Raw genomic sequence first — 57,671 nt, forward strand, 5'->3', positions numbered from 1 at the left:
CCTCCGTCAGGCCTGCGGCCTGCCACCTCCCCGTATCGGGGAGGATCATAAAAAAGGGAGGACTTTCGCCCTCCCCTCGTATCAGAACAACCGGGTCAGCAGGTAGAAGCCCGCCCCCATCGCGGCGGAGGCCGGGATGGTGATGATCCAGGCGATCACCACATTGCCCGCCACGCCCCAGCGCACCGCCGAGGCCCGCCTGGCCACGCCCGCGCCGATGATCGAGCCGGTGATGGTATGCGTCGTCGACACCGGAATGCCCATGGCCGAGGCCAGGAAAATCACGATCGACCCGGCGGTCGAGGCGCTGAAGCCCTGATGCTGCGACAGCTTGGTGATGCGGGTGCCCATCGTCTCGATGATCCGCCAGCCGCCGGTCATCGTGCCCAGCGCGATCGCGACATAACAGGAGATGGCGACCCAGTGCGGCACCTCGAACGGGCCCGACAGGCGACCGGTTGAATAGAGGAGCACGGTGATGATCCCCATCGTCTTCTGCGCGTCGTTCAGGCCGTGGCTGAGCGAATAGGCGGCCGAGGAGACGAGGTGCATCGCGCGGAAGCTGCGCTCCGCCTGCCCCGCGCTCGACCGGCGCAAGCCCCAACTGCTCAGCAGCATGACCAGCATGGCCAGGATCATACCCAGCATCGGCGACAGGACGATGGCGATCAGTGTCTTGTTGAGCCCCGCCCATTTCACCGCGTCCATGCCGGCATGGGCGACGCCCGCGCCGACCAGCCCGCCGACCAGCGCATGACTGCTCGACGAGGGGATACCGCGCAGCCAGGTGATGACGTTCCACGCCATCGCCCCGCCCAGCGCGCCGAAGATGACGGCGGGCGTGACGATGCTCTTGTCGATCAGGCCCTTGCCGATCGTCTCGGCCACCGCATGCAGGCTGGGAAAGGCGACGGTCAGGAAATAGGCCGCGAAGTTGAAGAAGGCGGCGAACACCACGGCCGCGACCGGCGACAACAGGCGGGTCGCCACCACGGTCGCGATCGAATTGGCCGCGTCATGCAGGCCGTTGAGATAATCGAACGCCAGCGCGACCAGGATCAGGCCGACCAGCAGGGGAAAGGCGAGTTCGTGCATGGCCGCCGCCTCAGGCGTGATCGATGACGATGCCGTCGATCTCGTCGGCGACATCCTCGAACGCGTCGAGGATGCGCTCCAGATGCTTGTACACCTCGCGCTCAATCACGAAGCGCAGCGTGTCGCGCTCGCCGCATTCCTCCAGCGTGCGCTTCAGACCGGCGGCATGGATGTCGTCGGCGCGGCCCTCCAGGCGGACCAGCTCCTCGGTCAGCGCGTGCAGCCGGTCGCCGTTGCGCGCGACGTCGCGCATCAGCGGCATCGCCTCGACGGTCAGACGAGCCGCCTCGACCGCGACGGTCGCCATCTCGCGCATTTCGGGGGCGAAGCGGGTCAGCCGGTACAGGCCGATCGCGGTGGCGGCGGCGTGCATCTCGTCGATCGTGTCGTCGAGCGAGCCGATCAGCGAGGTGATCGAGGCGCGGTCGAACGGCGTCAGGAAGGTCGAGCGGACCGAGGTCAGCACCTTGCGCGTGATCTCGTCCGCGTCATGCTCGCGCGCGGCGACGACGGCGATCTCGTCGGCGGTGTCACCCTGCGTGTCGAACAGCCGGACGGTGGCCTCGGCCCCCGCCAGGATCGTCGCGGCCTGCGCCTCGAACAGTTCGAAAAAATTGCCCGTCTTCGGCAGAAGGCGTTGAAACCAGGCGAACATCAGTCGGTAAACCCCGATAGTGATCCGATATCATACACGTCTTTGGCCCATGGCCTATCGGGCCACGGCGAAACGCCGGACCGTAACAGGGACATGAACGGAAGATGGTACGAACGCCGCCCCCCTGACCAGCCGCAGGCATCACGTCAAGCAAAACCGGGTTACAACTATGTGACAGTCATCCGGTTCCGGGCATCACCGGCGGGTGATAAGACAGCGTGAAGGACAGTGCCCAAAGCAGGAACAGCACCACCGGCAGATGGACGATCAACTGCAGGAAACTGAAGCCAACGATGTCGCGCGCCTTCAGCCCCAAGATGCCCAGCAAGGGCAGCATCCAGAAGGGGTTGATCAGGTTGGGCAGCGCCTCGGACGCATTGTAGATCTGCACCGCCCAGCCGAGATGGACCTGCAATTCGTTGGCCGCCTGCATCACATAGGGCGCCTCCAGCAGCCATTTGCCGCCGCCCGATGGAATAAAAAATCCGAGGATCGCCGAATAGGCCCCCATGGTCAGCGGAAAGCTGGCCTGCGTGTTCATTGCGACAAAAGCATGGGCAATCCGGTCGGCGACGCCGATCCCCGCGGCATTGGTCGCACCGGTCAGCATCGCGGCGATGGCGGCATAGAAGGGATATTGGATGAGGATGCCCGCCGTCGCCGGCACCGAACGACCCAGAGCGATCAGGAAGCGCTTAGGCCGCCAGTGCAGCACCAGCCCCGCCATCAGGAACAGGAAGTTGTAGGTGTTCAGGTTGGAGATGGCGATCATCCAGTCCTGTCGCGCGAACTCCTGCACCAGCCAGCCCAACGCCAGCAGCCCGATTAGGATGGTGATCAGCGGCGCATGTTCCAACCACTCGCCCGGCTGGGTGCGCGGGGGCAGGTCATCCGCCTCGCGCGCCGGATCGATGCCCATATCCTGCGCGGTGACGGCGGTATCACGACCGGGCGCGGAGGCGACCGCGATGATCGTCGACAGGATGATCAACACGCCGGCGATCAGCATCGACTGCCACAGGAAGATGGTCTGGCTGAACGGGATGACGCCGGTGATGGGCAGTAGGGCTGGCGGCAGGCTGGCGGGATTGGCCTGTAGCTGCGCCGAGGAGGAGGACAGCCCCATCGCCCAGGTCGCCCCCAGTCCCAGATAGGCCGCCGCCCCCGCCGCGCGGTAATCCATTTGCAGCTCGGTCCGCCGCGCGCAGGCCCGCGCCAACAGCCCGCCGAAGATCAGGCTCAATCCCCAGCTGAGCAGCGACGAGACCATGGTCGCAAAGGCGATGAGGCCGATCGCCCCCCGTGCGCTGCGCGGCCGCTCGGCCAGCCAGTCGATCAGCCGCTGAACGGGCCGCGAGGTGGCGACGACATAGCCGCCGATCGTCACGAACGCCATTTGCATGGTGAATGGGATCAGCGTCCAGAAGCCGTCGCCGAAGCTCTTGGCCACGACGGGCGCCGGCGCACCGTTGATCATCGCGGCGGCGGCCACGACCACCACCGCGATCGCGACGAAGACGAAGGCATCGGGAAACCAGCGTTCGGCCCAGCCGGTGAACCGCAATGCCAGCCGCGCCAGTGCCCCTTCGCCGCCCCTCGCTTCGCGCCCAGTTTCCACCCCCGCCATGCCATCCCCCGTCGTTGCGCCGTCGAAACAGCCCTTTGGGCATCAATGCGGCAGGCCGCGTTGCGTTGCATGACGGTGCCGGGCGTCGAACCGCATATTCCTTTGTAACTGTGTTCGCAGCGCATCACCTCTGTCACGTAAGCGCCATAATGCGCCTCTAACCGCCCGCCTCACCGGGAGAAATTGCAATCAGGCGGACGGCATCGACCGATCCGTCGAGCGTGGGGAACAAGATGAAGTCCGTTATCAAGACCGTGGCGCTGCTGGGCGCGGCGTGGGGAACGCTGGCGGCCGTGCCGGCGATCGCGCAGACCGCCGACCAGGGCACGACAACCAACGCCGCCGGCGAACAGGGCGATGAACAGGCCGGGCTGAACGACATCGTCGTCACCGCCGAGCGTCGTTCGGAAAGCCTGAACCGCGTGCCGGTGTCGGTCGGCGTCGTCGGCGGCCAGGACCTGCGCGCCTTCCAGCAGGGCGGCGAGGACATTCTCGCGCTGTCGGGCCGCGTCCCCGGCCTCTATGCCGAAACCACCACGGGCCGCATCTTCCCGCGCTTCTACATCCGTGGCCTGGGTAACATCGACTTCTATCTCGGCGCGTCGCAGCCGGTGTCGATCATCCAGGACGACGTCGTCCTCGAACATGTCGTGCTGAAGTCGAACCCGGTGTTCGACGTCGATCAGGTCGAAGTGCTGCGGGGGCCGCAGGGCTCGCTGTTCGGTCGCAACACGACCGCCGGCATCATCAAGTTCGACACGATCAAGCCGAGCCAGGAGTTCAAGAGCCGCGCCACCGCCTCGATCGGCACCTACAACACGATCAGCATGGACGCGGGCGTCGGCGGCCCGCTGATCGCCGATGTGCTGGCCTTCCGCCTGTCGGCGCTGGTCCAGCACCGCGACAACTGGGTCGACAATGTCTATGCTGGCCCCAGCGCCGACGGCACGCTGACGCCCAAGAAGGACGCGATGGGCGGCTTCACCGAGCGCGACGTGCGCCTCCAGCTGCTGTTCACGCCGACCGAGACGCTGTCGTTCAACCTGGCCGGCCACGCCCGCTGGTATGACGGCACTTCGACGCTGTTCCATCGCGGGGCGTTGAAGAAGGGTTCGCGCGACGTGTCGGCCGAGCCCCGCGATCAGGTCGCGATCGACGAAGGGCGCGGCAATCCGCAGTCCTATGACACACAGGGCGCCTCGCTGCGCGCCGCCTGGGATCTGGGCGCGGCCGAGCTGACCTCGATCACCGCCTATGAAACCACCTCGGGCTTCAGCAAGGGCGACACCGATGGCGGCGCGGCGACCAACTTCCCGGTGAACGGCCAGCCCAATGGCTATGGCCTCAGCCAGGGGCAGGTCCGTGATCTCGACCAGTGGACGCAGGAAGTCCGCCTGGCCTCGACCTCGGGCGGTCCGTTCAAGTGGCAGTTCGGCGGCATCTATTTCGACAGCCGCGACATCACCGACTTCTATCAGCGCGCGTTCCTGATCGGTGCGAACCCGAATAACTGGGTCCGCCTGCACAACGTCAACACCTCGTGGGGCCTGTTCGGTCAGGTCAGCTATCAGGCGACCGATCGCCTGCTGCTGACCGCCGGTGGTCGCGTCAGCGAGGACACCAAGCGCACCCAGCTGCTGCGCACCGCCGACAGCGCCGCCGGCGTGTCGACCTATCGCGGTCGCCGCGACGTGCGCCTGTCGGACACCAAGCCGAGCTGGGACCTGTCGGCGCTGTATGAGGTCACCCCCGAACTGAACGTCTATGTCCGCGCGGCCGAAGGCTTCCGTGGCCCGACGATCCAGGGCCGCTCGGCGGTGTTCAACTCCGACTTCACCACCGCCAATTCGGAAACCAACCTGTCGTTCGAGACCGGCTTCAAGTCGAAGCTGTTCAACAACACGCTGCGCCTGAACGCCGCCGCCTTCGCCTATCGCGTGAAGGGCATCCAGCTGAACGGCAACGATTCGGACGGCAATGGCGTGCTGTTCAACGCCGACAAGGCGGTCGCCTATGGCATGGAAGCCGATGCGCAGTGGCTGCCGGTGCGCAACCTGGCGCTGTCGGCGGGCCTCAGCCTGCTGCACTCCGAGATTCGCGACAAGCGCGTCTTTGCCCAGACCTGCGGCCTGAACGGGGTGCAGGTGTGCACCGTGCTCGACCCGTTCGTCACCCGCCGCGTGTTCGGCGCGAACGCCTATTTCGCGCAGATCAACGGCAATCCGCTGCCCAACGCGCCCGAGTACAACCTGAACCTGGCGGCCAAGTACGACATGCCGCTGGCCAATGGCGGCAAGGCGTTCATTAGCACCGACTGGAACCTGCAGGGCTATACGAACTTCGTCCTCTACCGGACCAAGGAGTTCACCTCGAACGGCAATTTCGAGGGCGGCCTGAGCATCGGCTATACCGCGCCGCATGACGATTGGAGCCTGTCGGTCTTCGCCCGCAACATCACGAACGAGAAGAACCTGAAGGGCGTGATCGAAAACTATATGGCGGCCGTGTTCAACGAGCCGCGCATCATCGGCATCTCGTTCAGCGGCAAGTATCGCTGATCGATGTGACCGGTTGACGGAAAAGGCCCGTTCCTCCGCACGAGGGACGGGCCATTTTTATGTTCGGTCGTAATACCGGCCCTCCGTTCAGCCTGAGCGAAGTCGAAGGCCAAGGGCTGACATCCGCCAAGCCGTCCGTTCGGGACGTGCGCTTCGACTTCGCTCAGCGTGAACGGCGGTTGGTCCTTGATTCCGACTCCCGTTCAGCCTGAGCGCCGTCGAAGGCCACGCCCTAACCCCGCCGCAAGGTCCGTAATCGCCCGGACGCGAGCGGTGCAGCCCGCGCCCGCGCATGACGCTCGGCATGGGCGAGCAGCGTGTCGAGGTCCTCACGCGCGATGTCGAAGCTCTCATGCATATCCTCCAACGCGGCATCGATATCGGCCGGCTGGATGCGCGAGGCGTCCATACCGGTCGGCGCCACCGCCGGCTCGTGCGGATAGCTGCGTCCGGTCGCGCGGTGGAAGAACATGCCGATCGCCACCAGCGCGATCGAGTTGATCGCCACCGGTGCAAAGGCAAAGGCAAAGCCCGCCGCATGGATGCCCTGGCTGCCGATCACCGCGGTCAGCGCCGCCGCGCCACCCGGCGGATGCAGGCAGCGGCATAGTGACATGACCAGGATCGCGCCCCCGACCGCACAGCCCGCCGCCAGCGGCAGCGACGGGATCGCCTGAAACATCGCCACCCCGACCAGCGTCGACAGGATATTGCCGCCGACGACCGACCAGGGCTGGGCCAGCGGGCTGGCGGGCACCGCGAAGACCAGCACGGCCGATGCGCCCAACGGCGCGACGATGATCGGCAAGTCAGGGCCCAGCGGGGGCAATCCGTCGCACACGATGATGGTCAGGGCGATACCGATGACCGCGCCCGCGCAGGCGAGCAGCCGGCCCGACAGCGTGGCGCCGGCCAGCAGGGGTTGGAAGAAGCGCATGGGCCGCGCCTCTAATGCATTTCCGTCGATATGGCACCGCCCTCGCCCTTCCCACTCGCCTTCGGCGTGCGCCGGAAGGACGAGGGTAGTAATACCCCGACGAAGGTCGCGGGCCCTACGCCTCCGCCAGGAACACCACGCCGGGGATCGCCATGCTCTGCCCGGTCGCGGTCAGCCGACCATCCTTGCCGATGCGAAAAGTCTTGACCGTGCCCGAGCGTTCATTGGCGACGAGCATCTCGCCGCGCCCCTCGCGCAGCAGGAAGAAGCGCGGCCAGTCGCCTTCGGTCGAGACATGCTGCACCGCCCTGGGCTCGCCCTGGGCGTCGAGCGCGAAGACGGTGATGCTGTTGGCGCCGCGATTGGAGACATAGAGCGTCCGCCCCGCGCGATCGATCACGATATGCGCGGCATAGGAGGCGCCGGTCGCCCCGTCCGGCAACAGCGCCCGCTCGCCCGCCGTGCGGAACCGGCCATCGGGCAGCGCGTCGAGCACGAATAGGCGCGGCTCCAGCTCGCAGGCGAGATAGGCGCGCGCCAGCGTCGGATGGCGCACCATATGGCGTGGGCCGACACCGGCGGGGGCCTGCCAGGCGATCACCGGCTCGGCCAAGGCGCGCGCGACGGGATCGAAGCGATAGGCGAAGATCGCGTCCGCCCCCAGGTCGATCGCGTGCAGCCAGTGGCGATCAGGACTGAATCCGACCCAATGCGCATGGGGTCCGGCCTGACGTTCGGCATTGGGGCCGTTGCCGCGATGCTGGAAGATCCGGGGCTCACCCGGCGCGCCCGTGCGTCGGTCGAGCTGGTAGAAGGCGACCGACCCGCTGGAATAATTGGCGACCGCCAGACAGGCGGAGGATCGGTCGAGTGCGATATGGCACGGGTCCTTGCCACCGGTCGGCGCGGCCCCGCGCGCCCGCCAGCCCGGGCCATAGCCGGTGACGCGCCCCTCGGCCTGTTCGCGCAACAGATAAAAGGCGCCGCCCGGCCCGTTGCCGACGCCGTAAGAGGCGTTGACGATGCCCGTCACCGGCGCGTCGACCCGGCCGTCGACGATAGGATACAGGCCCTTGCCCCCTTCATTGGCATAGGTACCGGCGATCAGCCGATTGCCGCCCGGTCCGCGCGCCATCGCGGGGCCGATCGCCGTGCCCAACCCGATCGCCGCTGCGCCCGCCATTACCTCGCGCCGTGTCGTCGCCATGCCGTCCCCTTTCATCGTCTCCTTTCAACGACAAAGGGGCCGGGAAGGCAATCACCTTCCCGGCCCCCTGCATCGACGATGCGGTCAGCCGATCAGATCGCGACCACGCCGCCGTCATTCTTGGTGATGACGATCGTCGCCGAGCGCGGACGCACCGTCGCCGCCGCGCTGCCGCCCTGGCTGTCGGGCCAGTTGCTGGTCGGCGCCGACGGGGTGGCCGCCCCCTCACCCGGATGCTGGATGTTGACGAAGACCGAGGTACCGTCCGGCGTCGAATGGATACCAGTGATCTCGCACTGCTTGGGCCCTACCAGGAAGCGCTTCAGCGTGACGCCCGGCGCCTTGCCGATCCGCGTGGTGACGGTGGCCGAGGCCCCGCCCGCGCTGCTCGTCACCGAACGCGTGCCGCCATCGCCGACCCGGCCGGGGATCGCGGCCAGCATCATGCAGTTGGTGACGTCGGTGAACGCGCCGTCATCGGTCTGAATCCACATCACCGGCGTCGCCTGGCCTGCGACATTGCTCGGCAGGCTGAACCACAGGCCGTCGGGCGAGGAGAAATCGTTGGTCGCGTCCAGCCCCGACAGGTTGATGTTGGTCGGATCGACGTCCGCGCCCGCCCCGAAGGCGTAGACGTCCCAAGTGAAGCTGGTCGCCTCGGTCGTGTCGCCGGTCTCACGGAGGCGGATGATATGACCGTTGCGGTTGCCGACTGAGGTCGAGGGCGGATCGACATAGGCACGCGGATTGGCGGCATCGACACCGGTCTGGCTGCCCGACGCGACCGGCTTGCGCGAGCTGTTGTTGGTCAGCGTGCAATACATCTCGCCCGTCGCCGGATTGACCGCGGTCCATTCGGGACGGTCCATCTTGGTCGCGCCCAGCACATCGCCCGCCAGACGGGTATTGATGAGGACATCGGCCTGGTCGGCGAACGGATAAACGCTGTTCGACGCGGTCAGCCCGTTCTGCCCGAACACCAGCGGCATCCACATGCCGGTGCCGTCCGCATTGAACTTGGCGACATAGAGCGTGCCGTTGTCCAGATATTTGTCGCCCACCGCCAGACGGTCGGAGGCGCTGGCGTCCGAGGCATTCCACGGCGTCGCCGACACGAACTTGTAGATATATTCGTTCTGCGCGTCGTCGCCCATGTAGAAGGCGGGGCGGACACCGGCGATCATCCGGCCGCTCTGGCAACCTTCATGGTTCATGCGGCCAAGCGCCGTGCGCTTGCGCGGGGTCGAACTGGGGTTGAACGGATCGATCTCGACCACCCAGCCGAACTGGAACGGCTCGTTGCGGAAATCCGCCGTGCCGTCTGCGGCCAGCGCGGCATTGGCGGTCGCGTTCCAGCGGCGATAGATGGTGCTCGACGAGTCCGATGGCGTGACGGTGGTCCAGCCATAATTGCCCGAACGCCCCTCACCGATGCCATAGCGCGACAGCGAGACATTCTGCTTCGGCGTGGTGGCGGTACGCACGGCCACGTCACCACTGCTGCGCCGGAAATAGCCCGCCCAATTCTCTTCGTTGGTCAGATAGGTGTTCCACGCCATCGTGCCGTTGGCGCAGTTGTTGATCGTTCCGCGCCCCATGCTGCCATCGGTCGAATAGGCGGTCTTGAGCCAGGCGCTGCCCTTCACCGGGCCGCTGAACGCCATCGGCGTGTTGGGCGTGATGCGGCGGTTGAGTGCCGAGCCCTGGACATAGCTCCAGGTGCCGTTGCTGCGCGTCACCTCGATCACCGAGACGCCGTGGCACTCGATCTCCTTGATCGCCTCGCTCTCCGGGCGCGGCGACGGCGTCTGGCCGTTCACGTGCAGATATTGCTCGCTGATATTCTCGTGATTGAGGACCAGCAGGCCGCGCGTGCTGTTGTTCGGGTCCGGATTGGTGCCCGACGACGCCAGCCCGAAATAGCTCATGCCGTCATGATGGTCGCCGGCGCGCTGCGCGAAATTGGTGTCGGTACCGTTATTGGCATAGGCCGCGACCCCCGAGGCGATCGGATCGCCCAGACGGTAGAGCACGGTCACGCTATAGCCCGAAGGCACGGTGACGACGTCGGCCAGGCTGTGCGGCACGGCGGTGAAGTCGAGCGCGATCGGCGTGACGGTGACCGTCACCGTGTTGTTGGTGACCAGACCGTCGCGGCTGGTGATCTCCAGCTTGAAGGCGAGCTGGGTCGCGGTCGCCACCGCCGGCGCGCGGAACGAGGCGACAAGGTTGTTGGCGCCCGTCAACGTGACCGACGGACCCGCCGTCTGGCTCCAGTTCACATTGGCGACCTGGCCGCTGCCGACGGTGCCGGTCAGGGTGACGGGGCGGCCCGCCGCGACGCTGGCCGTGCTGCCCGCCGCCGTGGCGGTGACGGCCTGCGGATTCTCGTCATCGCAACCGGCGAGTAGCGCGCCGCCGAACAGCGCGGTCGTCATCGCCGACACGCCGTGGCGCAGCGTCTGGCGGCGCGACAGGCGGGTGGCGATCAGATCACCCATATGCGTGTTGGCGGAGCGGTTGGTATCGATGTCGCCATCGTCATAGGCGACCAGGTTGTTGATATCCGACATGGAAAATCCCCCGGCGCCGCGCGGAGAAGCTGCGCGGTCAGTACCCGCCCTTTGCCGTCCGACCAAGTCACACAGGCTTCATTTCGGCGTCATGTCGATGACGCGAAGATGACTCTGTCATGACATCCAGGTCATTCGCCCGCCGCGCTTGACTCCTTTTGCCATTGCGCCTAAGCGCACCCCCGCATCCGGATGGGCTTGCCCGTTCGGATTCCGTCCAAGACAGCAGGTGCCGGGGAATTTGCCCCGACTTAATCTCCTGCCGAGACGGGGAAAAGGATTTTGCCGGTCGTGCCACTTGCTGGTCCCGCCCGGTCTGCCCCGCGTTTCCTACGCGTCGGTTGCCCATTCCCCATCGCTGGACACCCCGAGGGGTGGTCACACCCCCCGGTCAAGCAACCGGGATGACCGTTCGCGGTCGTTCCAACCATGGAGAATGGCATGGATCGCGATCAAAAGACCCAGGCCGTCGCCGAACTGAACCGCAACTTCAACGAGGTTGGCGTGGTGGTCATCACCCGCAACCACGGCATGACCGTCGCCCAGTCGACGGCCCTGCGCACGAAGATGCGGGAAGCCGGCGCGACCTACAAGGTCTCGAAGAACCGGCTTGCCAAGATCGCAGCCCAGGGCACCGACTATGCCGGTGTCGCTGACATGCTGACGGGTCCCGTCGGCATCGCCAGCTCGATCGATCCCGTGGCCGCCGCCAAGGTGGCCGTGGAATTCGCCAAGACGACCGACAAGTTCGAGATCGTCGGCGGATCGATGGGTGCGAATGTCCTTGATGTCGCAGGCGTGCAGGCGCTGGCGACTCTGCCCTCGCTGGACGAGCTCCGGGCGAAGCTGGTTGGTCTCATCGTGGCGCCTGCCACGAAGCTGGCCACCATCACCCAGGCTCCCGCGGCGCAGATCGCCCGCGTCCTCGCGGCTTATGCCGACAAGGACAAGGAAGCCGCCTGATCTTCGGGCGAATACGATTTGAACTGACACACTCGGGCCCATCTACCCGGCCCGTATTGGAGATAAGAACATGGCAGACCTGAACGCGCTGGTTGACCAGCTGAGCGAGCTGACCGTCCTCGAGGCCGCTGAGCTCTCGAAGATGCTCGAAGAGAAGTGGGGCGTCTCGGCCGCTGCGGCCGTTGCCGCTGCTCCTGCTGCTGGCGGCGCTGCCGCTCCGGCCGCTGAAGAGAAGACCGAATTCGACGTGATCCTCACCGGCGACGGTGGCAAGAAGATCAACGTCATCAAGGAAGTCCGCGCGATCACCGGCCTGGGCCTGACCGAAGCCAAGGCGCTGGTCGAAGGCGCTCCGAAGCCCGTCAAGGAAGGCATTGCCAAGGACGAGGCCGAGAAGATCAAGAAGCAGCTCGAAGAAGCCGGCGCGACCGTCGAGCTCAAGTAATCGGACTGCGGCAGGGCAACCTCCGCACCCGTTCGCTTGGCGAGCTAAAGAAAGGGCGGCCCCTTCGCGGGGGTCGCCTTTTTCTTTTGGGTTCGGCGCACGCTCCCTCTTGCGCCAATTCACGAAGTCGCATGGAATGCGCCGCGAGCAGCAAGGGGGAGTGCCGTGACGAGTCTTCTGATGGCAGGGCTGGCCATGACCGGCGCGGGCATGACACCGATGGCCCAAGCTCCCGAGGCGCCGCTGCGCATGCTGGTCGAGCGGTTCGAAACCGCACGCACCCGGTTCGACCCGGCCGCGCTCGATCGGACGCTGGCCCCCGACTATGAAGAGATTTCGCCGGTCGGCGACGTGGATACGCGCGACAAGGTGCTGGGCTATTATGCCCCGGAGGCCAAGCGCCCCGCCCCGCCGATGACCAATAGCGACATCGTCGTCCATGCGCGGGGGCCGATCGGGATCGTGACCGCACGGCGGACGATCAGCCCGCCCAACGGCACAAGCCGCTCGCTGCGCGTGCGCTATGTCGCACGTCAGGCGCATGGCGGCTGGCAACTGGTCTCGGCACAATATACGCCGATGCCCCCCGCCAAGGCGCCGTGATCAAGGCTTTCTCCCGCCCTGGCCCGCCCGCTCCCCAACCCGGTGCCAGGGCCGCGCCTCTCGCATGTCGAGCCGGCAGACATGCCGCAGGCCATGCCGCCGGATATAGGCCAATGCCCGTGCATCATAACCCGCCGCCAGCGGATCGCCGAACTGCCAGTCGGGCGGATTGAAAGTCGAAAAGCCGTTGATCGTCGGCCGTCGCCACAACTCCGCCAGGAACATGGCATCGACATTGTGCGGATAGAGCGCGTTCAGCTCGGCATTGATGTACACCGGCTCGTTCACGCGGGACGCGACGATATGGAAGACCTTGCAACTTTCGGGAGGTGCGGGGATCGCCGACAGGGCACCGCGATGGACGCTTCGGCTAAGCTGGGCAGGGGTTCGCCGGTCTTACCCCTCCGGTTCGTATACCGGGATTCGGACTCGTAGAACGACAGGGTCATCGCCTTGGACGACCACATGGTCGCCGCCCGATACGAAACAGGCGCCCCGCAGGCGCCTGTTGTTAAACCGATGATTTCGTCCGTCGCTTACTCCGCCGCCTCGACCACCACGCCGTCGGCGGGCTGGCTGTACACGCGATCGAGATAGTGGTTGGCGATGATATAATGCGCTCGAACCGCTGCGGGGTGGGTCGCCTTCTGCGCCAGTTCCAGTTCCGTTTCAGCACGTTGGTAGAAATACTCTTCGTCAATCTCAGGCGACGTCATTTCAGGTCTCCAGGGCCCCCTCACCGCGCCAATAACCCGCGCGGTTCGGGGATCTTCTCCAACATTTGTATATGGTTGGGAGGGGGTTTCGGTTCCCGTTACAAAGTCTTGCGCACCCTCCATTCGGCGCAAATCGGGGTTTTTCGTCGCGTCGGCCTCTCTGCCAATCCCGTTCGTGCGTCAACGACAAAATGTACCGGCTTGGTTGCAAAAAAGCCGCCGCCCGGTTGCCCGGACGGCGGCCTTTCGATTCCAATCCGTTAGCCGGATCAGTCGTTCAGATACTCGCCGGCATCGGCGTCAGTACCCTGGCCCGACGGCACGACCTCGGCCAGCGGATCGCTGCCCGTGCCCGCATCGTCACGCGGCGAACGGGCGTTTTCCGCCGCCCGCTGCTCGGCCGCGCTGACCGGCGCGATGATCGCCTCGGCCAGCTTGCGCTGCTGCGCGCGGAGCGCGGCATCGCGGCTGGAGGCCGCCACGCGCAGGCGGTTCATGCCCGCACCGGTACCCGCCGGGATCAGGCGGCCGACGATGACATTCTCCTTCAGGCCCATCAGCGTGTCCTGCTTGCCCTGGACCGCCGCCTCGGTGAGGACGCGGGTGGTCTCCTGGAACGACGCCGCCGAGATGAAGCTGCGGGTCTGCAGCGACGCCTTGGTGATGCCGAGCAGAACGGGCTTGCCTTGGGCCCGGACCTGGTTCGCGTCGAGCTTGTCGTTGATCGCGTCCATTTCCTCGCGATCGACCTGCTCGCCCTTCAGCAGCGTGGTGTCGCCGCCATCGGTGATCTCGACCTTCTGCAGCATCTGACGAACGATCGTCTCGATGTGCTTGTCGTTGATCTTCACGCCCTGGAGGCGATACACTTCCTGGATTTCGCTGACCAGATATTCGGCCAGCGGCTCCACGCCCATCGTTTCCAGAATGTCGTGCGGATCGGGCGAGCCGCCGATCAGGTTGTCGCCACGCTTGACGTAGTCGCCTTCCTGAACGTCGATCACCTTCGACTTGGGCACCAGATACTCGACGACCTCGCCGCCATCCTCGGGCTGGATGCCGATCTTGCGCTTCGCCTTGTAGTCCTTGCCGAACACGACACGACCCGAGACCTTGGCGATGATCGCCGAGTCCTTCGGCACGCGTGCTTCGAACAGCTCGGCGACGCGCGGCAGACCGCCGGTGATGTCGCGGGTCTTGGCGGACTCGCGCGCCACACGGGCCAGAACGTCACCGCCCTGCACCTGCGCCCCGTCCTCGACCGAGAGCGTCGCACCCGGCGCCAGCATGTAGCGACCGGCCTCACCCGAATTGTCGTCGAGCAGGGTCATGCGCGGACGCAGATCCTCCTTCGACTTGGTCGAGGCGCGATATTCGGTGACGACGCGCTGGGCGATACCCGTGGCTTCGTCGACCTGCTCGGTCAGGGTCTTGCCTTCGACAAGGTCCTGGAACTTCACCGTACCCGGGTTTTCCGTGATCACCGGCATGGTGAACGGGTCCCATTCGGCCATGCGGTCGCCCTTCGACACGATGTGACCATCGTCGAACAGGACATAGGCACCGTAGGGGATACGGTCGACCGACAGTTCGCGGCCGTCCATGTCGACGATCGCGATCTCACCCGAACGGCTCAGCACCACGCGACGGCCCCGCTGGTCGACGATCAGGCGCAGGTCACGGAACTGGACGACACCGTCCACCGCCGCTTCCAGGTTCGACTGCTCGTTCAGCTGCGCCGCACCACCGATGTGGAAGGTACGCATGGTCAGCTGCGTGCCCGGCTCACCGATCGACTGCGCCGCGATGACGCCGACCGCTTCGCCGATATTCACCGGCGTACCGCGAGCGAGGTCACGGCCATAGCATTTGCCGCAGACGCCGATCTTCGATTCGCAGACCAGCGGGCTGCGGATCTTGACCGCCTGGGTGTTCGCCGCCTCGATCTTGGCCACCATCGGCTCGTCGAGCAGCACGCCCGATGCCACGATGACCTCACCGGACTTGGTGTCGACGATGTCCTCGGCCGTGGTGCGGCCCAGGATACGCTCGCCGAGCGACGCGATGGTCGAACCGCCCTGCACGATCGCCTTCATCTCGAGGGCGCGGGTGGTGCCGCAATCCTCTTCGATGATGACGCAGTCCTGGCTGACGTCGACCAGACGGCGGGTCAGGTAACCCGAGTTCGCCGTCTTCAGTGCCGTGTCGGCCAGACCCTTACGCGCGCCGTGGGTCGAGTTGAAATATTCAAGAACGGTCAGACCTTCCTTGAAGTTCGAGATGATCGGCGTCTCGATGATCTCGCCCGACGGCTTGGCCATCAGGCCGCGCATACCCGCCAACTGCTTGATCTGCGCGGGGCTACCACGCGCGCCCGAGTGGGCCATCATGTAGATCGAGTTGATCGGCTTCTCACGGCCCTCCATCGGGCCATCCTCGTAATGCCGGACCGCCTTGATCTCGTTCATCATCGAGTTCGCGACCTGATCGCCGCAACGGCTCCAGGCGTCGATCACCTTGTTGTACTTCTCCTGCTGCGTGATCAGGCCGTCCTGATACTGCTGCTCGAAGTCCTTCACCTGCTCGCGCGTCTCGTCGACCAGACGATCCTTGTCCGGCGCGATGATCATGTCGTCCTTGCCGAACGAGATGCCGGCGCGGAACGCGTGACGGAAGCCCAGCGCCATGATCGCGTCGGCGAACAGCACGGTCTCCTTCTGGCCGGTGTGACGATACACCTCGTCGATCACCTCGCCCACGTCCTTCTTGGTCAGGACGCGGTTGACGACGTCGAAGGGCACCTTGTGGCTCTTGGGCAGGCACTCGCCCAGCAGCATGCGACCCGGGGTGGTCTCATAGCGCTTGAGATACTGGTTGCCCTGCTCGTCGGTCTGCGGAACGCGGCTGACGATCTTGGTATGCAGCGTGACGGCACCGGCGAAGAGGGCCTGGTGGACCTCCTCCATGTCGGCCAGCATCATGCCCTCGCCCGGCTCGTTCTGCTTTTCGAGCGACAGGTAATAGAGGCCCAGCACCATGTCCTGCGACGGCACGATGATCGGCTTGCCGTTCGCGGGCGACAGGATGTTGTTAGTCGACATCATCAGGACGCGCGCTTCCAGCTGCGCTTCGAGCGACAACGGGACGTGCACGGCCATCTGGTCGCCGTCGAAGTCGGCGTTGAACGCCGAGCAGACCAGCGGGTGAAGCTGGATCGCCTTGCCCTCGATCAGCACCGGCTCGAACGCCTGGATGCCCAGACGGTGAAGCGTCGGCGCGCGGTTCAGCATGACCGGGTGCTCGCGGATCACCTCGTCCAGGATGTCCCAGACTTCCTTGCGCTCCTTCTCGACCCACTTCTTGGCCTGCTTCAGGGTCATCGACAGACCCTTGGCGTCCAGACGGGCATAAATGAACGGCTTGAACAGCTCGAGCGCCATCTTCTTCGGCAGGCCGCACTGGTGCAGCTTCAGCTCCGGACCGGTCACGATGACCGAACGGCCCGAATAGTCGACGCGCTTGCCGAGCAGGTTCTGACGGAAGCGGCCCTGCTTGCCCTTCAGCATGTCGGACAGCGACTTCAGCGGACGCTTGTTGGCACCCGTGATCGTGCGACCGCGACGGCCGTTATCGAACAGCGCGTCGACCGCTTCCTGCAACATGCGCTTTTCGTTGCGGACGATGATGTCCGGCGCACGCAGCTCCATCAGGCGCTTCAGGCGGTTGTTGCGGTTGATGACGCGGCGATACAGATCGTTCAGGTCCGAGGTTGCGAAACGGCCACCGTCCAGCGGCACCAGCGGGCGCAGCTCGGGCGGGATGACCGGGATCACTTCGAGGATCATCCACTCGGGGCGGTTGCCCGATTCGATGAAGCTCTCGACGACCTTCAGGCGCTTGATGATCTTCTTGGGCTTCAGCTCCGACTTGGTCGTCGCCAGCTCTTCCAGAAGCTGCACGCGCTCGCCCTCGAGGTCGAGGCTCTCGAGCATGATGCGGACCGCTTCCGCGCCGATGCCGGCGGAGAAGGCGTCCTCGCCATATTCATCCTGCGCGTCGAGCAGTTCGTCCTCGGTGAGAAGCTGATACTTCTCCAGCGGGGTCAGGCCCGGCTCGATGACGATATAGGCCTCGAAGTACAGCACGCGCTCGAGCTGCTTGAGCTGCATGTCGAGTAGCAGGCCGATGCGCGACGGCAGCGACTTCAGGAACCAGATGTGCGCGACGGGGGCGGCCAGTTCGATATGGCCCATCCGCTCGCGGCGGACCTTCGACACCGTGACTTCGACACCGCACTTTTCGCAGACGATGCCCTTGTACTTCATGCGCTTGTACTTGCCGCACAAGCATTCGTAATCCTTGATCGGACCGAAGATGCGCGCGCAGAACAGGCCGTCACGTTCCGGCTTGAACGTGCGGTAGTTGATCGTCTCGGGCTTCTTGATCTCGCCGAACGACCAGGAACGGATCTTGTCGGGCGACGCGATACCGATCTGAATCTGGTCGAAGGTTTCCGGCTTGGCCACCGGATTGGCGAAGTTGGTCAGTTCGTTCATTTTGCTTTCCTCACAGGGAGGGAAAATTCATCGGGCGAGGTAGGCAAGGCGCCGGTGAGGCATGTCGCCCCACCGGCTTCACCTGTCTTACTCCGCCGCCTCGGCCAGACCGTCGTCCTGCGCCTCTTCCATCGACTTGAGATCGACGTTGAGACCCAGCGAGCGCATTTCCTTGACCAGCACGTTGAAGCTCTCCGGGATGCCCGCCTCGAAGGTATCGTCGCCCTTGACGATCGCTTCGTAGACCTTGGTGCGGCCGACCACGTCGTCCGACTTCACCGTCAGCATTTCCTGGAGCGTGTACGCCGCGCCGTAAGCCTGCAGCGCCCACACTTCCATCTCACCGAAGCGCTGGCCACCGAACTGCGCCTTACCACCCAGCGGCTGCTGGGTAACGAGCGAGTACGGCCCGATCGAACGCGCGTGGATCTTGTCGTCGACCAGGTGGTGGAGCTTCAGCATGTAGATGATGCCCACGGTCACCTTGCGGTCGAACTGATCGCCGGTGCGCCCGTCGAACAGGTCCGACTGGCCCGAGGTGTGGAGGCCCGCCAGTTCCAGCATCTCCGACACGTCGCTCTCACGCGCGCCGTCGAACACCGGGGTCCCCATCGGCACGCCGGTGCGGATGTTCTGGACCAGCTCGGCCACTTCCTCGTCGTCACGCGCCTGGATGTCTTCGGCATAATGATCGCCGTAGATCTCCACGAGCCGCGCCTTCACCGCTTCCGGCACCGCGCCCGGCTTGGCGTCGGGATTGGCTTCGCGCCAATCCTCGAGCTGCGCCGCAACCTGCATACCCAGGTTGCGCGCCGCCCAGCCCAGGTGGGTCTCGAAGATCTGACCGACGTTCATGCGCGACGGCACGCCCAGCGGGTTCAGCACGAGATCGACCGGCGTACCGTCCGCGAGGAAGGGCATGTCCTCCTGCGGCAGGATGCGGCTGATGACACCCTTGTTGCCGTGACGGCCGGCCATCTTGTCGCCCGGTTGCAGCTTGCGCTTCACCGCGACAAAGACCTTGACCATCTTCAGCACGCCCGGCGGCAGTTCGTCACCACGCTCCAGCTTGTCGCGACGGTCATGGAACTTGTCCGTGATCCGCTTGGCGGCTTCGTCATACTGCGCCTTGACCGCTTCCAGATCGCTCTGGCGCGCGTCGTCGGCGACGGCGAACTTCCACCATTCGTGACGATCGACCGATTCCAGCACCTCGGCATCGATGACGATACCCTTCTTCACGCCCTTCGGCGCGGCGGTGGCGGTCTGGTCGAGCAGCATCTCGCGCAGGCGGCTCCAGGTCGCCCGGTTGAGGATCGTGCGCTCGTCGTCGGCGTCCTTCTTCAGACGCTCGATCTCCTCGCGCTCGATCGCCATCGCGCGCTCGTCCTTGTCGATGCCGTGACGATTGAAGACGCGCACGTCGACGATCGTACCGGCCACGCCCGGCGGCAGACGCAGCGAGGTGTCGCGCACGTCGCTGGCCTTTTCACCGAAGATCGCGCGGAGGAGCTTTTCCTCCGGCGTCATCGGCGATTCGCCCTTGGGCGTGATCTTGCCGACCAGGATGTCGCCGGGCTCCACCTCGGCCCCGACATAGACGATGCCCGCCTCGTCGAGGTTGCGCAGCGCCTCTTCACCCACGTTCGGAATGTCGCGGGTGATGTCTTCCGGCCCGAGCTTGGTGTCGCGCGCCATGACTTCGAACTCGTCGATATGGATCGACGTGAACACGTCGTCCTTCACGATCCGCTCGGAGATGAGGATCGAGTCCTCATAATTGTAGCCGTTCCAGGGCATGAACGCGACGAGCGCGTTGCGGCCCAGCGCCAGCTCGCCGAACTCGGTCGAGGGGCCGTCGGCGATCACGTCGCCCGCCTTCACGACATCGCCCACCTTCACCAGCGGACGCTGGTTGATGCAGGTCGACTGGTTCGAACGCTGGAACTTCATCAGCGTGTAGATGTCGACGCCCGACTTGCCGGCATCGACCTCACCGGTCGCGCGAACCACGATACGCGCCGCATCGACCTGGTCGACGATACCGGCACGCTTCGCCGCGATCGCCGCACCCGAGTCGCGGGCCACGGTCTCTTCCATGCCGGTGCCGACGAAGGGCGCTTCCGCCTTCACCAGCGGCACGGCCTGACGCTGCATGTTCGAGCCCATGAGCGCGCGGTTGGCGTCGTCGTTTTCCAGGAACGGAATGAGCGAGGCGGCGACCGAGACGAGCTGCTTGGGGCTGACGTCCATCAGGGTGATCTGATCGGGCAGCGCCATCAGGAATTCACCCGCCTGACGCGCCGAGACCAGATCCTCGGTGAAGCGGTTGTCCGCATCCGTCGCGGCCGAAGCCTGGGCGACGGTGTGCTTCTGCTCCTCCATCGCCGAGAGGTACACGACCTCGTCGGTGACGCGGCCGTCGATCACCTTGCGGTACGGCGTCTCGATGAAGCCGTACTTGTTGACGCGGGCGAAGGTCGACAGCGAGTTGATCAGACCGATGTTAGGGCCTTCCGGCGTCTCAATCGGGCAGATGCGGCCATAATGGGTCGGGTGAACGTCGCGGACTTCGAAGCCCGCGCGCTCACGCGTCAGACCGCCCGGCCCGAGCGCCGAGACGCGACGCTTGTGCGTCACTTCGGACAGCGGGTTGGTCTGGTCCATGAACTGCGACAGCTGCGACGACCCGAAGAACTCGCGCACCGCGGCGACCGCGGGCTTGGCGTTGATCAGGTCGTTCGGCATCACCGTCGACACGTCGACCGACGACATGCGCTCCTTGACCGCACGCTCCATGCGCAGCAGGCCGACGCGATACTGGTTCTCCAGCAGTTCGCCCACCGAACGCACACGACGGTTGCCGAGATTGTCGATATCGTCGATCTCGCCCTTGCCGTCCTTCAGGTCGACCAGCGTCTTGACGACCGCCAGGATGTCCTCGGTGCGCAGCGTCGTCACCGTGTCCGGGCAGTCGAGGTCGAGGCGCATGTTCAGCTTGACGCGACCCACGGCCGACAGGTCGTAGCGATCGGGATCGAAGAACAGACCCGCGAACAGCGCTTCGGCCGTTTCCAGCGTCGGCGGCTCGCCGGGGCGCATCACGCGGTAGATGTCCGACAGCGCCTGCTCGCGCTCTTCGGCCTTGTCGGCCTTCAGCGTGTTGCGGATCCACGGACCGGTCGCGACATGGTCGATGTCGAGCAGTTCGATCGTGTCGACGCCCGCCTTGTCCAGCGCCTCGAGGTTCTCGGCACTGATCTCGTCACCGGCTTCGACATAAATCTCGCCGGTCTGCTCGTTGATCAGGTCATAGGCCGAGTAGCGACCGAAGATTTCCTCGGTCGGGATCAGCAACTGGGTCAGGCCGTCCTTGGCCGCCTTGTTGGCGGCGCGGGGGCTGATCTTCTGACCGGCTGGGAACACGACCTCGCCCGAGTTGGCGTCGACGATGTCGAACATCGGCTTGGCGCCGCGCCAGTTCTCGGCCTGGAACGGGATCTTCCAGCCGCCGTCGCCGCGAACGAAGGTCAGGCGGTTGTAGAAATAATTGAGGATCTCTTCCGAGTTCATGCCCAGCGCATAGAGCAGCGCCGTCACCGGCAGCTTGCGCTTGCGGTCGATACGGACGTTGACGATGTCCTTGGCGTCGAACTCGAAGTCCAGCCACGAGCCGCGATACGGGATCACGCGCGCGGCGAAGAGATATTTGCCCGAGGCATGGGTCTTGCCGCGGTCATGGTCGAACAGCACGCCCGGCGAACGGTGCATCTGGCTGACGATGACGCGCTCGGTGCCGTTGATGAAGAAGGTGCCGTTCTCCGTCATCAGGGGCATGTCGCCCATGTAGACGTCCTGCTCCTTGATATCGATGACCGACTTGGCTTCGGTATCGGGATCGACCTCGAACGCAGTCAGGCGCAGCGTGACGCGCATCGGCGCGGCATAGGTGATGCCCCGCTGACGGCACTCTTCCACGTCGAACTTCGGGTCCTCGAGGACATAGTCATCGAAGTCGAGATAGGCGGTGCCGGCGAAATCCTGGATCGGGAAGACGCTGCGCAGCGTCTTTTCGAGGCCGGACACATGGCCCCGCGACTTGTCCGAACGGAGGAACTGCTCGTAGCTTTCGCGCTGAACCTCGATCAGGTTCGGCATCTGCACCACTTCGTGGATGTCGCCGAACACCTTGCGGATGCGCCGCTTGGCGGTGCTGCCATCGCCCTTGCGCGGGGCGGAGCCGCTGTCGATCGCCTTGGTTGCCATGGATCTGTCTGCCTCGTCAGCCGTATATTCGCTGCCCGGAAACCTCCGGACGGGACGCGACGCAAAGACGCCGAAAGGCCGCTCGCAAAGACTTGCGGCGGCATCCGGCGTCCGATGAACCAGCAATCCCCTATTCGACCGACACGCTGCGCGACGACGCGTCATTTCCCGGAGACTGTGGTGAAGGCCCGCGATATAGGCTTTGCATCCCCCGCTGTCAAACACACAGGCGTCATGAATGGACGATATGGTTGAGGGGGGTTGCATCCGCCGTTCCTACCGGGCACGGCTAGGCGGTCGGGTCGGTGACCCGAACGGCCGATGAAGACTGTTGTTACCACGAGGATTGCATTTCATGACATCGTCCGGGCCGCGCATCGCCGCGCGCCTTCTTGTCCTGACGCTGGCCCCGGTACTCGCACCGACACTGGCCGGCCCCGTCCTCGCCAAGGCCGCTCCGCAGGACAATGATGCCAATAGCCGCCCCTCGACCTCGGGGCTGGAGGGGTTCAGCCTGACCCCGCGCGTCACCACGCCGCAGCAATCGGCGCCCCCGGTGCCGACCCCGCCGACCCCGCGCCTGGTCCTGCCGGGACAGGCCACGCCCGAGCCGACGCCGACTCCCAAGGCCACGCCGACCCCGCGCCCGGCGCCGCGCGCCGCACCCACTCCGGCACCCAGCCCGACCCCGGCGGCCCTGCCCGTGCCGGAGCCGAGCCCGACGCCCGAACCCCCCGCGACCCGGCTGCCCGACCCCGAATCGACGCCGGTCAACCGCGGCGATCCGGCGATGGACGGGATGACCATTTCCAACGACCAGAGCGCGACGCCCGCCATCGCCGCGCCGGGCACCACCGCCCCTGAACAGGGCGAGACGGATCGTCCCACCCTGCCCTTCTGGCCACTGCTCGCCGGCACTGGCATCGCCGCGCTGATCATCGGTATCTGGCTGGGGCGTCGCAGCGGCAACCGCCCGCGCGCGCTGCCCGCGCCGCCCCCGCGCGCCGCCGAACCTGCGGCTCCGGACCTCGCCGCCGCACCTGCTCCCCGGCCGGCGGCCGTCCCTGTTGCGACTCCGCGACCTGCCGCGCCGCCGCCCCCGGCACTGCCGCCCGAGCCCAGCTTCCTGAACATCGAGGCGCGCCCGCTGCGCGTCGGGCTCAACATGCTCTCCGCCACGATCGAGGCGGAGATCACCGTGCGCAACACCGGCGCCACCCCGATCGGGCGCGTCGCGGTCGACCTGCGGCTGCTCAGCGCCCATGCGGAGCTGGACGGCCAGTTGATCGAGCTCGCCCACCAGCCGCAGGGCCGCCCGATCGTCCCGCCCTTTGCGCTCGCGCCCGGTGAAAGCCGCACCGTGCGCGGCGTCAGCGCGCTGCCGCGCGAGGCGATCCATGTCATCGATGCCGCCGGCCGGCCGATGTTCGTACCCATCCTGGCGGCGGCGGCGCATACCGACTGGGGTGTCGCCCGCTGCACCTATGCGGTCGGTTTGGAGCGGAGCGATTCGGTTAAGCTGTCACCGATCTGGCTCGATCAGCCGGGGAAGATGTACGATCAGGTCGCGGCGCGTCCGCATGTGATGCGGGGATGATTCGGGCCGAGCGTGGCCTTCGACTGCGCTCAGGCTGAACGGAGGTTGGGGCTGTTCCTATGCAAGCAGCCGTTCAGGCTGAGCGAAGTCGAAGCCCAAGCCCCGACCGCCGGCGATCACCCCGCCCGCATATCCTCGGTAATCACATGCGGCGCGGTTTCGCCGAAGCGGCGGACCAGCGTCTCGAACCCTTGCCCCTCGATCCGGATTTCGTTGAAGGCGGGCGGGGTCTTGCGCGTCCGCTTGGATAGCGTCCCCGCGCCGATCATCCGGATGATCCAGCCGTTGCGGTCGATAGGCACGTCGAACGGGTCATGGACATGGCCGCTAAGCACCGCATGCGCGCCCGCCGCCGCCAATTGGCTCAGGGCCTCGTCGCCATTGCGCGTCTTCGCCGTGCCCTTGGTTCCACCCTCGATCAACGGATGGTGCGCGGCGACCAGGATCAAGTGATCCTTGGGCGCCTGCGCGATCAACGCCAACGCGCGGCGGAGCGAGCCCGAACTGACCCGCCCCTTGGACCAGTTCCAGCGCCACTGGGCGCGCGCCGTGGTCTTCAGCGGCACCACTGTCACACCGGGCAGGTCGAGCGGCTTTTCGATCATCCGCTCGACCGCCGCATAGCGTTGATAGGGCGCGAAGAAACGGCGGAACGGATCCCAATAATAGGGAATGTCGTGATTGCCGACCTCGACCGTCACCGGCACGCCCAGCGATTGCAGCCATTCGCCGCCCGCCTGAAACTCGCGCTTGGTCGCGCGCATGGTCAAGTCGCCGGTCATGATGACGGCATCGGGCTTTTCCGCCGCGACCCGCTCGGCGAACCAGGCGAGGGCGGCGGGATCTTCGGCACCGAAATGCACGTCGCTGACATGAAAGAGGCGGATCATGCCGCCTGTCCTAGCCGGTGGTCACGCGTCACGGCAACTCGGCCATTTCGCGCGGCTCATGCATCGGGCAGCCATTCACCCGCCCGCGATAATCGGCCGAGAAGCGATAGGTGTCCTTACGCGCTCGGTTGATATTGCCCAGCGGCTGGTGCGCGGCCAGGCCGTGCCAGATGCTGTAGGACAGGGCGTCGTCGATCGCATTGGTCTCGCCATCGCGCCAGCTGATCTGCGGCGCGGCGGTGAAGGTTGCGACCGTGACATAGGGGCTGTCCTCCTCGCTCCACTCGGCGGTCGCATCCTCGATCGGCATGGATTCCAGATCGCGGTTGAGCTGGACGCGGAGTTCCCACTGGCCGCCCTGCTCGATCATCACCTCGCGCACCACTTCGCGTAGCGCGTCGGGACGGTCGTGCGTGTCGACCGTGTCGCCGGTCAGCTGGGTCAACGCCGGGCTGACCGGGAACAGGCCGAACTTGGCGATATGGTCGCCATAGCGGAACGGCGTCTGGCTGTAATAGGTCTCACCCAGCGGATGGACCTGCTTGGCCCCGCCGAGCGTCTGGAGCGTGGGGCTCTCGATCCCGACCGTCTCCAGCGTCGCCTCGATCCCGCGCAGGATGCCGGACAGCAGCTTCTTGCCCCCTTCGAACTTGTCGGTGGTGGAGGCTAGCATCTTCAGATTCTTGGCAAAGGCGTCGGCCGTCGGCGCGGTGAAGGCCGGCGCATTGGCCATGACGAAGTCCTGCGTCGTGTCGCCTTCCGAACCGGGCAGGCGCTCGCCCTCGACCCCGATGACCTTCAACGCGAAACCGCGTGGCAGGCCGATCGCATCGTCGAGGATATCGCCCGGATTGGTCGAGATACGCCCCACCGCCTCATACTCGCCCGGCTTGGCGAACAGGCCCTGCGCCAGTTCGGGCGGCAGACCGTCATGGACCTTCAGCTTACCCCGGATGATGCCATGCGCCTTGGCATGGACCGCGCGGACGCCGTGGCCATAGTCCTTGGACGTGGTGTCGAGGATATGCTCGAACGACTGCTTCATCTGGTCGACCGTCTCGCCTTCTTCAGGCTTCACATCTTCGACTTGGGGGGTGAAATGGACCGGGGTCTTCATGGGGGCTCTCCCTATAAGCCTCCTCCAACCCATGTTATCTGATAGCGTTCCTTCGGGATGGGAGGCACAGATGGGAATAGGTGCCGCCACGGCGAAGGCCGGGACGGCCATACCAAGGTTGGCGCGCCCTTCCCCCTCCGCCGCCGATCCGCTAACCGGCCGACATGGCCTTTTATCACCCGCTCCTCTTCGCCCTCGATGCCGAACGCGCGCATGGTCTGACCGTCGCGATGCTGTCGCGCTGGGGTTCGCTGGGCGCGCCGCTGTCGGTCGATCCGGCGCGCTATCCGCGGCTGGCGACCCAGGTCGCCGGGATCGACTTCGCCAATCCGCTCGGACTGGCGGCGGGCGTCGACAAGAATGGCGAGGCGATCGACGGCTTTTTCGGCCTGGGCTTCGGCATGGTCGAGATCGGCACGCTGACCCCCAAGCCCCAGCCGGGTAATCCCAAGCCCCGCCTGTTCCGGCTGGTCGAGGATAAGGGCGTGGTCAACCGCTATGGCTTCAACAATGGCGGGCTCGATGCCGGCCTCGCCCGCGCGAAAGCGGCGAAGCGCAAGGGCGTGCTCGGCATCAATGTCGGCGCGAACAAGGACGCAGGTGATCGCATCGCCGACTATCGCCACGGCGTGACCCGCGCCGCACCGATCGCCGATTATGTGACGATCAACATCTCCAGCCCCAACACGCCGGGCCTGCGCGACCTGCAACATGGGCCAGCCCTGGCCGAGCTGCTGGCGGCATCGCGCGAGGCGGCGGGGACGGTGCCGCTATTCCTGAAGGTCGCGCCCGATCTCGAACCCTCGCAGATCGACGAGATCGCGCGAGCCGCGATCGACCACCGGCTCGATGCGATCATCATCGGCAACACCACCATCACCCGCCCCGGTGTGACGAGCGCCAATGCCGCCGAGACCGGTGGCCTGTCGGGCCGTCCTCTCGCGCCGCTGGCCCGCGCGCGCCTCGCCGATTTCCGCAAGGCGACGGGGGCGGCCATTCCCCTGATCGCGGCGGGCGGGATCGACAGCGGGGCGGAAGCCTATGCCCGTATCCGGGCGGGCGCGAGCCTGGTCCAGCTTTACTCGGCGCTGGTCTATGAAGGGCCGGGGCTGGCGGGGCGCATCCTGACCGACCTGGACGCGCTGCTCGCCCGCGACGGCTTCGCCCATGCCGGGGAAGCGGTCGGTGCCTGAGGTTACGGGGTTGGCGGAGGCCATTGCCTGCCGCTAGGGTCGCCCCGATGAAGCACTGGCTCCTGTCCGTGGCGGCGCTGACGCTGCCTCTTGCTGCACCTGTCGAGGCGCGCAAGCCCATACCCGCCGTCAAAGCCCCGACAGAGGGCATGGTCAGCGCCGCCGACCCGCGTGCCGCCGCCGCCGGGGTCGAGATATTGCGCGCCGGAGGCAGCGCCACCGACGCCGCCATCGCCACCATGCTGGCGCTGAACGTGGTCGAGCCGCAAAGCTCCGGCATCGGCGGTGGCAGCTATTGGGTCCGCCATGGGGCCAAGGGCGCGCAGACCGACACGATCGACGCGCGCGAAACGGCGCCGATGGCCGCCACCCCGGAATGGTTCTACGGCCCCGACGGCCGCCCGCTCACCCATGCCGAGGCGGTGCCCGGCGGCCGCAGCGTCGGCGTGCCCGGCGCGCTGCGCGGCATGGCACTGGCCCATGCGCAAGGCGGCAAGCTGCCCTGGGCGCGACTGTTCCAACCCGCCATCCGACTGGCGCGGGACGGCTTTGCCCTGACCCCGCGCCTCCAGACCGCGCTCACCCGTTATGGCGGCCATGTCGACGCCGCCACCCGCGCCCGGCTGACCGGCCCGGATGGACAGGTGCTGGCCATCGGCAGCACGATCCGCAATCCCGAACAGGCCGCGCTGCTGGAACGCATCGCCAAGCTCGGCCCCAACTCCTTCTATGTCGGGCCGCAGGCGCAGAAGCTGGTGACGACCGTCAACACCGCTCCGCGCAATCCGTCGAAGATGACGACCGGCGATCTTGCCGCCTATGCGGCCAAGCCGCGCCCGCCGCTCTGCGCCACCTATCGCGGCTATAGGATTTGCAGCATGGGCCCGTCCTCGGGCGGCGGATCGACCATGTTGTCGATCCTGAAGCTGCTCGAACGCTTCGACATGGCCAAGCTGGGCAAGGATTCACCGGTCGCCTGGCATCTGTTCGCCGAGGCCTCGCGCCTCGCCTATGCCGACCGCGACATGTATCTGGGCGATCCCGATTATGTCCGGGTGCCGCTGAAGGGCCTGTTCGCCCCGACCTATATCGCCGACCGTTCCGCGCTGATTTCGCCCGACCGCACCATGGCGTCGGTGTCGCCCGGCACGCCCCCCGGCGCGCCGCCGCGCGTACGGGCGCCGGTCAGCGAAGTGCCCGGCACCACCGACCTCGTGACCGTCGACAATGTCGGCAACGTCGTCGAGGTGACGACCACCATCGAGGGCTCGTTCGGCTCCGGCCTGTCGGTCGACGGCACGATGCTCAACAACGAGCTGACCGATTTCGACATCGTGCCGGTCAAGAACGGCGACTTCGTCGCCAACCGGGTGGAGGGCGGCAAGCGGCCGCGCAGTTCCATGTCGCCGACCATCGTCTATGGCCCCGACGGCCGGGTCCGGCTGGCGGTGGGCGCGGCCGGCGGATCGACGATCATCGCGCAGGTCGCCAAGGCGATCATCGGCGTCATCGACTGGAAGCTGAGCGCGCAAGATGCGATTGCGACGGGCCTGCTCTTCGCGCCGGGCCATGTCGCGACGGTCGAACAGGGCACCGCGCTGGAAGCGCTCGTCCCCGGCCTTCGGGCGCTGGGCGAGACGGTGACCGTCGCGCCGCTCGGCCTGAAGGCCAATGCGATCGAGCGCGTCGGCGGCCGCTGGGTCGGTGCCGCCGATCCGCGCAGCGAGGGCGTGGCGATCGATGTGACCGGCCGCACGACGGCGATCCGCCGCGTCGGCGACAAGCCGGGCCGCCCGGCAGAGTAAGCGACAGACCAGGCAAACCAAAGAGCCCGGTCGCGCGTTGAGCCGTGCGATACGGGCCAGTGGGAGAGGCACGACCATGCGTACGCTCGAATATTTTCCCAATCTCGTCACCATGTTCTTCACCCGCGCCGCCGAAAAGGGCGACGCGCCCTTCCTGTGGCGCAAGCAGGACGGGGCTTGGCACGCGATCAGCTGGGCCGAGGCGGCGCGGCAGGTCGCCAGCTTGGCGCGCGGGCTGCGCTCGACGGGGTTGCAGCGCGGCGACCGGGTGATGCTGGTGTCGGAGAATCGGCCCGAATGGTGCATCGCCGATCTGGCGATCATGGCGGCGGGCTGCGTCACCGTGCCGACCTACACCACCAATACCGAACGCGATCACGCGCATATCATCGAGAATTCGGGTGCACGGGCCATCATCGTCTCGACCCAGAAGCTGGCGTCGACGCTGATGCCCGCCGCGCTGCGTTCCAACCATGTCCAGACGGTGATCGGGATCGAGCCGCTGCGCCTGGGGCCCAGCCAGATCGACTGCCGCCAATTCGACGCGCTGATCACCGCGCACCCGACCCAGGCCGCCACCGTGGCGGCGGAGGCGGATTTCAGTCGCGGCGACCTGGCCTGCATCATCTACACCTCGGGCACCGGCGGCGCGCCGCGCGGGGTGATGCAGCATCATGGTGCCATCCTGCACAATTGCGCCGGATGCAGCGCGGTGATCTCGGAGGATTTCGGCTGGGACGATGAGGTGTTCCTGTCCTTCCTCCCCCTCTCCCACGCCTATGAGCACACGGGCGGCCAGCATTTCCCCATCGCGCTGGGCGGGCAGATCTACTACGCCGAAGGCCTCGACAAGCTCGCCGCCAATATCGAGGAGGTGCGCCCAACGATCATGTTCGTCGTGCCCCGCCTGTTCGAGGTGCTGCACACCCGCATCGCCAAGGCGATCGATAAGAAGGGCGGTCTGGGCGCGCGACTGCTCGACCAGGCGTTGGCGCTGGGCGCGCGCAGCTATAACGGCAAGCTGCGGCTGGTCGATCGCCCCGCGCAACTGGCGGTGGCCACCCTCTTCAAGCCCAAGATCGCCAAGCGTTTCGGCGGCCGATTGAAGGCGATGGTGTCAGGCGGCGCGCCGCTCAACCCGGAGATCGGGCTGTTCTTCCACTCGATCGGCCTCACCCTGCTGCAAGGCTATGGCCAGACCGAGGCCGCGCCGGTCATCGCCTGCAACCGGCCCAAGGCGGGCGTGCGGATGGAGACGGTCGGCCCGCCGCTGGCCGATACCGAGGTGCGGATCGCCGAGGACGGCGAAATCCTGGTACGCGGCGAACTGGTCATGCACGGCTATTGGCGCAATCCGACCGAGACCGAGCGGGTGCTGAAGGACGGCTGGCTGCACACCGGCGATATCGGTGAATTCGACGATGCCGGGCGCCTGCGCATCACCGACCGCAAGAAGGACCTGATCATCAACGACAAGGGCGAGAATGTCGCCCCCCAGAAGGTCGAGGGGATGCTGACCCTTCAGCCCGAAATCGCGCAGGCGATGATCGCGGGCGACCGGCGGCCCTATATGGTGGCGCTGATCGTCCCCGATTCCGAATGGACGGCGGAGTGGTGTGCCAAGTCGGGTACCGGATGCAACCGCGTGGCGCTGGACGATGATCTGGATTTCCGCGCGGCGATTTCAGCCGCCATCGACCGGGTTAATCGCGACCTATCGGTGACGGAGCGCATCCGCCGCTTCATCATCGCGCACGAGCCCTTCTCGATCGAGAACCAGCAGCTCACGCCGTCGCTGAAGATCCGCCGGCATGTGTTGCGCGAGGTCTATGGCGAGCGGCTGGACGCGCTTTACAAGAATTGATGGTTTAATCTCCACCAGCGAGGCGTGGAGATGGCTAAGCTACCCCTTCCGTTCAGCCTGAGCGAAGTCGAAGGCCAAGGAGGAGCATCCGCCATGATGCCATGTATCGGGCGGCGCTTCGCCGACACTGCGATGCGCTTATTCGAGCCCGTAGTGCGAGTAGTCTTAAGGGCGCCGTGATTCCCTTGGCCTACGACTTCGCTCAGGCTGAACGGGGGGCTGGGGCGGCGAATTGTTCTGTCAGCCGCCCGCCCTCCCTATCGCCGATAGGGAGGGCGAACCGGATCACGCCGGGGTCAGCAGGCCTTCCTTGGCGATCTTGTCGCGCCACACCAGAGGCGCCAGCGTGTGGACATTCTGGCCCTCGGAATCGACCGCGACGGTGACGGGGAAATTCTCCACGTTGAATTCGTAGATCGCCTCCATCCCCAGATCCTCGAAGCCGACGACCTTCGATCCCTTGATCGCGCGCGCGACGAGGTATGCCGCGCCACCAACGGCCATCAGATAGGCGGACTGGTATTCGCGGATCGCGTCGGTGGCGGCAGGCCCACGCTCGGCCTTACCGACCATGGCGAGAAGGCCCTGGTCGAGCATCATGCGGGTGAACTTGTCCATGCGGGTCGCGGTGGTGGGACCCGCCGGGCCGACCACTTCCTCGCCGACCGGATCGACCGGGCCGACATAATAGATCACGCGGCCCCGGAACTCGACTGGCAGTTCCTCGCCGCGATCGAGCATGTCCTTGATCCGCTTGTGCGCGGCGTCGCGTCCGGTCAGCATCTTGCCGTTGAGGAGCAGCCGGTCGCCATGCTTCCAGCTCTTCACCTCTTCCGCCGTCAGCGTGTCGAGATCGACGCGCTTGGCGGCCTGAAGGTCGGGCTTCCAATCGACCTTCGGCCATTCCTCCAGCTTGGGCGCTTCGAGATAGACGGGGCCGGAGCCATCCAGGGTGAAATGCGCGTGGCGGGTCGCGGCGCAGTTCGGGATCATCGCCACCGGCTTGGACGCGGCGTGCGTCGGCCAGTCGAGGATCTTGACGTCGAGGATGGTGGACAAGCCGCCCAGCCCCTGTGCGCCAATGCCCAGCGCGTTGACCTTGTCGAACAGCTCGATGCGCAGCGCCTCGATGTCGTTCCTGGGCCCACGCTCCTTGAGCTGCCCCATATCGATCGCGCCCATCAGCGATTCCTTGGCGAGCAGCACCGCCTTCTCCGCCGTGCCGCCGATGCCGATGCCCAGCATGCCGGGCGGGCACCAGCCCGCGCCCATTTGCGGCACCATCTCCAGCACCCAGTCGACGATCGAGTCGGACGGGTTCATCATCCTGAACTTCGACTTGTTCTCGGACCCGCCGCCCTTGGCCGCAACGTCGACGGTGACCTTGTTGCCCGGCACCATCTCGACATGGAGGACCGAGGGCGTGTTGTCCTTGGTATTGCGGCGGGTAAAGGCGGGGTCGGCGAGGATCGAGGCGCGCAGCTTGTTTTCGGGGTGGAGATAGGCGCGGCGCACGCCCTCATCGATGACCTCCTGCAAGCTACGGTCTCCCGACAGGCGGCAATCCTGGCCCCATTTCACGAAGACGGTGACGATGCCGGTGTCCTGGCAGATCGGCCGATGCCCCTCGGCACACATCCGGCTGTTGGTCAGGATCTGCGCGATGGCGTCCTTGGCCGCCGGGCTCTTCTCGGCCTCATAGGCCTTACCGAGCGCACGGATATAATCCATCGGGTGGTAGTAGCTGATGAACTGGAGCGCGTCGGCCACGCTCTCGATCAGGTCGGTGTCGCGGATCAGGGTCGTCATGGGGCCGCCTTTTGCGACAGCTGCGCGCCCGGCGCAACGCCATGCGCGAGGCGAGCGGACGATTCCAGCGCGAGTTGACTTCAATTAATCTTAACTCCGCCGGGTGCAGGGTCATGGCGAGCCGCTCTGGGACCGAAAACACCGCGCATGTCATCCGCCTCCGACCCCCTATCTTTCCTTACCCTGATGGGGATCGTCGAGGACAATGACGAACTGCTGGTCGATCTTCACTTGAAGCGGGTGCAGACCCTGTGCCGGACCTGGTTGCTGTCGATCCTCCAGAATCTGGTCGCCATCGCGATCGTTCTGGCGATCAGCTGGCGTCATGACAGCCGTGACCTGTTCCTGGAAAAGGCGGCGGCGGGTGCGGCGATCCATTTGGCGACCCTCGCCTTCGGCATGGTGCTGTGGCGTGGCGAGGCGCGGCAATGGCCCTTCTACCGGCTGAAACAATGGCTGGTCGTCATGGGCTTCGTGATCGCGGTCGCGACCAGCCCGCTGCTGCTGATCATCGCGCAGGCGCATGACGGCACCGCCGGCTGGGCCTCGGCCCTGACGCTGTTCGGCGCGATGTGGGCAACCATGGCGATGCTGTACCCGGTACGCGGCGCCATGATCGGCTATTCCTTCGGCTTTGCCTTTCTGGCGCCGATCGCGGCCCTGGCCTGGGGCGCGGCGCTGCCGCTGACCCTGGCCGCCGTCCTGTCGCCGCTGACCTTCATCGTGCTCAACGCCCGGCGCGCGGGACAGATGGATTACGACCTCGCCGCCGCCCGGGCGCAGGCCTTTGGCCAGGGGCAGCAGGCGGTCAAGATGATCGCCGAGTTCGAGGAACATGGCACCGGCTGGTTCTGGGAAACCGACCGCCATGGCCGCCTGACCTATCTGTCGAACAAGGTGGCGCAGGATCTGCGCGCGATCGGCATCGACGCCACCGGCCGGTTGCTGACCGATCTGTTCCAGATGGACTCCTCCGCGCCGGGGACCGAGCGGACCCTGTCCTTCCACATGGCGTCGCGCACCAGCTTTTCCGACTATACCGTCTGCGCGGCGTCCAGCGATCCGCTGGCGCAGGAGCGTTGGTGGTCGATTTCCGGCCGGCCGATCATCGACGGCATCGGCCGGTTTCGCGGCTTCACCGGTTCGGGCTCCGACCTGACCGAGAAGCGCCGGTCGGAGGCGGAGATCACCCGGCTGGCGCTGTTCGATGGTCTGACCGGCCTCGCCAATCGCCAGCGGATGAAGCTGTCGCTCGACAAGACGCTGAAGCAATCGGTCAATCCCTATCGCCCGACCGCGCTGTTCCTGATGGACCTCGACCGGTTCAAGGCGGTCAACGACACGCTGGGCCATCAGGCCGGCGACCTGCTGCTGCAACAGGTCGCGCGGCGGCTGGAACAGACGGTCGGCGATGTCGGGCTGGTCGGCCGACTGGGCGGGGACGAATTCCAGATCCTCTTGCCCGGCATCGACCAGCGCGAAAGGTTGTCGGCGCTGGCGACCGACATCATCGCCACCCTGTCGCGACCTTATGACATTCAGGGGGTCGAGGTGACGATCGGCTGTTCGATCGGCATCGCGATCGCGCCGCATGACGGCGACGATTCGCAAGCGCTGATCCGCAACGCCGATCTGGGCCTTTACGCCGCCAAGGGCGATGGGCGCGGCGTGCATCGTTTCTATGCCGAGGCGATGCTGGAAGGCGCACGCAGCCGCAAGCGGATGGAAGAGGATTTGCGCATCGCCATCGCGCAGGGCCAGTTCCACCTCGTCTACCAGCCCGTGGTCTCGACGCGCGAAGCGCGGATCGTCGGCTATGAGGCGCTGCTGCGCTGGACCCACCCGACGCAGGGTGACATCCCGCCCGGGCAGTTCGTGCCGGTGGCCGAGGAATGTGGGCTGATCGAACAGATCGGCGAATGGGTGATGCGTACCGCCTGTCTGGAGGCGGCGAGCTGGCCGATCCCGGCGCGCGTCGCGGTCAACGTCTCTTCGGTGCAGTTCACCAAGCCCAATCTGACCGCGCTGGTCGCACAGGCGCTGACGCAATCGGGGCTGGCGCCGTCGCGTCTGGAGCTGGAGATCACCGAAAGCGTCTTCCTGCGCGACAATCAGGAATCGGAACGCAAATTCGCCGCGCTCAAGGCGCTGGGCGTGCGGCTGGCGCTCGACGATTTCGGCACCGGCTATTCCTCGCTCGGCTATCTGCGCCATGCGCCGTTCGACAAGATCAAGATCGACCAGTCCTTCGTGCGCGGTGCGGTCGGCACGGGCAGCCGCAACGCCGCGATCATCCGCGCGATCGTGACGCTGGCCGATACGCTGGGCATGGAAACCACCGCCGAGGGGGTCGAGCTGCAGGACGAGATCGAGCTGATCCGCGAACTGGGGTGCAGCCATATCCAGGGCTTCGTCTATGGCCGCCCCGTACCGGTCGACGAGGTCCACCAGATGCTGGGCACGGGCGACGCGCGGGCCGAGCCGGTGGGGTTGAAATCGCTGCGTCGCGCGCGGGTGAAAATGCTGCGCACCGCCCAGATCGTTTCCGGCAGCACGATCCTCGACGTGCGCATCCGCGACCTGTCGCCCTCGGGCATGATGATCGAGGGGTTGCCGCCCGCCTATATCGTATGCGGCGCGGCGATCGGACTGCGTATCGGTACGGACAAGCCGATGCGCAGCTATATACGCTGGGAACGCGAGGGGCGGGTCGGTATCGCCTTCGCCACGCCGCTGCCCGACGATCACCCCTGGCTGGACATGGCCGCCGCCGAGGACGAGCCACAACGCCATCTCGCCTAGCCAACCTGTCTTCCTCCGCAGGCCTGACCAAGGGGTATCCCGCGATCGGGAGGGGACGCCCCTCCACCATGCTTCGTGAGGCCTCCCCCGATGCACAAAGGCGGCTTGGCTCGCTGGGACGCGCAGCCATGATCCCTTTTATCCTTGCGGTACCGATGGATAGGAAAGTTCGGCCGCACGTTCGCGCCGGATGACCGATCCCGCTTACGGCCCCGCCCCCACGCCGCAGGACCATTCGCCCCGGACGCCCCGGCTTAGCCTGATCTTCGGCTATGGGCCCATCCTGGTCCTGCCGCTGGCGGCACTGGGCGTCTGGGCGGGCCTGCCACTGGCGCTGGTCATCGGGCAGATATGGGGGGCGGCGATCCTCGCCTTTCTGGCGGGCGTGGCGCGCGGGCTCAGCTTCTTCACGCCCGGCGGACCGCATGTGTCGCAGATGCTGACCATGATCCTGCGCTTTTCGCTGGGGCTGCTGGCGCTCGTCGCGTCGCCGCCGGTCGGTCTGGCGCTGCTGCTGATCGGCTATGCCTCGATCGCGGTCACCGATCCCTGGCTCGCACGCTGGGGCGGCGCACCGCGTCATTTCGCGAGGCTCCGGCCACCCCAGATGGTGGTCGCCCTTGTCGGTCTGCTGGCACTGTTTTTGCTGTCCCTCCACTGACGCTCCACTGATCGCGATCGCTTAAAAATATTTTTAAGGGCTTGCGCTTCATGAACCCCGCAGACATCCACGCGTCGCAGGTTTTGGCGCCCCGTTCGCGACCGTCATTCGTCGCAACCAACCCCCTCCCTGCGCTTTACCCCTCTTGCGGTGCCGCCCGGGATTTTACACTATGGATAGTGGAAGAGGCCGGGGGCGGCCCCAAGCACTGGTAGGGCGAGGTCATGTTACCCGACATGATCGGGATCGGAAAAAGCCCGTGGAGACGGGTTTGCCGGTTCCCCTCGTCCGGATCGCGACGACCGCGGCGCGCAAGTGCAAGGGGCAGGACGCCGACTCGAACGGATCAAGAACAAAGGAGCGGCATCAATGATGGATTTCAGGGATAGCCGGGATAGCGACATGACGACTGACATGCTTGAGAAGATGGCGGCGGAAACCTCCGCCCCGGCCCCAACGCCCGCCGATACCAAGTCGGTGCGCCCGCAGCCCTATCCAGTCGAGGTCGACCATGCGCGCGACGCGCGGTTGACCGATTTCGGCAAGGAGACGCTGAACGACCGCTATCTCCTGCCCGGCGAAAGCTATCAGGACCTGTTCGTGCGCGTCGCCTCGGCCTATGCCGACAATGCCGAGCATGCCCAGCGGCTGTACGACTATATCTCGAAGCTGTGGTTCATGCCCGCCACGCCGGTCCTGTCGAACGGCGGCACGGGGCGTGGCCTGCCCATTTCCTGCTACCTCAACTCGGTGCCCGACAGCCTGGACGGCATCGTCACCACCTGGAACGAGAATGTGTGGCTGGCGTCGCGCGGCGGCGGCATCGGCACCTATTGGGGCCAAGTGCGCGGCATCGGCGAGCCGGTCGGCCTGAACGGCAAGACCAGCGGCATCATCCCCTTCGTCCGCGTGATGGACTCGCTGACGCTGGCGATCAGCCAGGGTTCACTGCGGCGCGGCTCGGCCGCCTGCTATCTCGACATCTCGCACCCGGAGATCGAGGAATTCCTGGAGATCCGCAAGCCGTCGGGCGACTTCAACCGCAAGGCGCTGAACCTGCACCACGGCGTCCTCATTCCCGACGCCTTCATGGAAGCGGTGCGTGACGGCGCCGAGTGGCATCTGAAGAGCCCGAAAACCGGCGAGGTCCGCGCCACGGTCGATGCGCGCGCATTGTTCCAGAAGCTGGTCGAGACCCGTCTGGCGACCGGCGAGCCGTACATCGTCTTCGCCGACCATGTGAACAAGAACATGCCCAAGCATCACCGCGAGCTGGGGCTGAAGGTGTCGACCTCGAACCTGTGTTCGGAGATCACCCTGCCGACCGGGCTGGATCACAAGGGCAATGACCGCACGGCGGTGTGCTGCCTGTCGTCGCTCAACCTGGAAACCTGGGACGAGTGGAAGGACGACAAGCAGTTCATCGAGGACGTGATGCGCTTCCTCGACAATGTCCTGCAGGACTATATCGACCGCCACGAGCCGGGCATGGAGCGTGCCGCCTATTCCGCCGCGCGCGAGCGTTCGGTCGGCCTGGGCGTCATGGGTTTCCACAGCTTCCTCCAAGCGCGCGGCCTGCCCTTCGAGGGCGCGATGGCCAAGTCGTGGAACCTGCGGATGTTCAAGCACATCAACGCGCAGGTGAACCAGGCGTCGATGACCCTGGCCGCCGAGCGTGGCCCCTGCCCCGACGCCGCCGATGTCGGCGTGATGGAGCGTTTCAGCTGCAAGATGGCGATCGCGCCGACCGCGTCGATCTCCATCATCTGCGGCGGCACCAGCGCGTGCATCGAGCCGATCCCGGCGAATATCTATACCCACAAGACGCTGTCGGGTTCGTTCGTCGTGAAGAACCCCTATCTCGAAAAGCTGCTGATCGAGAAGTCGAAGAACTCCGACGCGGTGTGGAACTCGATCCTCGAACATGGCGGCTCGGTCCAGCATCTCGACTTCCTCAGCCCGGAAGAGAAGGACACGTTCAAGACCTCGTTCGAGATCGACCAGCGCTGGCTGCTCGAACTGGCGGGCGACCGCACGCCCTATATCGACCAGGCGCAGTCGCTGAACCTGTTCATCCCGGCCGACGTGGAAAAGTGGGACCTCCTCATGCTCCACTTCCGCGCGTGGGAGCTGGGCATCAAGTCGCTCTATTATCTCCGTTCCAAGTCGGTGCAGCGCGCGGGCTTCGCCGGTTCGGGTGGGGTCGAGGCGGACAATACGATCAGCGCGCCCAAGTTCGAGATCGGCGAGACGACCGATTATGATGAGTGCTTGGCGTGTCAGTGAAGCAGGAGCCAAGCTGGATCGCCTGACGGGAAGGTCGCGCCATGGCCCCTCATTCCTCCGATCCTCCCTCTCCCCTTGTGGGAGAGGGAAGGGGCCCGCGGCCAAAAGCCGTGGGAAGGGTGAGGGGTAACGCCCAGGGCCTGACCAAAAGGCAGTTGCTTCCCGCCGCCACAGTCACCCGATCGCGTGAACTGCGCCGAAATGCAGGCGAGCCCGAACGCCGCCTGTGGAGAGCACTGCGCGAGGCGTTGCCGGGCATGAAATTCCGCCGTCAGGTTCCGATGGGCCCGTACCACGCGGATTTCTGCTCGCACGCGGTCCGATTGATCGTCGAACTCGATGGTGACGACCACGCAATGAAGCCGGAGCGCGACACCGCACGTACCCGCTTCCTCGAACATGAAGGTTATGACGTGATCCGCTTCGCCAATGCCGATATGATGTCCAACCTCGACGGCGTCGTGGCGGCGATCGGCGCGCGGATCGCGCATAAGCAAAAGGGCCGCCCGTGATGGACGGCCCCCTCACCCTCCCACGGCCTGTGGCCGCGAGCCCCTCCCTCTCCCACAGGGGGAGAGGGAGTAGAAGTTCACTCCGCCTCTTCGAACTGGTCGACGGCGTTCTGCGCGGTCGCCGACAGGCGGACCTTGTCGCCCTCGACTTCCGCGACCAGGCCGATCGGCAGGTAATGGTGCTTGGCGCCCTGCCCGTCCTGGGTCTGCGGGCTGTCATTCTTGGTCAGTTTGATGCGGTCGCCCTGGACGTGGTCGACGGTGCCGACATGGACACCGTCCGCACCGATGACTTCCGCATGTTCCTTGATCTGGCTGACATCGACCATTTTCAGTCTCCTGTGTTGGGTTCGGTTTCGGAACGCGCCACGTTGGAAATGGTCGCATGACGGGGGCTGCGATCATGTACGCCGTTGCAGCCATATTAACCGGGATCGGCGCAACCCTGCTGCTCCAGCTTCGCACCCCCCGATCGGACCAAGGGCGCTATGCCCGGCTGATCGCGGGCACCATGTTCGTCATGGGCGGGATCATTCTCGCCGGTTTCGCCACCGCTTTGCGCTCTTGGGCCAGCAGCGGCTGAACCGGCCTTCACCCTCTTCACGCTATTCGTATCCGGAGTAACCCCGATGCCTCTTCTCCAAGCCTCCAAACAGTATAAGCCCTTCGAATACCCCTGGGCGTTCGAGTTCTGGAAGCGCCAGCAACAGCTCCACTGGCTGCCCGAAGAGGTGCCGTTGGGCGAGGATTGCCGCGACTGGGCGCAGAAGCTGACCGATCATGAGCGCAATCTGCTGACCCAGATCTTCCGCTTCTTCACCCAGGCCGATGTCGAGGTGCAGGACTGCTATCATGAGAAATATGGCCGGGTGTTCAAGCCGACCGAGGTCAAGATGATGCTGACCGCCTTCTCCAACATGGAGACGGTGCACATCGCGGCGTACAGCCATTTGCTCGACACGATCGGCATGCCCGAGAGCGAGTACGGCGCCTTCCTCGAATATGCCGAGATGAAGGACAAGCACGACTATCTGCAGAAGTTCGGCGTCGACAATGACGAGGATATCGCCCGCACCCTCGCCATGTTCGGCGGCTTCACCGAGGGCGTGCAGCTGTTCGCCTCCTTCGCGATGCTGATGAACTTCCCGCGCTTCAACAAGATGAAGGGCATGGGCCAGATCGTCACCTGGTCGGTGCGCGACGAGTCGCTGCACTGCGAGGGCATCATCCAGCTCTTCCACGCCTTTACCAAGGAGCGTCAGTGCCTGACCAAGGCGGTGAAAGACGATATCGCCGACCAGTGCCAGACGACCGTGCGGCTGGAGGACAATTTCATCGACCTGGCGTTCGAAATGGGCCCGGTGAACGGCATGACGGCGAAGGATATCAAGAAATATATCCGCTACATCGCCGACTGGCGTCTGGGCCAGCTAGGGCTGAAGCCGATCTATATGATCGACGAGCATCCCCTGCCCTGGCTGACGCCGCTGCTCAACGGCGTGGAACATGCCAACTTCTTCGAGACGCGCGCGACCGAATATTCCAAGGCGGCGACGCGCGGCCAGTGGAACGACGTGTGGGACGCGTTCGACAAGCGCCAAAAGGCCAAGACCGGCAAGGCCGCCAACGAAGAGGCGAGCGAAACCGGCGACATGTTCTCGGCCGCAGGCGTCGCGGCGGAGTGATCTTCGAGAGGGCGGACTTCGGTCCGCCCTTTTTTGTTTCACGCGATGGCGCGATAGCGCGAAGAAGGTTGGATTCGCGCAGAGGCGCAGAAGATGCAGAGAATAAGAAGGGCAGAAGGACGATCGTCCTTACATCCGTTCAGCCTGAGCGTAGTCGAAGGCCAAGGGAAACCATCGCCCCATAGCGCCCTTGGCCTCCGACTATGCTCAGGCTGAACGGGGAATGGGGAGATTGTTCTCCCGTCCTTCTTATTCTCTGCATCCTCTGCGCCTCTGCGCGAACAAAATCTCTTGGCGTGAACCCAGCCTACCGCGCTGCCCGCGTCGGCGCATGAAAATCCGCCGGCTTGCCTACGATCCAGCGGAGGAACCGCGCCATATCGGGATGCGCACGCAGCACCGCGAAGTCCGCATAGTCCTGCGCCAGTTGCGCATTGGTGAGCGTCGCATGGATCGTGCGATGGCATATGGGGTGGACCGGCACCGTCTCACGCCCGCCTTCGCTCTTGGGCACGGGGTGGTGCCATTCCACCTTCACCCCCAGCGGCCGGCCGCATAGCGCACAGGCCGGCGTTTCCCCCGGTTCCGACCGCCCGGCGGCTGCGGCCAGCCCCGCCTTTCGCTTTACCCGTCCGACCATCGTTCGTGATATGGGAAGCCGACGCCAAAAGGAAAACGGGGCCCGGCATTGCTGCCGAACCCCGCCACCTTAAGCCAACTGGATCCGAGAGGGATCAGAAGTGTGCGACCACACCCGCCATCGGACGGAAGGAGTGGGCGTTGTCGAAGGTCGAAACTTCCATACGCAGACGCAGACCCGAGTTGCCGGTCAGGCCGCCCAGACCGATGTCCTTCGGGCCGACTTCGGCGCCGACGCCGTAGACGGTCGCGTGATAGTCACGCTTCAGGTCGCCAGCGACGCCCGGAGCGAAGTTGTGGAAGTTGTTCCAGCGATAGCCGACCTTGCCGTAGAACAGGCCGCTCTCACCGGCACGGAAGCCCGCGCGGCCATAGGCGCCATACTGCCAGTCGATGTCACCCGACACGCCCTTGGCGACCGCGCCCTCGGCGCCGACGAACACGGGGCCCAGCGGCACGTTGAAGCCGACGATACCCTCGACCAGCGCGCCGTCCAGGTTGTAGCCCTTGGGCTGCGCGGGGATGCCGGCGACCGACTGGCGATCGAACTGCTCCCAACCACCCATGATCGCGACATACGGCTCGATACCGAAGGCGCGGGTGCCATCGGGAGCGGTCGCGGTGTCGGCGGCAGGTGCCGTCGTGTCGGTGGTGGTGTTCATGTCCTGCGCCATGGCGGGCACGGCAACGAACGCGGCCGCCGCAGCGGCGACGAGGGAAAGCTTACGCATGTGAGATACCCTTCTCTTATTCTATGTGGGGCGGCGGATCGAACCGCTCAGCCCAGGCCCGCTTAACCGGCAAAACCGTTCGCGGTTGCACAGAAGTGTCACTTTCGGTCGTCTTATACCGAGCTGTTGCCGCGAAGCCACAGTTCCTGTCACCTAGATGAACCAATTGCGGGCAGAATGCGGCAATCGCACTTTTGTGCCGTTTTTTCGCCGCGAAATCGATTTTCGCCTTATCGGATTGCGGTACAGCGAAGCGACTCGCCGGTGGGCCGTGTCAAAACTACCGCATCGCCCTTGCCGCGCAGGTCATGTCCGACGCCGGCATAATGGATGCCCGACGCCACCCGCTGCCCTTCCAGACGCAGTTCCAGATCATCGATCCGCATCAAGACGCTGTCATCGCGATTGTCGAAGCGCACCCAGAACCGACTGCCATTTTCGCAGCGGAAACTGGTCGACATCATGGGCGGCAGGCCGGCACGCGGGTCGGGCATGGTCGAGCAACCGACCAGCACGATCCCGCCCGCCGCCAGGGCGACGGGCAGACGGTTCATGGCCGCAATGCCGTATCGTCGGCTTCGTCGATATCGCCATCGGCGACGCGATCGTCCTCGAAATCCTCCTGAAGATCGTCCTCGTCGATATCCTCTTCATCCATGTCGACCGAGGCATCGGTTTCGCCGACCTCCTCGGAATCCATGTCGATTTCGTCGATCGGCTCGTCCTCGACGCTGTCGTCGCCCAGATCGGGTTCGATATCGGTCAGCAGCACGCCGTCGCTGGGGCCGTCGCGCGTCACTTCCAGGATTTCGGCGCGCTGGCTCTCGTCATAGCCTTCCTCGTCCCATCCGTCGTCGCCGGGTCCCTGGCTGGGAACCTGATGTCCGCCCATCCTTGCCTCCTGTCCTCGATACCGAGGGTGGAACGGCGCGGGGCTCCGGCCGGTTCCCCGGCCCGAATGCGACGGGCGTAAGCGGGGTCAGAGCGGACGGAACATACGCCCGCGTTCCGTCACGAAGACGACGCCGAACGCCACGAGCCCGGCCAGCACGAACCCCAGGACCAAAGGTCCCGCCGTGCCGTCAAAGGCCTGGCCGATCCCTGCGCCGATCACCGATCCGATGGTGACGCTGACGAAACCCTGCACGCTGGATGCGGTACCGGCGATCCGGCCCATCCGCTCCATCGCCATCGCCGAGAAGTTGGAGGTTGCCAAGCCGAAACAGGCCATGGTGATCCCCTGCAACACGGCAAAGGCGACCAGCGTCTCCACCCCCAGCACGATCAGCGCGAAGTGGAGGGCTGATACGACGATCAGGATCGACACCGCGCTATGGCTGATCAGGCGCGTGCCCAGCCGCATCACGATGCGCGAGTTGAGCAGATTGGCCGCCGCCATCGTCATCGAGGTCGTCGCGAAGATCAGCGCGAGCAGCTTCTCGCGACCAAAGGTCACCGCCATGATCGGCTGGATCGAGTTCAGATAGCCATAGAGCGCCGCCATCAGCGCGGTCGCCGCCAGCGTATAGCCCAGCGACAGCCGGTCCGTCGCGGTTTCGCGCCACCCGCTCCAGATCCGGCTGAGCGAAATGGGCAATTGGGCCTCGGGCGCCAGTGTCTCGGGCATGCGCACCGCGAACCAGATCAGGACGAGCCCCGCCAGCGCGGCGATCGTCCAGAAGATCAGCCGCCAATTGCCGAACAGCAGCACGAGCTCGCCAAAGGCCGGCGCCAGGATCGGCACGACCATGAACACCATGAAGGCGATCGACATGACCTGCGCCATGGCACGGCCATGATAGCAGTCGCGGACCAGCGCGACCGTCGCCACCCGCGTCGCCGCGATCGCCGCGCCGGCACAGACCCGCGCGACCATCAGCAGCAGGAAACTGCCCGCCACCGCCGCCGCCGCATTGGCGATGATATAGATGACCAGCGCGACGATCAGCACCCGCCGCCGGCCATAGCGATCGGCCAGCGGCCCATGGACCAGTTGCGCCACGCCGAACCCGATTAGAAAGGCGGTGACGACGAAGGGTCGGGCCGTGGGCGACGCGTTCAGCGCTTCGCCGATCGCGGGAAGCGCGGGCAGCATCGAATCGATCCCGAGCGCGGTCAACGCCATCAGCGCCGCGATCAGCAGGACGAACTCGACAAAACCGATCGGCGCGCCAGGGGGTTCGGCGGCGACGGACATCACCGGATCAGCGGAACGGGATTCGGACATGATGACTGCCACATAGGGATGATCGGCAGGCAGGGGAACCGGTAAAGCGGAACGCGTGACGCCAACGCCGCATAACGGCGAATCGAATAGCGTCGAGACAAAATCCCGGAGGCGTCATTTCAATCCGCCAGAGCTATACGACACCGTGCTGGCTGGCGCCGATCAGCCACATTCGGTCGCGAGTTGCCCGAACGCACCGCTGGAACGATTGGCGACATTGCCTGCCGGTTCGGGCAATTCGCCGAGCGGAACAGACATGTCATGCCACCCGGTCGCGGATGGCAGCCGATTGATTTCCCGCCCATTCTCGTCGCGTGGCGCAAGGTTGCCCACCTTGGTCCAATCGATGATCGTGTCGCCTTTCGCCGTCACGAACGTCGTATGGCATTTGTCGATTGCCCACACCTCCGTCACGGCGGCGCCATCCAAGGTCACGTGTCCCACCAATAAAGTCGCCAACTGACGTGCAAAATTCTGATCGACAGCCGTGGCCGACGAGGCTGGCGGTGTCGAGCGAGCCGATGCCATCGGCGGAGTATCGACTTGCTCCTCGGCCGGACGCTCCACCGGCGTGACATTTCCGGGCTGATCAGAGGCAGAACCACATCCCGACAACAGTAGCATCGCGGCCGCGCCGCAGGCCAAACCCATGGTCATCAATGATATTCCCCATATAAAAGCATCTGCGTTTCCGCAGCTCGGCGCTCAACCAGACTTTTGATCCTCCGCCCTCGGGAATAGACGTGCTTCGACAGTTCGACGGCAGCGTCTTTCGGACGAGGCTGATTTATTAGAGCAGTGGTCTTTCTCCATCCACCGCCGGGATTATAGGCATAGGAAACCAGCGCATCGAACTCATATTGATGCAAAGGAATTTTGATCGCGCGTCGCACCATATTTTCGTAATGACCGATGATATTGGCGAGCAGCGCGGCCTGTTGCGTGTCGGACAGGCTGATGGCATCTTTGTTGACGCGGACGAAATCACGTGCCGCTTGGCCACTTTTCCCTGCACCTTCGGCAACTCGATCAGCCGCGGCCGGATCGACCCCGAATACGGCCTTCAGATCATTAGCGACCTGGGCCCGGCTACGGTCTTTCATGTCATATCCGGGCCCAAGTGTAACGCCACTCCCCATACTGGGGTGATGAAGGCGATTGCTGACCCCAGGCTGCGCTTCATGGCGGATAATGAAGAGCCGCCCCCGCGCCGACGCCCGCATGCCAGCGACAGGGCTGACCGTACCCGTTGGAACCGGCTGATGCTCAGCCCGACGCAAAGCGGGCTGCACGGCGGGTCGAATGGAGGCTGGCACGGTCTGGGGTCCGGCGAACTGCTTTTTGACCCACGCCAGTATGGCTTCTTCCACAGCCCTTAACGCGCCCATCATCTGGGTTACCGGAGACGGTTGTTCAGTTTTGTTGGCTTTGACGGGTGTCCGAGCAAACAACGCTGCCAACGTCTTAGGCCCCGCTATGCCGTCTGGTGGGAATAACCCAAGCCGGCGCTACGCTACGCGCACGGCCCGCTCCGTCTTCGGGCCAGAGCGTCCATCGACTTGGATCTCAGGTACGAATGTCTTCAGCTTGTTCTGAAGCGCACGAACGTCATCGCCATGCTGACCAAGCTTTAGGTAACGCATAAAGCTCCCCCAAACTCGGATTTTGACAACGCCTTTCTGATCGCTGCGTTCCAAGCGCCGATTACCCTGACCGATTGGCGCAACCGGTCAGGACGTTCATCCCACCGTCAGCGCGCGCAACGGATGATCACATCTCTCGGTTATCAATGATCTTGATAGATTACGGAGTTTGCCGCGATGACCATGGTCTCTCGAACCGCCCTCCCCCTGCTCGCCGCCCTCGCCCTGTCCGCTTGCGATCGGCCGACCGAAGGGACGTCGATTTCGATCAACAGTTCGGACGGGCAGACGCTGGCGGCGGTCGATGGCAAGTCGGGCGAGGTGAAGCTGGCGCTGCCCGGCTTTTCCGGGGCGTTCAAGCTGCCCAAAATGTCGCTGGAGGCGGACAATTTCGAGTTGAACGGGGTGCATCTCTATCCCGGCTCGAAGATCCGCAACGTCGATGTCGGCAATGGCCGCGACAAGGCCTTTACCATGACCTTCGACAGCCCGGCCGATCCCGCCACGGTGCGTGGCTGGTTCCGCGAAAAGATGGGCGACGCCGATTTCACCCTGACCGACCAGGGCGGCGCGATCGTCGGCAAGACGGCGGAGGAAAAGCCGTTCCGGCTGGACCTGCGCTCGGCAGGGGGCAACCAATCGACGGGGACGATCACGCTGGGCGGATAACTCGGCCTGTTCCGGGGTGACGGCGGCGCTATATAGATGACAGTTTGTTAGATTTTCTGGACATCACGCCATGACCGACACTCGCTCCGCCGAGGTTCCGACGCTCAGCCTCGCCGATCAGGACCGCGATCCCGATGGTTTCGCCGCCGCGCTGGGCGGATCGTTCGAGCGGTTCGGCTTTGCGATCGTCGCGGATCACGGCGTGCCCGCCGAACTGATCGACCGCGCCTGGGCCCAGACCAAGGCGCTGTTCGACCTGCCCGAGGAGGAGAAGCGCGGCTATCACGTCCCCGGCGGCGGCAGCGCGCGCGGCTATACCCCGTTCAAGACCGAGATCGCCAAGGATGCCAAGGTCGTCGACCTGAAGGAATTCTGGCATGTCGGCCGCGAACTGCCCGAGGGGCACGCTTATGCCGACCGAATGCCCGCCAATATCTGGCCCGATCGGCCCGAGGGGTTTCGCGACGATTTCCTCGAACTCTTCAGCGCGTTCGACCGGGCGGGCGACCGGCTGCTTTCGGCGATCGCCCGGCATCTGAAGCTCGATCCCCACTGGTTCGATCCGGCGGTGAAGGACGGCAATTCGGTCCTGCGCCTGCTTCATTATCCGCCGATCCCGGCGGATGCCGAGGGTGTGCGGGCCGGCGCGCATGAGGATATCAACCTCATCACCCTGTTACTCGGCGCCGAGGAAGCGGGTCTCGAACTGCTCGACCGCGACTCCGGCGAGTGGCTGGCGATCCGTCCGCCCGAGGGCGCGATGGTGGTCAATGTCGGCGACATGCTGCAGCGGCTGACCAACCATGTCCTGCCCTCGACCACCCACCGCGTCGTCAACCCGCCGGTCGAGCGGCGCGGCTTCTCGCGCTATTCCATGCCCTTCTTCCTGCACCCCGCGCCCGATTTCCTGATCGAGACGCTGCCGGGGACGGTGACGGCGGAGAATCCCGACCGCTATCCGACGCCGATCACGGCGCACGACTATCTGTACGAGCGGCTGGTCGAGATCGGGTTGATCAAGAAGTAAGCCAAAACCTATTCCTCCCCTGCAAGGGGAGGTGGCAGTCCGTAGGACTGACGGAGGGGTATCACGGCCAGCGGTGACACCCCTCCACCAGCTTCGCTGGTCCCCCTCCCCTTCCAGGGGAGGAATCCATATCATCCCAGAATATGCATCAGCAGCGGCTGGCCGACGAGGCTCTGGCTCCCGCGCAGCCGCTCCAGCGCCTGCTCCACCGACCGTTCCGGCCCCTCATGAGTGACGATCGCGATCATCACGCCGCCATCGGCCGCCTCGCCGCGCTGGATCAGGCTTTCGATCGACACGCCGGCGTCGCGCATCGCGGCGGCGATCTCCGCCAGCACCCCGACCTTGTCCTGCACGGTGAAGCGCAGATAAGCGCGCCCGCGCCGTTCGCCGCTATCGGCCTTGGGCGCCGGGATCAGTTCATGCGCGGGCATGGCGAAGGACGCGCCATATTCGCCGCGCGCGATGTCGATCAGATCGGCGACCACCGCACTGGCGGTCGGGCCATCGCCCGCACCCGCGCCCTGGAACAATAGGCGGCCGACGAAATTGCCCTCCGCCACGACCGCATTGGTCGAACCAGTGACATGCGCCAGCGGATGATCGAGCGGCACCAGATGCGGATGCACCCGTTGGAACAGGCCGTTCGCCCCTTCCTCCGCCACGCCGACCAGCCGCACCCGGTAGCCGAGCGACGCCGCCTGGGCGATATCGGCGGCGAGCACATGGCGCACGCCACCGATCGCGACATCGCCGAACGCCGGCTGTGTGCCGAAGGCAATGGCGGCCAGGATCGACAGCTTGTGCGCCGCGTCCACGCCGTCAATGTCGAAGCTGGGGTCGGCCTCCGCATAGCCCAGCGCCTGCGCCTCGGCGAGCACCTCGGCGAAGTCGCGGCCCTCGGCCTCCATCTTGGACAGGATGAAATTGCAGGTGCCGTTGAGGATGCCATAGACACGCGCGATGGCGTTGGCCGCCGCGCCCTCGCGCAGCCCCTTGATGACCGGGATGCCGCCCGCCACCGCCGCCTCGAACTTCAGCGCCGCGTTCGAGGCCTCCGCCTTTTGCGCCAGTTCCAGCCCGTGATGCGCCAGCATCGCCTTGTTCGCGGTGACGAAACCCCGCCCGGCATCGAGCGCGGTGCGGGCCAGCGTCAGCGCCGGGCCGTCCGACCCGCCGATCAGTTCGACCACCACATCGGCGTTCGGGTGCGAAGCGAGCGCGGCGGTGTCGTCCACCCATTCGAAGCGCGACAGATCGACGCCGCGATCCTTGGTCCGGTCGCGCGCGGAGACGGCGACGATCTCGATCGGGCGACCGGCACGCCGGGTAATCAGGTCACGGTTCGCATCGAGCAGGCGAATGACGCCGCCCCCCACCGTGCCCAGTCCCGCCAAAGCCACCCGCAATGCGTCGCCCATCTTCGTTTCCCATATTCCGGAGCGTTCGTAAGACCCGGCCGGTAGCGGATAGAAACGGTCGCTGTCGAGCCGCTGAAGGACCTTTTATTGCTCAAATGCCGACAAGCCCCTAAGAAGGCCGGCATGACTTCCCCTGATTTCGTGGTCATCGACGTCGAAACCGCCTGTTCGCGCACCAGCAGCATCTGCCAGATCGGCATCGTCGGCTATGCGGCGGGGGTCGAGGTGCTGGCCTATGAGACGCTGGTCGACCCGTGCGACGATTTCAGCAGCTTCAATATCGGCATTCACGGCATCACCGCCGATCATGTGCTGGGCAAGCCGACCTTTGCGGCACTTCATCCCGAACTGGCGATGCATCTGGGCGGGCGCGTGACGGTGGCGCATTCGGGGTTCGACAAGGGGGCGCTGGGCCGTGCCTGCGAACGGGACGCGCTGCCCCCGATCGCGGCACGCTGGCTGGACAGCGTGACGATCGCGCGGCGGGCCTGGCCCGAACTTCCCAATCACAAACTCAATACGCTGGCGGCGTTTCTGGAACTGGAGCATCGCCATCACGATGCACTGAGCGATGCGCGGGCCGCCGGTCAGGTGGTCCTACGGGCCATGTCGGCGACCGGGCTGACGCTGACCGACTGGTTCACCCCGCCCCTCTCGGCGCGTGCGCGGCGTAAAGTGGTGCGGGCGGATCAGGGCTGAATTAAATTCTCCCCCGTACGGGGAGGTGGCAGGGCGCAGTCCTGACGGAGGGGGCTTTCCACTAGGGACGTTTTTCGTGGCAATCCCCCTTCACCATGCTGCGCATGCCCCCCCCACCGGGGAGGATCAGGGTTCGAGGTGCCCGGCTGGCGCCGGACCGTCTAGCGCGATGGGTAGGCGGTTGCTCTTGTCGCGCGACTTGTCGACCAGCTTGCTGATCCCGATCCGCGCCTCATTGGCCAGTAGCAGCGCGGGGCCGAGCAGGTTGAAGCCGACCTGGCATCCGCGTTGGACAGCCGCACAGGGTGTCGCCTCCGCACGCAAGGCACCGATCCCGGTCAGTTCGGGATTGGACGGCATCGGCCGGTCGGGCGGGGTATCGTCCTTCAAGGGCAACCGATCATCGGCCTGTCGCCGCCCACAGACGACGACCTCCTCCCGGGTACCGGCCGAAGGCGGACAGGGATCTTGCAACAGGATCGAGAAACGCTCGGTGCCCGGTGGCGGCGGGGTGGCGGGCGCGGCCTGCAGGGCGATCAGCAACAGGGGCAGCATCGGGCGGTCCTTTGTCTCACGGGGCCGGCTTGCGCAGCGTCGGGCCATGGTCGCGGGGGTTGGTGTCCATCGTCACGCCGGTGAAGCCGCCGCCCACCAGGAACGGCGACATCTCGTCGATCGGCGTGGTGCGCGCGAGCAATCGGGTCCGCTCGGTCATGACCGCCTCGTTCTTCGGATCGCCCGGTTCCGGCGCGGGAGCGAAGGGTACGCGGAACCGGTCCGCGTTGCGGCGGCCGCAAACGGTGATGTCGGTGCTGTTACGGTCGTAGACGCAAGGTCGCTCGACGGCGGTCAACCGGCGCGTGTTCGCGACGATCGCGTCCACCGAAGGGACTTCAACGGACGGCGACTGAATCGCCATCGTCAGCAACAGGGTCGACATCGTCCCGGACATGGCAGTCCTCCCGGCGTCAGGTCATCGCGGCGGGATGATGCCCCTTTCGACGGATCAATGCCAGCGGGATTGGAACCGCTTCAGCGGTCGATCGACTCGCGCAGCAGGGTGCGGGGCTTGCTGCGGCAATATTTGTCGCCGACCACCGCACAATAGGTGCCGTCATCGGCAAAGGCACGAGCCTTGGAATCGATCGGCATCGGATTGTCCTGGGCCAGACGATAGGGCGACCGCTTATGCACCGGCGGGCAAGTCGTGACTGTGCAGGCCGGTGTCAGACGCGGCAGCGCCACCGATTGACCCGAGGGCGAACCCGCCAGCAGCAGCAGAAACGGAACCATCCTTTCTCTCCCCTCTTGCCTGACTTATCGGACGATCATGCGCCTTGGACCGGCGGGATGCCAAGCCGGGGAATTTCGATCGCGGGACAGCGATCCATGACCACCTTCAGCCCCGCCGCCTCGGCGCGCGCGGCGGCGGCCTCGTTGACGACGCCCAACTGCATCCAGATGGCCTTGGCCCCGATCGCGATCGCCTCTTCCACGATCGGCTCGACCGCGTCCGATCGACGGAAGATATCGACGATGTCGATAGGATCGCCCAATTGGCCCAGTTCGCGAAACACGAACTCGCCATGAATATGCTCGCCGGTGATCTGCGGATTGACCGGAATCACGCGATATCCATGATCCTGCAGCCGCTTCATCACACCATAAGAGGGGCGGTCGGGCCGGTCCGAGGCACCGACCATGGCAATAGTGCGCGCATTGGTCAGCAGCGCACGGATATCCTCATCGGCGGTCAACGGCATCGGCTATCCTCTTCGCCCGCCGCCGGTCCGGTCCCATGAGCAGAAGCGGCGGATGGTCGAGGTCAAACGTCCCGCCGCGCCCCTGGTTTCATGCGCCCGGCGTGGACCGTTCCAGCCAGTGGGCGACCTTGGCCGCGATCGGGCCGAATACGGCATCGTCCGCGCCGGCCGCGGGCGGCTGCCCCGCATCGGAGGCGGTGCGAATCGCGATGGTCAGCGGCACCCGGCCCAGGAAGGGAATGCCCAGCTCGGCCGCCGCCGCTTCCGCGCCGCCCGAGCCAAACGGGTCCGAGATGCCGCCGCAATGCGGACAGCAATAGCCCGCCATATTCTCGACCAGCCCGATGATCGGCACGCCGGCCTTCAGGAACAGGTCGATCGCGCGCCGTGCATCGATCAGCGCCAGGTCCTGCGGGGTGGAGACGATCACCGCGCCGGCCGGGCGATGCTTCTGCACCATGGTCAGCTGCACGTCGCCGGTGCCGGGCGGCAGGTCGAGGACCAGGGTGTCGGTCGCGCCCCAATCGCCGTCGACCAGCTGGCTGAGCGCACCCGCCGCCATCGGCCCGCGCCAGGCAATCGCCTTGTCCGGTTCGACCAACTGACCCATCGACAGCAAAGGCACGCCATAAGGCGTCGGCACCGGCTGCAGCTTGCCGTCCTGCGCGACGGGCTTCACCCCCTCGGCCGCCATCAGGCGTGGCTGGGAGGGGCCATAGATATCGGCATCGACCAGTCCGGTCTTGCGCCCCATGCGAGCGAGCGCGATCGCCAAATTGGCCGACAGGGTCGACTTGCCCACCCCACCCTTGCCGCTGGCCACCGCGATGATCCGGCGTTCCAGCTTTTCGGCGGTCAGGACGATGCGGACATCCTCCACCCCGGGCTGCATCGCGGCGGCCTTGACCTGCTCTTCCAGCGCGTGGCGATCCGCGCCGTCAAGCCCCGTCGCGTCGAGCACGACACCCGCCTTGGCGCCTTCCATCCGCACGTTCGCGCGCTTGCCCGCCACCGCGGCCACCGCCGCCTTCACCGTATCGATCATGCTCATAGGCGGGCAGATAGGACGCCATCGGCCGCTTGGCACTGTTTTTGTCGGTGAACCGTTCCTATAACGATGGACATGAGAAAGCTGACGGGTCGCTTCCGACGCCCCCCCATTCTTGCCGCCGATACCCCGAAGGGCCCTTGGGGCGGGTCCGGTGAGGATTCCGATGGTGGGCCCCGCAATCCCTGGGCGATGCCACCGGGCGGTCGCAAGGCCGCGGGCAAGCCGACCGCGCTGGATGAGTTCATCCGCAAGGCGCGGGGTTCGGGTGGCGGCGATCCGGGCGGATCGGGCGGCGGCTTCAACGGCCTGCCCGGCGCGCCCGGCGGTCGCACCCTATGGGCGATCGGCGCCGCGATCCTGGTCGGCATCTGGGTGCTTTACACCTCGATCCATCCCATCGGCCCGCAGCAGCGCGGCGTCGTCACCTATTTCGGGCGCTATACCGGTATCCTGGAGCCCGGCATCCAGTTGACCGCCCCCGCCCCGATCGCCAGCGTCCGCGTGCTGGACGTGCAGAAGATCCGCACCGAGAATTTCCCCGAGGGCTCGGGCGAGAATCTGGTGCTGACCGGCGACCAGAACATCATCGACCTGACCTATTCGGTGCGTTGGGACATCGCCAATCCGCGCGATTTCGCCTTCCGCCTGGCCCAGCCGCAGGAAACCGTGCGCGCCGCCGCCGAAAGCGCGATGCGCGCCGTCATCGCCGACACCACGCTCGACCAGGCGCTGGGTTCGGGCCGCACGGGCATCGAGCAGCGGGTGCAGGATCTGACCCAGTCGATCCTCAACGAATATTATTCGGGCGTCCGCATCCAGGGCGTCGCGATCAAGCAGGCGACGCCGCCCGCGCAGATCGTCGACGACTTCAACAAGGTGACCGCCGCCCAGCAGGAAGCCGTCGCGAACGTCAACCAGGCCCGCTCCTATGCGCAGCAGGTGATCGCCCGCGCGCAGGGCGAGGCCGCGCAGTTCGACAAGGTGTACGAACAATATCGCCTGGCCCCCGAAGTGACGCGCCGGCGCATGTATTACGAGACCATGGAGGCCGTGCTGGCCAAGTCGGACAAGACCATCGTCGAGACGCCGGGCGTCGTACCCTATCTGCCGCTGGCCAAGGGCGGACGTAACGCGCCGCCCCCGCCGGAGGTCGCCGCCCCCACCCCAGCCCCGGCGCCCGCTCAGCAGGGAGGTGGCCAGTGAACGGCCTGACCCTTCGCAATCCCATCGTGCTGGGTGTCGCGCTGCTGCTCGCGGTGATCGTCGCGGCCGCGACCTTCGCGATCGTGCCCGAGACGAAGCAGGCGGTGGTCTATCGCTTTGAGCAGCCCCGCCGGATCGTCAACGGCTATCGCCCCGGTGAGACGCTGGGCGAGAGCGGCGCGGGCCTGATCGCGCGCATCCCGTTCATCGACCGCATCGTGTGGGTCGACAAGCGCGTGCTCGACCTCGACCTGGAGAATACCCAGGTGCTGTCGACCGACCAGCTCCGCATGAATGTCGATGCCTTTGCCCGTTTCCGCGTCGTCGATCCCCGCCGGATGCTGGCCACCGCCGGCAGCGAGGAAGGCGTGGCGAACCAGTTGCGTCCGATCTTCGGCTCGGCCCTGCGCAACGAACTGGGCAAGCGCCGCTTTTCCGAACTGCTCAGCCCCGAGCGCGGTGAGGTGATGGACGCGATCCAGGTCCGGCTCGATCGGATCGCGCGCCAATATGGCGTGCAGATCGTCGACGTGCGCATCAAGGAAGCCGAACTGCCGCAGGGCACGCCGCTGGAAAGCGCGCTGCGCCGGATGCAGACCGCCCGCCAGCAGGAGGCGATCACCATCGCCGCGCAGGGGCAGAAACAGGCCCAGATCGTCCGTGCCGATGCCGATGCGCAGGCCGCGCAGATTTATGCGCAGGCGTTCGGCAAGGATGCGGGCTTTTATGATTTCTACCGTGCGATGCAGTCCTATCGTCACACCTTCGGCGCGGACGGCAGCACACAGGAACATGGGAGCACCCAGATCATTCTGTCGCCGAACAACAGCTATTTGAAGGAATTCACCGCGCCGGGCCGATAAGCGGGTTTTCCCGCCTTTCTGCTCGTTCATATTCAAGCGTCGTTCAGCCAAACCGTGGCAAATAAGACACGGTCAAACTGAATTTTCATTGAGAGGACCTCAGCCCAGTGCGTTACGCCTACGCCATTACCAGTGCGCTCCTCCTCGGCGGCGCGACCGCCACCCTGGCCCTGCAACCCGGCACCGCGCAGGTCGCGCAGAACGAGCCGGGTGCGATCCAGGCGGTCGCCCCGCGTGCCGGCGCGCCGATGAGCTTTGCCGACATGGTCGCCAAGCTCCAGCCGGCCGTCGTCAACATCTCGACCAAGCAGTCGATCACCGTGAAGCAGCAGGCGAACCCGTTCGCCGGCACGCCGTTCGAGGGCTTTTTCGGCCAGTTCGGCGGCCAGGCGGGACCGCAGCCGCAGAAGCGTGAAGGCGCCTCGCTCGGCTCGGGCTTCCTGATCTCGCCCGACGGCTATATCGTCACCAACAACCATGTGATCGCACCGGGTGCGGCCGGCGCGTCGGTCGACTCGATCACGGTGACGCTCAACGATCGCAAGGAATATACCGCCAAGGTCGTCGGTCGTGACGAAACCTCCGACCTTGCCGTCCTGAAGATCCAGGGCAGCAACCTGCCCTTCGTCCGCTTCGGTGATTCGTCGCGCGCGCGTCCCGGCGACTGGGTGCTGGCGATCGGCCAGCCCTTCGGCCTGTCGAGCACGGTGACCGCCGGTATCGTCTCGGCCGTGCACCGCGTGACCGGTCAGGGCGGTGCGAACGACCGCTTCATCCAGACCGACGCCGCGATCAACCAGGGCAATTCCGGTGGCCCGATGTTCGACATGAACGGCAACGTCATCGGCATCAACAGCCAGATCTATTCGCAGTCGGGCGGCAATATCGGCATCGGCTTCGCCATTCCGGCGGAAGATGCCAAGCCGATCATCGACAAGCTGATGAAGGGCGAGAAGATCGAGCGCGGCTATCTGGGCGTGCAGATCGGCGGTCCGGTGACCGACGACGTCGCCGCGTCGCTGGGCATTCCCAAGGGCCAGGGCGAGATCATCGCCAAGGTCGAGCCGAACGGCCCCGCCGCCAAGGCCGGCCTGCGCGCTTTCGACGTGGTGACCAAGGTCAATGGCCAGGCGGTGACGCCCGAGCAGACCCTGTCCTATCTGGTCGCCAATGTTCAGCCGAACGCCCGCGTCCAGCTCGAGGTGCTGCGCAACGGCAAGCCGCTGTCGCTGACCGCGACCGCCGCGACCCGTCCGTCGAACGAACAGCTCGCCGCGCAGATGGGTGACGGTTCGGACGCCTTCCCGGACAGCGATGACGACGCACAGGTCGCACCGACCGCCGGTGGTGGCCTGGGCCTGACCGTCCAGGCGCTGACCCCGGCGATCGCACGAGCGATCAACGTCGATCCGGGCACGCAGGGTGTGGTGGTCGCGGCCGTCGATCCGTCGAGCGATGCCGCCTCCAAGCTGAAGCGTGGCGACGTCATCTCGGCGATCAACGGCCAGCCGGTCCGCAGCGCGGCCGACCTTCAGCAGATCGTCGCCGCCGCCAAGGCCGCCGGTCGCCCGCAGGTGCTGGCGCAGATCACCCGCGGCCGCATCGCCGACCGCCTGATGCCGCTGCGCATCAAGTAAGACCCGCCCTCACCCTTCCCTCGGCCCTCGGGACAGGGAAGGGTGAGGGTCATTCTTCCGATCGGTCAAAGGGCCGTCGCATCTCCCAGGTGCGGCGGCCCTTTTGCTATTCCCGTCCCCAACCACCACGATAAGATACCGGCCATGGACGGCATCTTCATCGGCATGGGCGGCGGCAAGCCGCAGGCGATCGACCTCAAGCGGGCGAACCGGCACGGCCTGATCGCGGGCGCGACCGGCACCGGCAAGACGGTGACGCTCCAGACCATGGTCGAGGGGTTTTCACGCGCCGGCGTGCCCAGCTTCGTCGCGGACGTGAAGGGCGACCTGTCGGGCCTGGGGCTGGCCGGATCGGCGCTGGGCAAGACCCATGCCGCCTTTGCCGCGCGCGCCGCCGAACTGGGCATGACCGACTGGGCCTATGAGGCTGCACCCGTACAATATTGGGATTTGTTCGGCACCCAGGGCCATCCCGTCCGTGCCACCGTGTCGGAGATGGGGCCGCTGTTGCTCGCCCGGATGATGGGGCTGAACGAGACTCAGGAGGGCGTGCTGACCATCGCCTTCCATGTCGCGGACAAGGAGGGGCTGCTGCTCCTCGATCTCGACGATCTGCAAGCGATGCTAGCCGAATGTGCGGCGCGGGCGGACGAACTGACGACCACCTACGGCAATGTCTCCAAGCAGTCGGTCGGTGCGATCCAGCGCGCGCTGCTTCAGTTGCGCACCCAAGGGGGCGAGCATTTCTTCGGCGAGCCGGCACTGGAACTGGCCGATCTGATCGCCACCGACGATGCGGGGCGTGGTGTCGTCAACATCCTCGCCGCCGACCAGTTGATGGCGAGCCCCAAGCTCTATGCCACCTTCCTGCTCTGGCTTTTGTCCGAACTGTTCGAGCAGCTTCCCGAGATCGGCGACCCGGACAAGCCCAAGCTCGTCTTCTTCTTCGACGAAGCGCATCTGCTGTTCGACGATGCCGCGCCGGCTCTGGTCGACACGATCGAGCGCGTCGTCCGGCTGATCCGATCCAAGGGCGTCGGCGTCTATTTCATCACCCAGAATCCGATCGACGTGCCCGACAAGATCGCCGGGCAGCTCGGCAACCGGGTGCAGCACGCGCTGCGTGCCTTCACCCCGCGCGACCAGGCGGCGGTACGCTCGGCGGCTGAGACGTTCCGCGCCAATCCCGGCGTCGATGTGGCGAACGCGATCACCGAGTTGAAGGTGGGCGAGGCGCTGGTTTCGCTGCTCCAGCCGGATGGCTCGCCCTCCCCCGTCGAGCGCACCCTGATCGCCCCGCCGCGCAGCCGGGTCGGCCCCGCCACGCCCGAGGAGCGCAAGATACTGGTCGAAACCGACGCGGTTGGCACGAAATATGATCAGGCCATCGACCGCGAATCGGCCGAGGAACTGCTCGCCGCCAAGACGCAGGAAGCGGCGGCCGCTGCGGCCGAGGCCAAGGCGGCGACCGAGGCCGAGAAGCAGGCAGCGCAAGCGGCCAAGGCCGAGGCGAAGGCCGCCAAGGACGCCGAACGCGCCCGCATCGCGGAGCAGCGCGCAGCGGCCAACTCGCCCTGGGCCAAGATGGCGACCAGCGCGGCGCGCTCGGCCAGTTCGTCGATCGGGCGACAGGTCGCCAACGAGATCGGCAAGCAGGTGTTCGGCGGTGGCGCAAG

At 65.7% G+C, this 57,671-nt stretch carries 49 protein-coding genes (1 of these 49 running past the window's edge); 21 read left to right on the forward strand and 28 right to left on the reverse strand.

The window, feature by feature from the left end:
- Positions 1-81 precede the first annotated feature (81 nt).
- The 3 genes from SP6_RS06815 to SP6_RS06825 form a co-directional block, all read right to left on the reverse strand.
- On the reverse strand, positions 82-1,095 hold the full coding sequence (locus SP6_RS06815) for an inorganic phosphate transporter (RefSeq protein WP_007403902.1): 1,014 nt from the start codon (positions 1,093-1,095) through the stop codon (positions 82-84).
- Between the two features lie 10 nt (positions 1,096-1,105).
- A complete protein-coding gene (locus tag SP6_RS06820) occupies positions 1,106-1,750 on the reverse strand; it encodes a DUF47 domain-containing protein (protein ID WP_007403814.1) in 645 nt (214 codons plus the stop codon).
- Positions 1,751-1,928: 178 nt separating this feature from the next.
- Positions 1,929-3,377 (reverse strand): short-chain fatty acid transporter, encoded by a 1,449-nt coding sequence (locus SP6_RS06825; protein WP_042468740.1) that lies wholly within the window; start codon positions 3,375-3,377, stop codon positions 1,929-1,931.
- A 233-nt stretch (positions 3,378-3,610) separates the two neighbouring features.
- Between SP6_RS06825 and SP6_RS06830 the strand changes: the two genes are divergently transcribed.
- Positions 3,611-5,935, forward strand: coding sequence for a TonB-dependent receptor (locus SP6_RS06830; protein WP_007403710.1), 2,325 nt, complete (start codon positions 3,611-3,613; stop codon positions 5,933-5,935).
- 232 nt (positions 5,936-6,167) lie between these two features.
- On the opposite strand, the gene SP6_RS06835 is transcribed toward SP6_RS06830, so the two are convergent.
- The 3 genes from SP6_RS06835 to SP6_RS06845 form a co-directional block, all read right to left on the reverse strand.
- On the reverse strand, positions 6,168-6,872 hold the full coding sequence (locus SP6_RS06835) for an HPP family protein (protein WP_007403729.1): 705 nt from the start codon (positions 6,870-6,872) through the stop codon (positions 6,168-6,170).
- Between the two features lie 115 nt (positions 6,873-6,987).
- Positions 6,988-8,079, reverse strand: coding sequence for a lactonase family protein (locus SP6_RS06840; protein ID WP_050794117.1), 1,092 nt, complete (start codon positions 8,077-8,079; stop codon positions 6,988-6,990).
- A gap of 92 nt (positions 8,080-8,171) precedes the next feature.
- Positions 8,172-10,652: a PhoX family protein gene (locus SP6_RS06845; RefSeq protein WP_042468742.1), complete on the reverse strand. Its 2,481-nt coding sequence runs from the start codon at positions 10,650-10,652 to the stop codon at positions 8,172-8,174.
- 441 nt (positions 10,653-11,093) lie between these two features.
- Between SP6_RS06845 and rplJ the strand changes: the two genes are divergently transcribed.
- The 3 genes from rplJ (at position 11,094) to SP6_RS06860 (ending at position 12,663) form a co-directional block, all read left to right on the forward strand.
- Positions 11,094-11,615: a 50S ribosomal protein L10 gene (gene rplJ, locus SP6_RS06850; protein ID WP_007403805.1), complete on the forward strand. Its 522-nt coding sequence runs from the start codon at positions 11,094-11,096 to the stop codon at positions 11,613-11,615.
- Between the two features lie 70 nt (positions 11,616-11,685).
- Positions 11,686-12,060: a 50S ribosomal protein L7/L12 gene (gene rplL, locus SP6_RS06855; protein ID WP_007403895.1), complete on the forward strand. Its 375-nt coding sequence runs from the start codon at positions 11,686-11,688 to the stop codon at positions 12,058-12,060.
- Positions 12,061-12,225: 165 nt separating this feature from the next.
- The gene (locus SP6_RS06860; protein WP_227876533.1) at positions 12,226-12,663 is read left to right on the forward strand and encodes a nuclear transport factor 2 family protein; all 438 of its coding nucleotides are present in this window, start codon (positions 12,226-12,228) and stop codon (positions 12,661-12,663) included.
- On the opposite strand, the gene SP6_RS06865 is transcribed toward SP6_RS06860, so the two are convergent.
- The 4 genes from SP6_RS06865 to rpoB all read right to left on the reverse strand — a co-directional run bounded on the left by SP6_RS06865 (position 12,664) and on the right by rpoB (position 22,201).
- On the reverse strand, positions 12,664-12,951 hold the full coding sequence (locus SP6_RS06865) for a hypothetical protein (protein WP_037567719.1): 288 nt from the start codon (positions 12,949-12,951) through the stop codon (positions 12,664-12,666).
- Between the two features lie 248 nt (positions 12,952-13,199).
- Positions 13,200-13,379 carry a hypothetical protein gene (locus SP6_RS06870; protein ID WP_007403709.1) on the reverse strand — a complete coding sequence of 60 codons (180 nt, stop codon included), beginning with the start codon at positions 13,377-13,379 and terminating at the stop codon, positions 13,200-13,202.
- A 269-nt stretch (positions 13,380-13,648) separates the two neighbouring features.
- The gene (gene rpoC, locus SP6_RS06875; protein WP_007403781.1) at positions 13,649-17,935 is read right to left on the reverse strand and encodes a DNA-directed RNA polymerase subunit beta'; all 4,287 of its coding nucleotides are present in this window, start codon (positions 17,933-17,935) and stop codon (positions 13,649-13,651) included.
- A gap of 87 nt (positions 17,936-18,022) precedes the next feature.
- The gene (rpoB, locus tag SP6_RS06880; protein WP_007403838.1) at positions 18,023-22,201 is read right to left on the reverse strand and encodes a DNA-directed RNA polymerase subunit beta; all 4,179 of its coding nucleotides are present in this window, start codon (positions 22,199-22,201) and stop codon (positions 18,023-18,025) included.
- 355 nt (positions 22,202-22,556) lie between these two features.
- Here rpoB and SP6_RS06885 point away from each other — a divergent pair, with 355 nt between their 5' ends.
- Positions 22,557-23,798 (forward strand): hypothetical protein, encoded by a 1,242-nt coding sequence (locus tag SP6_RS06885; RefSeq protein WP_007403649.1) that lies wholly within the window; start codon positions 22,557-22,559, stop codon positions 23,796-23,798.
- Positions 23,799-23,914: 116 nt separating this feature from the next.
- Here SP6_RS06885 and SP6_RS06890 read toward each other — a convergent pair whose 3' ends face one another.
- Both SP6_RS06890 and SP6_RS06895 read right to left on the reverse strand, forming a co-directional pair.
- Positions 23,915-24,688: a metallophosphoesterase family protein gene (locus tag SP6_RS06890; RefSeq protein WP_007403705.1), complete on the reverse strand. Its 774-nt coding sequence runs from the start codon at positions 24,686-24,688 to the stop codon at positions 23,915-23,917.
- 28 nt (positions 24,689-24,716) lie between these two features.
- Complete coding sequence (locus SP6_RS06895) at positions 24,717-25,805, reverse strand: catalase family protein (protein WP_007403880.1); 1,089 nt, start codon at positions 25,803-25,805, stop codon at positions 24,717-24,719.
- Positions 25,806-25,969: 164 nt separating this feature from the next.
- On the opposite strand from SP6_RS06895, the gene SP6_RS06900 reads away from it, so the two are divergent.
- From SP6_RS06900 to SP6_RS06910, 3 genes are all read left to right on the forward strand, one after another.
- On the forward strand, positions 25,970-26,998 hold the full coding sequence (locus SP6_RS06900; RefSeq protein ID WP_007403689.1) for a quinone-dependent dihydroorotate dehydrogenase: 1,029 nt from the start codon (positions 25,970-25,972) through the stop codon (positions 26,996-26,998).
- Positions 26,999-27,045: 47 nt separating this feature from the next.
- Positions 27,046-28,803 (forward strand): gamma-glutamyltransferase, encoded by a 1,758-nt coding sequence (gene ggt, locus SP6_RS06905; RefSeq protein WP_037567723.1) that lies wholly within the window; start codon positions 27,046-27,048, stop codon positions 28,801-28,803.
- Between the two features lie 76 nt (positions 28,804-28,879).
- The gene (locus SP6_RS06910) at positions 28,880-30,667 is read left to right on the forward strand and encodes an AMP-dependent synthetase/ligase (RefSeq protein ID WP_007403942.1); all 1,788 of its coding nucleotides are present in this window, start codon (positions 28,880-28,882) and stop codon (positions 30,665-30,667) included.
- A gap of 285 nt (positions 30,668-30,952) precedes the next feature.
- On the opposite strand, the gene SP6_RS06915 is transcribed toward SP6_RS06910, so the two are convergent.
- On the reverse strand, positions 30,953-32,476 hold the full coding sequence (locus tag SP6_RS06915) for a fumarate hydratase (protein ID WP_007403657.1): 1,524 nt from the start codon (positions 32,474-32,476) through the stop codon (positions 30,953-30,955).
- Between the two features lie 147 nt (positions 32,477-32,623).
- Here SP6_RS06915 and SP6_RS06920 point away from each other — a divergent pair, with 147 nt between their 5' ends.
- From SP6_RS06920 to SP6_RS06935, 4 genes are all read left to right on the forward strand, one after another.
- Positions 32,624-35,278 carry a putative bifunctional diguanylate cyclase/phosphodiesterase gene (locus tag SP6_RS06920; RefSeq protein WP_227876534.1) on the forward strand — a complete coding sequence of 885 codons (2,655 nt, stop codon included), beginning with the start codon at positions 32,624-32,626 and terminating at the stop codon, positions 35,276-35,278.
- A gap of 190 nt (positions 35,279-35,468) precedes the next feature.
- Positions 35,469-35,939, forward strand: a complete 471-nt coding sequence (locus SP6_RS06925; protein WP_007403723.1) for a DUF3429 domain-containing protein — start codon at positions 35,469-35,471, stop codon at positions 35,937-35,939.
- Between the two features lie 372 nt (positions 35,940-36,311).
- On the forward strand, positions 36,312-38,225 hold the full coding sequence (locus SP6_RS06930; RefSeq protein WP_037567837.1) for a ribonucleoside-diphosphate reductase subunit alpha: 1,914 nt from the start codon (positions 36,312-36,314) through the stop codon (positions 38,223-38,225).
- 155 nt (positions 38,226-38,380) lie between these two features.
- On the forward strand, positions 38,381-38,737 hold the full coding sequence (locus SP6_RS06935; protein ID WP_007403935.1) for an endonuclease domain-containing protein: 357 nt from the start codon (positions 38,381-38,383) through the stop codon (positions 38,735-38,737).
- A gap of 77 nt (positions 38,738-38,814) precedes the next feature.
- On the opposite strand, the gene SP6_RS06940 is transcribed toward SP6_RS06935, so the two are convergent.
- Positions 38,815-39,066: a DUF2171 domain-containing protein gene (locus SP6_RS06940; RefSeq protein WP_007403708.1), complete on the reverse strand. Its 252-nt coding sequence runs from the start codon at positions 39,064-39,066 to the stop codon at positions 38,815-38,817.
- A gap of 56 nt (positions 39,067-39,122) precedes the next feature.
- Here SP6_RS06940 and SP6_RS06945 point away from each other — a divergent pair, with 56 nt between their 5' ends.
- Together SP6_RS06945 and SP6_RS06950 are read left to right on the forward strand one after the other, a co-directional pair.
- Positions 39,123-39,320 (forward strand): hypothetical protein, encoded by a 198-nt coding sequence (locus tag SP6_RS06945; RefSeq protein ID WP_007403890.1) that lies wholly within the window; start codon positions 39,123-39,125, stop codon positions 39,318-39,320.
- Positions 39,321-39,366: 46 nt separating this feature from the next.
- Positions 39,367-40,422 carry a ribonucleotide-diphosphate reductase subunit beta gene (locus SP6_RS06950; protein ID WP_007403854.1) on the forward strand — a complete coding sequence of 352 codons (1,056 nt, stop codon included), beginning with the start codon at positions 39,367-39,369 and terminating at the stop codon, positions 40,420-40,422.
- Positions 40,423-40,729: 307 nt separating this feature from the next.
- Here the strand turns inward: SP6_RS06950 and SP6_RS06955 are convergent, their stop codons facing one another.
- From SP6_RS06955 to SP6_RS21680, 8 genes are all read right to left on the reverse strand, one after another.
- Entirely contained in the window at positions 40,730-41,062 is a 333-nt protein-coding gene (locus SP6_RS06955; protein ID WP_170170577.1) for an HNH endonuclease, read from the reverse strand.
- A gap of 94 nt (positions 41,063-41,156) precedes the next feature.
- Positions 41,157-41,792 (reverse strand): hypothetical protein, encoded by a 636-nt coding sequence (locus SP6_RS06960; protein ID WP_007403713.1) that lies wholly within the window; start codon positions 41,790-41,792, stop codon positions 41,157-41,159.
- Positions 41,793-42,022: 230 nt separating this feature from the next.
- Entirely contained in the window at positions 42,023-42,346 is a 324-nt protein-coding gene (locus SP6_RS06965; RefSeq protein ID WP_007403865.1) for an MliC family protein, read from the reverse strand.
- Positions 42,343-42,684, reverse strand: a complete 342-nt coding sequence (locus SP6_RS06970) for a hypothetical protein (protein WP_007403918.1) — start codon at positions 42,682-42,684, stop codon at positions 42,343-42,345. The genes SP6_RS06965 and SP6_RS06970 overlap by 4 nt, the downstream gene beginning before the upstream one ends.
- An 87-nt stretch (positions 42,685-42,771) precedes the next feature.
- Positions 42,772-44,019, reverse strand: a complete 1,248-nt coding sequence (locus SP6_RS06975) for a multidrug effflux MFS transporter (RefSeq protein ID WP_037567725.1) — start codon at positions 44,017-44,019, stop codon at positions 42,772-42,774.
- Positions 44,020-44,181: 162 nt separating this feature from the next.
- Positions 44,182-44,676 carry a hypothetical protein gene (locus SP6_RS20310; protein ID WP_037567727.1) on the reverse strand — a complete coding sequence of 165 codons (495 nt, stop codon included), beginning with the start codon at positions 44,674-44,676 and terminating at the stop codon, positions 44,182-44,184.
- Positions 44,676-45,410 carry a DUF8812 domain-containing protein gene (locus SP6_RS21770; protein WP_487794706.1) on the reverse strand — a complete coding sequence of 245 codons (735 nt, stop codon included), beginning with the start codon at positions 45,408-45,410 and terminating at the stop codon, positions 44,676-44,678. Before SP6_RS21770 ends, SP6_RS20310 begins: the two co-directional genes overlap by 1 nt.
- Before the next feature lie 117 nt (positions 45,411-45,527).
- A complete protein-coding gene (locus SP6_RS21680) occupies positions 45,528-45,662 on the reverse strand; it encodes a peptidoglycan-binding domain-containing protein (protein WP_082052442.1) in 135 nt (44 codons plus the stop codon).
- 177 nt (positions 45,663-45,839) lie between these two features.
- On the opposite strand from SP6_RS21680, the gene SP6_RS06990 reads away from it, so the two are divergent.
- Together SP6_RS06990 and SP6_RS06995 are read left to right on the forward strand one after the other, a co-directional pair.
- A complete protein-coding gene (locus SP6_RS06990; protein WP_007403943.1) occupies positions 45,840-46,331 on the forward strand; it encodes a hypothetical protein in 492 nt (163 codons plus the stop codon).
- Between the two features lie 70 nt (positions 46,332-46,401).
- The gene (locus tag SP6_RS06995) at positions 46,402-47,358 is read left to right on the forward strand and encodes an isopenicillin N synthase family dioxygenase (protein WP_007403837.1); all 957 of its coding nucleotides are present in this window, start codon (positions 46,402-46,404) and stop codon (positions 47,356-47,358) included.
- Between the two features lie 131 nt (positions 47,359-47,489).
- On the opposite strand, the gene SP6_RS07000 is transcribed toward SP6_RS06995, so the two are convergent.
- Complete coding sequence (locus SP6_RS07000) at positions 47,490-48,779, reverse strand: homoserine dehydrogenase (protein ID WP_037567730.1); 1,290 nt, start codon at positions 48,777-48,779, stop codon at positions 47,490-47,492.
- A 123-nt stretch (positions 48,780-48,902) separates the two neighbouring features.
- Here SP6_RS07000 and SP6_RS07005 point away from each other — a divergent pair, with 123 nt between their 5' ends.
- Complete coding sequence (locus tag SP6_RS07005; RefSeq protein WP_007403822.1) at positions 48,903-49,478, forward strand: 3'-5' exonuclease; 576 nt, start codon at positions 48,903-48,905, stop codon at positions 49,476-49,478.
- 126 nt (positions 49,479-49,604) lie between these two features.
- On the opposite strand, the gene SP6_RS07010 is transcribed toward SP6_RS07005, so the two are convergent.
- From SP6_RS07010 to SP6_RS07030, 5 genes are all read right to left on the reverse strand, one after another.
- A complete protein-coding gene (locus SP6_RS07010) occupies positions 49,605-50,033 on the reverse strand; it encodes a hypothetical protein (protein WP_007403670.1) in 429 nt (142 codons plus the stop codon).
- Between the two features lie 16 nt (positions 50,034-50,049).
- The gene (locus SP6_RS07015; protein WP_227876535.1) at positions 50,050-50,430 is read right to left on the reverse strand and encodes a hypothetical protein; all 381 of its coding nucleotides are present in this window, start codon (positions 50,428-50,430) and stop codon (positions 50,050-50,052) included.
- Positions 50,431-50,510: 80 nt separating this feature from the next.
- On the reverse strand, positions 50,511-50,771 hold the full coding sequence (locus tag SP6_RS07020; RefSeq protein ID WP_007403734.1) for a hypothetical protein: 261 nt from the start codon (positions 50,769-50,771) through the stop codon (positions 50,511-50,513).
- A 35-nt stretch (positions 50,772-50,806) separates the two neighbouring features.
- Entirely contained in the window at positions 50,807-51,241 is a 435-nt protein-coding gene (locus SP6_RS07025) for a CoA-binding protein (protein ID WP_007403680.1), read from the reverse strand.
- An 88-nt stretch (positions 51,242-51,329) separates the two neighbouring features.
- Complete coding sequence (locus tag SP6_RS07030) at positions 51,330-52,292, reverse strand: Mrp/NBP35 family ATP-binding protein (RefSeq protein ID WP_007403686.1); 963 nt, start codon at positions 52,290-52,292, stop codon at positions 51,330-51,332.
- Positions 52,293-52,364: 72 nt separating this feature from the next.
- Here SP6_RS07030 and hflK point away from each other — a divergent pair, with 72 nt between their 5' ends.
- The 4 genes from hflK to SP6_RS07050 all read left to right on the forward strand — a co-directional run.
- Complete coding sequence (gene hflK / locus SP6_RS07035) at positions 52,365-53,495, forward strand: protease modulator HflK (protein WP_037567852.1); 1,131 nt, start codon at positions 52,365-52,367, stop codon at positions 53,493-53,495.
- The gene (hflC, locus tag SP6_RS07040; RefSeq protein WP_007403653.1) at positions 53,492-54,358 is read left to right on the forward strand and encodes a protease modulator HflC; all 867 of its coding nucleotides are present in this window, start codon (positions 53,492-53,494) and stop codon (positions 54,356-54,358) included. Before hflK ends, hflC begins: the two co-directional genes overlap by 4 nt.
- A gap of 107 nt (positions 54,359-54,465) precedes the next feature.
- The gene (locus SP6_RS07045; protein ID WP_007403836.1) at positions 54,466-55,995 is read left to right on the forward strand and encodes a Do family serine endopeptidase; all 1,530 of its coding nucleotides are present in this window, start codon (positions 54,466-54,468) and stop codon (positions 55,993-55,995) included.
- A 144-nt stretch (positions 55,996-56,139) separates the two neighbouring features.
- Positions 56,140-57,671, forward strand: partial view of a helicase HerA-like domain-containing protein gene (locus SP6_RS07050; protein ID WP_007403647.1) — the 5' portion only. Its footprint extends 76 nt past the window's final position; only the first 1,532 of its 1,608 coding nucleotides appear in the window; the start codon lies at positions 56,140-56,142; its stop codon lies off the right edge, out of view.

Source organism: Sphingomonas paucimobilis NBRC 13935 (assembly GCF_000739895.2).
In the GTDB taxonomy this organism is placed as follows: Bacteria; Pseudomonadota; Alphaproteobacteria; order Sphingomonadales; family Sphingomonadaceae; genus Sphingomonas; species Sphingomonas paucimobilis.

What these genes read in the sequence shown, in the direction of transcription:
- SP6_RS06815 (WP_007403902.1), bottom strand. Translation starts at nt 1,095, where the DNA reads ATGCACGAACTCGCCTTTCCCCTGCTGGTCGGCCTGATCCTGGTCGCG.
- SP6_RS06820 (WP_007403814.1), bottom strand. Translation starts at nt 1,750, where the DNA reads ATGTTCGCCTGGTTTCAACGCCTTCTGCCGAAGACGGGCAATTTTTTC.
- SP6_RS06825 (WP_042468740.1), bottom strand. Translation starts at nt 3,377, where the DNA reads ATGGCGGGGGTGGAAACTGGGCGCGAAGCGAGGGGCGGCGAAGGGGCA.
- SP6_RS06830 (WP_007403710.1), top strand. Translation starts at nt 3,611, where the DNA reads ATGAAGTCCGTTATCAAGACCGTGGCGCTGCTGGGCGCGGCGTGGGGA.
- SP6_RS06835 (WP_007403729.1), bottom strand. Translation starts at nt 6,872, where the DNA reads ATGCGCTTCTTCCAACCCCTGCTGGCCGGCGCCACGCTGTCGGGCCGG.
- SP6_RS06840 (WP_050794117.1), bottom strand. Translation starts at nt 8,079, where the DNA reads ATGGCGACGACACGGCGCGAGGTAATGGCGGGCGCAGCGGCGATCGGG.
- SP6_RS06845 (WP_042468742.1), bottom strand. Translation starts at nt 10,652, where the DNA reads ATGTCGGATATCAACAACCTGGTCGCCTATGACGATGGCGACATCGAT.
- rplJ (WP_007403805.1), top strand. Translation starts at nt 11,094, where the DNA reads ATGGATCGCGATCAAAAGACCCAGGCCGTCGCCGAACTGAACCGCAAC.
- rplL (WP_007403895.1), top strand. Translation starts at nt 11,686, where the DNA reads ATGGCAGACCTGAACGCGCTGGTTGACCAGCTGAGCGAGCTGACCGTC.
- SP6_RS06870 (WP_007403709.1), bottom strand. Translation starts at nt 13,379, where the DNA reads ATGACGTCGCCTGAGATTGACGAAGAGTATTTCTACCAACGTGCTGAA.
- rpoC (WP_007403781.1), bottom strand. Translation starts at nt 17,935, where the DNA reads ATGAACGAACTGACCAACTTCGCCAATCCGGTGGCCAAGCCGGAAACC.
- rpoB (WP_007403838.1), bottom strand. Translation starts at nt 22,201, where the DNA reads ATGGCAACCAAGGCGATCGACAGCGGCTCCGCCCCGCGCAAGGGCGAT.
- SP6_RS06885 (WP_007403649.1), top strand. Translation starts at nt 22,557, where the DNA reads ATGACATCGTCCGGGCCGCGCATCGCCGCGCGCCTTCTTGTCCTGACG.
- SP6_RS06890 (WP_007403705.1), bottom strand. Translation starts at nt 24,688, where the DNA reads ATGATCCGCCTCTTTCATGTCAGCGACGTGCATTTCGGTGCCGAAGAT.
- SP6_RS06895 (WP_007403880.1), bottom strand. Translation starts at nt 25,805, where the DNA reads ATGAAGACCCCGGTCCATTTCACCCCCCAAGTCGAAGATGTGAAGCCT.
- SP6_RS06900 (WP_007403689.1), top strand. Translation starts at nt 25,970, where the DNA reads ATGGCCTTTTATCACCCGCTCCTCTTCGCCCTCGATGCCGAACGCGCG.
- ggt (WP_037567723.1), top strand. Translation starts at nt 27,046, where the DNA reads ATGAAGCACTGGCTCCTGTCCGTGGCGGCGCTGACGCTGCCTCTTGCT.
- SP6_RS06910 (WP_007403942.1), top strand. Translation starts at nt 28,880, where the DNA reads ATGCGTACGCTCGAATATTTTCCCAATCTCGTCACCATGTTCTTCACC.
- SP6_RS06915 (WP_007403657.1), bottom strand. Translation starts at nt 32,476, where the DNA reads ATGACGACCCTGATCCGCGACACCGACCTGATCGAGAGCGTGGCCGAC.
- SP6_RS06920 (WP_227876534.1), top strand. Translation starts at nt 32,624, where the DNA reads ATGTCATCCGCCTCCGACCCCCTATCTTTCCTTACCCTGATGGGGATC.
- SP6_RS06925 (WP_007403723.1), top strand. Translation starts at nt 35,469, where the DNA reads ATGACCGATCCCGCTTACGGCCCCGCCCCCACGCCGCAGGACCATTCG.
- SP6_RS06930 (WP_037567837.1), top strand. Translation starts at nt 36,312, where the DNA reads ATGGATTTCAGGGATAGCCGGGATAGCGACATGACGACTGACATGCTT.
- SP6_RS06940 (WP_007403708.1), bottom strand. Translation starts at nt 39,066, where the DNA reads ATGGTCGATGTCAGCCAGATCAAGGAACATGCGGAAGTCATCGGTGCG.
- SP6_RS06945 (WP_007403890.1), top strand. Translation starts at nt 39,123, where the DNA reads ATGACGGGGGCTGCGATCATGTACGCCGTTGCAGCCATATTAACCGGG.
- SP6_RS06950 (WP_007403854.1), top strand. Translation starts at nt 39,367, where the DNA reads ATGCCTCTTCTCCAAGCCTCCAAACAGTATAAGCCCTTCGAATACCCC.
- SP6_RS06955 (WP_170170577.1), bottom strand. Translation starts at nt 41,062, where the DNA reads ATGGTCGGACGGGTAAAGCGAAAGGCGGGGCTGGCCGCAGCCGCCGGG.
- SP6_RS06960 (WP_007403713.1), bottom strand. Translation starts at nt 41,792, where the DNA reads ATGCGTAAGCTTTCCCTCGTCGCCGCTGCGGCGGCCGCGTTCGTTGCC.
- SP6_RS06965 (WP_007403865.1), bottom strand. Translation starts at nt 42,346, where the DNA reads ATGAACCGTCTGCCCGTCGCCCTGGCGGCGGGCGGGATCGTGCTGGTC.
- SP6_RS06970 (WP_007403918.1), bottom strand. Translation starts at nt 42,684, where the DNA reads ATGGGCGGACATCAGGTTCCCAGCCAGGGACCCGGCGACGACGGATGG.
- SP6_RS06975 (WP_037567725.1), bottom strand. Translation starts at nt 44,019, where the DNA reads ATGTCCGAATCCCGTTCCGCTGATCCGGTGATGTCCGTCGCCGCCGAA.
- SP6_RS20310 (WP_037567727.1), bottom strand. Translation starts at nt 44,676, where the DNA reads ATGACCATGGGTTTGGCCTGCGGCGCGGCCGCGATGCTACTGTTGTCG.
- SP6_RS21770 (WP_487794706.1), bottom strand. Translation starts at nt 45,410, where the DNA reads ATGATGGGCGCGTTAAGGGCTGTGGAAGAAGCCATACTGGCGTGGGTC.
- SP6_RS21680 (WP_082052442.1), bottom strand. Translation starts at nt 45,662, where the DNA reads ATGCGTTACCTAAAGCTTGGTCAGCATGGCGATGACGTTCGTGCGCTT.
- SP6_RS06990 (WP_007403943.1), top strand. Translation starts at nt 45,840, where the DNA reads ATGACCATGGTCTCTCGAACCGCCCTCCCCCTGCTCGCCGCCCTCGCC.
- SP6_RS06995 (WP_007403837.1), top strand. Translation starts at nt 46,402, where the DNA reads ATGACCGACACTCGCTCCGCCGAGGTTCCGACGCTCAGCCTCGCCGAT.
- SP6_RS07000 (WP_037567730.1), bottom strand. Translation starts at nt 48,779, where the DNA reads ATGGGCGACGCATTGCGGGTGGCTTTGGCGGGACTGGGCACGGTGGGG.
- SP6_RS07005 (WP_007403822.1), top strand. Translation starts at nt 48,903, where the DNA reads ATGACTTCCCCTGATTTCGTGGTCATCGACGTCGAAACCGCCTGTTCG.
- SP6_RS07010 (WP_007403670.1), bottom strand. Translation starts at nt 50,033, where the DNA reads ATGCTGCCCCTGTTGCTGATCGCCCTGCAGGCCGCGCCCGCCACCCCG.
- SP6_RS07015 (WP_227876535.1), bottom strand. Translation starts at nt 50,430, where the DNA reads ATGTCCGGGACGATGTCGACCCTGTTGCTGACGATGGCGATTCAGTCG.
- SP6_RS07020 (WP_007403734.1), bottom strand. Translation starts at nt 50,771, where the DNA reads ATGGTTCCGTTTCTGCTGCTGCTGGCGGGTTCGCCCTCGGGTCAATCG.
- SP6_RS07025 (WP_007403680.1), bottom strand. Translation starts at nt 51,241, where the DNA reads ATGCCGTTGACCGCCGATGAGGATATCCGTGCGCTGCTGACCAATGCG.
- SP6_RS07030 (WP_007403686.1), bottom strand. Translation starts at nt 52,292, where the DNA reads ATGAGCATGATCGATACGGTGAAGGCGGCGGTGGCCGCGGTGGCGGGC.
- hflK (WP_037567852.1), top strand. Translation starts at nt 52,365, where the DNA reads ATGAGAAAGCTGACGGGTCGCTTCCGACGCCCCCCCATTCTTGCCGCC.